The organism is Vibrio sp. R10-SF1-ISO8 (genome assembly GCF_059833805.1).
Genome location: NZ_JCBDHL010000016.1, coordinates 57,672 through 115,342, shown reverse-complemented (window position 1 = coordinate 115,342; position 57,671 = coordinate 57,672). Strand labels below are relative to the sequence as shown.

General features: G+C 42.0%; 57 protein-coding genes, 1 pseudogene and 1 riboswitch (2 of these 59 cut by a window edge). Of the genes and pseudogenes, 21 read left to right on the top strand and 37 right to left on the bottom strand.

Annotated elements, in window-relative coordinates:
* The 20 genes from AC6R00_RS12470 to AC6R00_RS12375 all read right to left on the bottom strand — a co-directional run.
* Window positions 1–538, bottom strand: the 5' end (the start) of a protein-coding gene (locus AC6R00_RS12470) for a polysaccharide biosynthesis protein (protein WP_171381706.1). The gene continues 1,400 nt to the left of window position 1, outside the view; the window shows 538 of its 1,938 coding nt (coding positions 1–538); it begins with the start codon at window positions 536–538; its stop codon lies beyond the left edge, outside the window.
* 119 nt (window positions 539–657) lie between these two features.
* Window positions 658–1,215 (bottom strand): sugar transferase, encoded by a 558-nt coding sequence (locus tag AC6R00_RS12465; RefSeq protein WP_272277804.1) that lies wholly within the window; start codon window positions 1,213–1,215, stop codon window positions 658–660.
* Window positions 1,209–2,219: an NAD-dependent epimerase/dehydratase family protein gene (locus AC6R00_RS12460; RefSeq protein ID WP_500640613.1), complete on the bottom strand. Its 1,011-nt coding sequence runs from the start codon at window positions 2,217–2,219 to the stop codon at window positions 1,209–1,211. The genes AC6R00_RS12465 and AC6R00_RS12460 overlap by 7 nt, the downstream gene beginning before the upstream one ends.
* 37 nt (window positions 2,220–2,256) lie before the next feature.
* Entirely contained in the window at window positions 2,257–3,381 is a 1,125-nt protein-coding gene (locus AC6R00_RS12455) for a glycosyltransferase family 4 protein (protein WP_500640612.1), read from the bottom strand.
* Window positions 3,381–4,406 (bottom strand): NAD-dependent epimerase/dehydratase family protein, encoded by a 1,026-nt coding sequence (locus tag AC6R00_RS12450; RefSeq protein ID WP_272249927.1) that lies wholly within the window; start codon window positions 4,404–4,406, stop codon window positions 3,381–3,383. The genes AC6R00_RS12455 and AC6R00_RS12450 overlap by 1 nt, the downstream gene beginning before the upstream one ends.
* A gap of 50 nt (window positions 4,407–4,456) precedes the next feature.
* Entirely contained in the window at window positions 4,457–5,740 is a 1,284-nt protein-coding gene (gene tviB, locus AC6R00_RS12445) for a Vi polysaccharide biosynthesis UDP-N-acetylglucosamine C-6 dehydrogenase TviB (protein WP_171381701.1), read from the bottom strand.
* 4 nt (window positions 5,741–5,744) lie between these two features.
* Window positions 5,745–6,884 (bottom strand): glycosyltransferase, encoded by a 1,140-nt coding sequence (locus AC6R00_RS12440; RefSeq protein WP_216602599.1) that lies wholly within the window; start codon window positions 6,882–6,884, stop codon window positions 5,745–5,747.
* Complete coding sequence (asnB, locus tag AC6R00_RS12435) at window positions 6,863–8,707, bottom strand: asparagine synthase (glutamine-hydrolyzing) (RefSeq protein ID WP_500640611.1); 1,845 nt, start codon at window positions 8,705–8,707, stop codon at window positions 6,863–6,865. Before asnB ends, AC6R00_RS12440 begins: the two co-directional genes overlap by 22 nt.
* Before the next feature lie 2 nt (window positions 8,708–8,709).
* On the bottom strand, window positions 8,710–9,939 hold the full coding sequence (locus AC6R00_RS12430) for a hypothetical protein (RefSeq protein ID WP_500640610.1): 1,230 nt from the start codon (window positions 9,937–9,939) through the stop codon (window positions 8,710–8,712).
* Between the two features lie 6 nt (window positions 9,940–9,945).
* Window positions 9,946–11,199, bottom strand: coding sequence for an oligosaccharide flippase family protein (locus AC6R00_RS12425; protein ID WP_500640609.1), 1,254 nt, complete (start codon window positions 11,197–11,199; stop codon window positions 9,946–9,948).
* Window positions 11,189–11,995, bottom strand: coding sequence for a class I SAM-dependent methyltransferase (locus AC6R00_RS12420; RefSeq protein WP_500640608.1), 807 nt, complete (start codon window positions 11,993–11,995; stop codon window positions 11,189–11,191). Before AC6R00_RS12420 ends, AC6R00_RS12425 begins: the two co-directional genes overlap by 11 nt.
* Window positions 11,985–13,172, bottom strand: coding sequence for a hypothetical protein (locus AC6R00_RS12415; RefSeq protein WP_500640607.1), 1,188 nt, complete (start codon window positions 13,170–13,172; stop codon window positions 11,985–11,987). Before AC6R00_RS12415 ends, AC6R00_RS12420 begins: the two co-directional genes overlap by 11 nt.
* Window positions 13,169–14,260 carry a glycosyltransferase family 4 protein gene (locus tag AC6R00_RS12410; RefSeq protein ID WP_500640606.1) on the bottom strand — a complete coding sequence of 364 codons (1,092 nt, stop codon included), beginning with the start codon at window positions 14,258–14,260 and terminating at the stop codon, window positions 13,169–13,171. Before AC6R00_RS12410 ends, AC6R00_RS12415 begins: the two co-directional genes overlap by 4 nt.
* 26 nt (window positions 14,261–14,286) lie before the next feature.
* Entirely contained in the window at window positions 14,287–15,039 is a 753-nt protein-coding gene (locus tag AC6R00_RS12405) for a CDP-alcohol phosphatidyltransferase family protein (RefSeq protein WP_500640605.1), read from the bottom strand.
* Between the two features lies 1 nt (window position 15,040).
* The gene (locus tag AC6R00_RS12400) at window positions 15,041–15,751 is read right to left on the bottom strand and encodes a class I SAM-dependent methyltransferase (RefSeq protein ID WP_500640604.1); all 711 of its coding nucleotides are present in this window, start codon (window positions 15,749–15,751) and stop codon (window positions 15,041–15,043) included.
* Complete coding sequence (locus AC6R00_RS12395; RefSeq protein WP_500640603.1) at window positions 15,751–16,902, bottom strand: DUF711 family protein; 1,152 nt, start codon at window positions 16,900–16,902, stop codon at window positions 15,751–15,753. The genes AC6R00_RS12400 and AC6R00_RS12395 overlap by 1 nt, the downstream gene beginning before the upstream one ends.
* 10 nt (window positions 16,903–16,912) lie before the next feature.
* Entirely contained in the window at window positions 16,913–17,575 is a 663-nt protein-coding gene (locus AC6R00_RS12390) for an NTP transferase domain-containing protein (protein WP_500640602.1), read from the bottom strand.
* Between the two features lie 18 nt (window positions 17,576–17,593).
* On the bottom strand, window positions 17,594–17,977 hold the full coding sequence (locus tag AC6R00_RS12385) for a ParB N-terminal domain-containing protein (protein WP_500640601.1): 384 nt from the start codon (window positions 17,975–17,977) through the stop codon (window positions 17,594–17,596).
* Window positions 17,970–18,704 (bottom strand): NTP transferase domain-containing protein, encoded by a 735-nt coding sequence (locus tag AC6R00_RS12380; RefSeq protein WP_500640600.1) that lies wholly within the window; start codon window positions 18,702–18,704, stop codon window positions 17,970–17,972. Before AC6R00_RS12380 ends, AC6R00_RS12385 begins: the two co-directional genes overlap by 8 nt.
* Window positions 18,694–19,923 carry a hypothetical protein gene (locus AC6R00_RS12375; protein ID WP_500640599.1) on the bottom strand — a complete coding sequence of 410 codons (1,230 nt, stop codon included), beginning with the start codon at window positions 19,921–19,923 and terminating at the stop codon, window positions 18,694–18,696. Before AC6R00_RS12375 ends, AC6R00_RS12380 begins: the two co-directional genes overlap by 11 nt.
* A gap of 674 nt (window positions 19,924–20,597) precedes the next feature.
* Here AC6R00_RS12375 and rfaD point away from each other — a divergent pair.
* From rfaD to AC6R00_RS12325, 10 genes and pseudogenes are all read left to right on the top strand, one after another.
* On the top strand, window positions 20,598–21,539 hold the full coding sequence (gene rfaD / locus AC6R00_RS12370) for an ADP-glyceromanno-heptose 6-epimerase (protein ID WP_500640598.1): 942 nt from the start codon (window positions 20,598–20,600) through the stop codon (window positions 21,537–21,539).
* A gap of 94 nt (window positions 21,540–21,633) precedes the next feature.
* Window positions 21,634–23,412 (top strand): bifunctional glycosyltransferase family 4 protein/polysaccharide deacetylase, encoded by a 1,779-nt coding sequence (locus AC6R00_RS12365; RefSeq protein WP_500640597.1) that lies wholly within the window; start codon window positions 21,634–21,636, stop codon window positions 23,410–23,412.
* Between the two features lie 44 nt (window positions 23,413–23,456).
* Entirely contained in the window at window positions 23,457–24,653 is a 1,197-nt protein-coding gene (locus tag AC6R00_RS12360) for an O-antigen ligase family protein (protein WP_500640596.1), read from the top strand.
* The gene (waaF, locus tag AC6R00_RS12355) at window positions 24,650–25,678 is read left to right on the top strand and encodes a lipopolysaccharide heptosyltransferase II (RefSeq protein WP_500640595.1); all 1,029 of its coding nucleotides are present in this window, start codon (window positions 24,650–24,652) and stop codon (window positions 25,676–25,678) included. Before AC6R00_RS12360 ends, waaF begins: the two co-directional genes overlap by 4 nt.
* Before the next feature lie 185 nt (window positions 25,679–25,863).
* Window positions 25,864–26,655 (top strand): glycosyltransferase family 32 protein, encoded by a 792-nt coding sequence (locus tag AC6R00_RS12350; RefSeq protein ID WP_500640594.1) that lies wholly within the window; start codon window positions 25,864–25,866, stop codon window positions 26,653–26,655.
* A 21-nt stretch (window positions 26,656–26,676) separates the two neighbouring features.
* Window positions 26,677–27,951: a lipid IV(A) 3-deoxy-D-manno-octulosonic acid transferase gene (gene waaA, locus AC6R00_RS12345; protein WP_500640593.1), complete on the top strand. Its 1,275-nt coding sequence runs from the start codon at window positions 26,677–26,679 to the stop codon at window positions 27,949–27,951.
* Between the two features lie 14 nt (window positions 27,952–27,965).
* Window positions 27,966–28,838, top strand: a complete 873-nt coding sequence (locus AC6R00_RS12340; protein WP_500640592.1) for a phosphotransferase family protein — start codon at window positions 27,966–27,968, stop codon at window positions 28,836–28,838.
* Window positions 28,839–28,841: 3 nt separating this feature from the next.
* Window positions 28,842–29,888, top strand: coding sequence for a glycosyltransferase family protein (locus AC6R00_RS12335; RefSeq protein WP_500640591.1), 1,047 nt, complete (start codon window positions 28,842–28,844; stop codon window positions 29,886–29,888).
* A gap of 54 nt (window positions 29,889–29,942) precedes the next feature.
* Entirely contained in the window at window positions 29,943–30,881 is a 939-nt protein-coding gene (locus AC6R00_RS12330) for a WavE lipopolysaccharide synthesis family protein (RefSeq protein ID WP_500640590.1), read from the top strand.
* Window positions 30,882–31,242: 361 nt separating this feature from the next.
* Window positions 31,243–31,446, top strand: a pseudogene (locus tag AC6R00_RS12325) (CatB-related O-acetyltransferase); the annotation flags it as partial.
* Between the two features lie 178 nt (window positions 31,447–31,624).
* Here the strand turns inward: AC6R00_RS12325 and AC6R00_RS12320 are convergent.
* Both AC6R00_RS12320 and AC6R00_RS12315 read right to left on the bottom strand, forming a co-directional pair.
* Complete coding sequence (locus tag AC6R00_RS12320; protein ID WP_500640589.1) at window positions 31,625–32,353, bottom strand: glycosyltransferase family 25 protein; 729 nt, start codon at window positions 32,351–32,353, stop codon at window positions 31,625–31,627.
* An 8-nt stretch (window positions 32,354–32,361) separates the two neighbouring features.
* Window positions 32,362–33,051 carry a 3-deoxy-D-manno-octulosonic acid kinase gene (locus AC6R00_RS12315; RefSeq protein WP_500640588.1) on the bottom strand — a complete coding sequence of 230 codons (690 nt, stop codon included), beginning with the start codon at window positions 33,049–33,051 and terminating at the stop codon, window positions 32,362–32,364.
* 93 nt (window positions 33,052–33,144) lie between these two features.
* On the opposite strand from AC6R00_RS12315, the gene AC6R00_RS12310 reads away from it, so the two are divergent.
* Complete coding sequence (locus AC6R00_RS12310; RefSeq protein WP_500640587.1) at window positions 33,145–34,221, top strand: glycosyltransferase family 9 protein; 1,077 nt, start codon at window positions 33,145–33,147, stop codon at window positions 34,219–34,221.
* Complete coding sequence (locus AC6R00_RS12305) at window positions 34,221–35,006, top strand: glycosyltransferase family 2 protein (RefSeq protein WP_500640586.1); 786 nt, start codon at window positions 34,221–34,223, stop codon at window positions 35,004–35,006. Before AC6R00_RS12310 ends, AC6R00_RS12305 begins: the two co-directional genes overlap by 1 nt.
* 38 nt (window positions 35,007–35,044) lie before the next feature.
* Here the strand turns inward: AC6R00_RS12305 and AC6R00_RS12300 are convergent, their stop codons facing one another.
* Entirely contained in the window at window positions 35,045–36,079 is a 1,035-nt protein-coding gene (locus AC6R00_RS12300) for a glycosyltransferase family 9 protein (protein ID WP_500640585.1), read from the bottom strand.
* Between the two features lie 106 nt (window positions 36,080–36,185).
* On the opposite strand from AC6R00_RS12300, the gene coaD reads away from it, so the two are divergent.
* Window positions 36,186–36,680 (top strand): pantetheine-phosphate adenylyltransferase, encoded by a 495-nt coding sequence (gene coaD, locus AC6R00_RS12295; protein ID WP_500640675.1) that lies wholly within the window; start codon window positions 36,186–36,188, stop codon window positions 36,678–36,680.
* A gap of 30 nt (window positions 36,681–36,710) precedes the next feature.
* On the opposite strand, the gene AC6R00_RS12290 is transcribed toward coaD, so the two are convergent.
* The 6 genes from AC6R00_RS12290 to radC all read right to left on the bottom strand — a co-directional run bounded on the left by AC6R00_RS12290 (window position 36,711) and on the right by radC (window position 40,837).
* On the bottom strand, window positions 36,711–37,715 hold the full coding sequence (locus AC6R00_RS12290; RefSeq protein ID WP_500640584.1) for an NAD-dependent epimerase: 1,005 nt from the start codon (window positions 37,713–37,715) through the stop codon (window positions 36,711–36,713).
* A 90-nt stretch (window positions 37,716–37,805) separates the two neighbouring features.
* Entirely contained in the window at window positions 37,806–38,612 is an 807-nt protein-coding gene (gene mutM / locus AC6R00_RS12285; RefSeq protein WP_500640583.1) for a bifunctional DNA-formamidopyrimidine glycosylase/DNA-(apurinic or apyrimidinic site) lyase, read from the bottom strand.
* A gap of 36 nt (window positions 38,613–38,648) precedes the next feature.
* A complete protein-coding gene (locus AC6R00_RS12280; RefSeq protein WP_500640674.1) occupies window positions 38,649–39,131 on the bottom strand; it encodes a hypothetical protein in 483 nt (160 codons plus the stop codon).
* A gap of 340 nt (window positions 39,132–39,471) precedes the next feature.
* Window positions 39,472–39,642: a 50S ribosomal protein L33 gene (gene rpmG / locus AC6R00_RS12275; RefSeq protein WP_004410866.1), complete on the bottom strand. Its 171-nt coding sequence runs from the start codon at window positions 39,640–39,642 to the stop codon at window positions 39,472–39,474.
* Window positions 39,643–39,655: 13 nt separating this feature from the next.
* The gene (gene rpmB, locus AC6R00_RS12270) at window positions 39,656–39,892 is read right to left on the bottom strand and encodes a 50S ribosomal protein L28 (protein WP_004743834.1); all 237 of its coding nucleotides are present in this window, start codon (window positions 39,890–39,892) and stop codon (window positions 39,656–39,658) included.
* A 276-nt stretch (window positions 39,893–40,168) separates the two neighbouring features.
* Window positions 40,169–40,837, bottom strand: coding sequence for a RadC family protein (gene radC / locus AC6R00_RS12265; protein WP_367937285.1), 669 nt, complete (start codon window positions 40,835–40,837; stop codon window positions 40,169–40,171).
* Window positions 40,838–41,076: 239 nt separating this feature from the next.
* Here radC and coaBC point away from each other — a divergent pair, with 239 nt between their 5' ends.
* From coaBC to lpxM, 4 genes are all read left to right on the top strand, one after another.
* The gene (coaBC, locus tag AC6R00_RS12260; protein WP_367937284.1) at window positions 41,077–42,282 is read left to right on the top strand and encodes a bifunctional phosphopantothenoylcysteine decarboxylase/phosphopantothenate--cysteine ligase CoaBC; all 1,206 of its coding nucleotides are present in this window, start codon (window positions 41,077–41,079) and stop codon (window positions 42,280–42,282) included.
* A 122-nt stretch (window positions 42,283–42,404) separates the two neighbouring features.
* Complete coding sequence (slmA, locus tag AC6R00_RS12255) at window positions 42,405–42,995, top strand: nucleoid occlusion factor SlmA (protein WP_004743839.1); 591 nt, start codon at window positions 42,405–42,407, stop codon at window positions 42,993–42,995.
* Between the two features lie 5 nt (window positions 42,996–43,000).
* Window positions 43,001–43,951 carry a Kdo(2)-lipid IV(A) acyltransferase gene (locus AC6R00_RS12250; protein WP_367937283.1) on the top strand — a complete coding sequence of 317 codons (951 nt, stop codon included), beginning with the start codon at window positions 43,001–43,003 and terminating at the stop codon, window positions 43,949–43,951.
* A 15-nt stretch (window positions 43,952–43,966) separates the two neighbouring features.
* A complete protein-coding gene (lpxM, locus tag AC6R00_RS12245; protein WP_367937282.1) occupies window positions 43,967–44,959 on the top strand; it encodes a lauroyl-Kdo(2)-lipid IV(A) myristoyltransferase in 993 nt (330 codons plus the stop codon).
* Between the two features lie 270 nt (window positions 44,960–45,229).
* Here lpxM and pyrE read toward each other — a convergent pair whose 3' ends face one another.
* A complete protein-coding gene (pyrE, locus tag AC6R00_RS12240) occupies window positions 45,230–45,871 on the bottom strand; it encodes an orotate phosphoribosyltransferase (RefSeq protein WP_367937281.1) in 642 nt (213 codons plus the stop codon).
* Window positions 45,872–45,986: 115 nt separating this feature from the next.
* Window positions 45,987–46,703 (bottom strand): ribonuclease PH, encoded by a 717-nt coding sequence (gene rph, locus AC6R00_RS12235; RefSeq protein ID WP_004410877.1) that lies wholly within the window; start codon window positions 46,701–46,703, stop codon window positions 45,987–45,989.
* Between the two features lie 169 nt (window positions 46,704–46,872).
* Here rph and AC6R00_RS12230 point away from each other — a divergent pair, with 169 nt between their 5' ends.
* The 4 genes from AC6R00_RS12230 (at window position 46,873) to AC6R00_RS12215 (ending at window position 52,011) form a co-directional block, all read left to right on the top strand.
* Complete coding sequence (locus AC6R00_RS12230) at window positions 46,873–47,739, top strand: YicC/YloC family endoribonuclease (protein WP_494505621.1); 867 nt, start codon at window positions 46,873–46,875, stop codon at window positions 47,737–47,739.
* Between the two features lie 111 nt (window positions 47,740–47,850).
* Complete coding sequence (locus AC6R00_RS12225; protein ID WP_500640582.1) at window positions 47,851–49,785, top strand: LTA synthase family protein; 1,935 nt, start codon at window positions 47,851–47,853, stop codon at window positions 49,783–49,785.
* Between the two features lie 131 nt (window positions 49,786–49,916).
* Window positions 49,917–51,332, top strand: a complete 1,416-nt coding sequence (locus AC6R00_RS12220) for a winged helix-turn-helix domain-containing protein (RefSeq protein WP_500640581.1) — start codon at window positions 49,917–49,919, stop codon at window positions 51,330–51,332.
* Between the two features lie 202 nt (window positions 51,333–51,534).
* On the top strand, window positions 51,535–52,011 hold the full coding sequence (locus AC6R00_RS12215) for a hypothetical protein (protein ID WP_367937278.1): 477 nt from the start codon (window positions 51,535–51,537) through the stop codon (window positions 52,009–52,011).
* Between the two features lie 45 nt (window positions 52,012–52,056).
* On the opposite strand, the gene AC6R00_RS12210 is transcribed toward AC6R00_RS12215, so the two are convergent.
* The 6 genes from AC6R00_RS12210 to AC6R00_RS12185 all read right to left on the bottom strand — a co-directional run.
* Window positions 52,057–52,482 carry a phosphate-starvation-inducible protein PsiE gene (locus AC6R00_RS12210; protein ID WP_171323874.1) on the bottom strand — a complete coding sequence of 142 codons (426 nt, stop codon included), beginning with the start codon at window positions 52,480–52,482 and terminating at the stop codon, window positions 52,057–52,059.
* 111 nt (window positions 52,483–52,593) lie between these two features.
* Complete coding sequence (locus AC6R00_RS12205) at window positions 52,594–53,964, bottom strand: NCS2 family permease (protein ID WP_500640580.1); 1,371 nt, start codon at window positions 53,962–53,964, stop codon at window positions 52,594–52,596.
* A 54-nt stretch (window positions 53,965–54,018) separates the two neighbouring features.
* Window positions 54,019–54,118, bottom strand: a riboswitch (purine riboswitch).
* 98 nt (window positions 54,119–54,216) lie between these two features.
* A complete protein-coding gene (locus AC6R00_RS12200; protein WP_500640579.1) occupies window positions 54,217–55,089 on the bottom strand; it encodes a TonB family protein in 873 nt (290 codons plus the stop codon).
* On the bottom strand, window positions 55,086–55,517 hold the full coding sequence (exbD, locus tag AC6R00_RS12195) for a TonB system transport protein ExbD (protein WP_500640578.1): 432 nt from the start codon (window positions 55,515–55,517) through the stop codon (window positions 55,086–55,088). The genes AC6R00_RS12200 and exbD overlap by 4 nt, the downstream gene beginning before the upstream one ends.
* Window positions 55,518–55,530: 13 nt before the next feature.
* Complete coding sequence (gene exbB / locus AC6R00_RS12190) at window positions 55,531–56,361, bottom strand: tonB-system energizer ExbB (RefSeq protein WP_500640577.1); 831 nt, start codon at window positions 56,359–56,361, stop codon at window positions 55,531–55,533.
* A 143-nt stretch (window positions 56,362–56,504) separates the two neighbouring features.
* Window positions 56,505–57,671 carry the 3' portion of a surface lipoprotein assembly modifier gene (locus tag AC6R00_RS12185; protein WP_500640576.1) on the bottom strand. 312 nt of this gene lie beyond the right edge of the window, so 1,167 of the gene's 1,479 nt are visible here — the last part of the coding sequence; its start codon lies beyond the right edge, outside the window — the gene reads right to left on this strand; it ends in the stop codon at window positions 56,505–56,507.

Genomic DNA, 57,671 nt, shown 5'->3' with positions numbered 1-57,671 from the left:
GAGTTTCATCTTCATCTAGAAAGCCCACCACTTTATGAGTATCTGAAGATCTGAGAGCAAGCGCTAGCTGTCTCCCTGCGGCACCTGCTCCATAAATGAGAACATTTTTCTTTCCTCTACCATTAACCTGCGCAACTAGTACTCTAACAATCAATCTTGCACCACCGCACAATAAACACAAAAAGGCGCCGTAAATGATCGGTACAGAGCGAGGGACAGAAGCATCTAAATAAAAAGCTAATATAGCCACAGTAGCAGCAGATAACGCAGTACCTATGCTAACAACCGCCAAAGCATGAAAGGTTAGATAGCGGAGTACGGCTCGATATAAGCCCAGTTTAGTAAAAAAAAAGATAGTTACGATTAATGTTCCCAGGACAACATACTTATTTAACACATCATCTAAAGGTTTAATATGACCGATACGCGTCCAATAAGCAGCATAAAATGAAGCAATAATAAAGATCGAGTCTATCCATATACTAATAATACGTTTCTTAAAACGAGAGAGATTTAAAACAATATTTAAAGGCTTCATCTGATATGTATCTTCTTATCTAAACCCGTCAATGCTAAAAAGACACATTGCCAAGTTTCACGTGAACTAAAGAGCATCTAACTCAACAGACAGTAATTCTATGCTTCGGCTAAACATTATTATTTACTTTTAATTCTATCACCCGAACCACGGCCCAAAACTGTCAGAAAAATGAACAAAAAATAGCTGCGAAAAGTCAGTGTTCTTATCATCTCCGCATCCGATTTAGCCAGTAGCTCGGGAGTAGACATATCTATCTCATTAACTTGAGATAAACCAGTAATACCAGGTCTAACAGAGAAAACGTTATATTTTTCTCTAAAAAAAGTTAGTTCTTTTTGATTATATAGACCAGGTCTTGGCCCTACCAAACTCATATCACCTTTTAATACGTTCCAAAGCTGAGGTAACTCATCAAGCTTTGTGCGACGCAAAAAATGTCCAAAAGGAGTTATCGATGAAGCACTAGCCAAATGCGAAGCTACTGATGCTGTATCTTTTTTCATTGTCCGAAACTTAACCAATACAAAAGGGGTCTTGTCTCTGCCTACTCTTTCTTGTCTAAATATTGGAGATCCGCTATCTATAAAGCCGATTACCGTTAACAAAAGTAAAACTGGAAGTCCAAAAATCAATCCAATAAGTGATAGAAGAATATCGAATGTACGAGTCACAATTGTTCTCTCTTTTTGGTGTTATCGCTTTTAATTTCATTTTCTTTGCTTGCTATAAAGCACTTACCTAAACCAGACTTAATTGAAAATCTCGGAACCCACCCAAGTTCATCTCGAGCTTTGGATATATCAACTTGCAGCGAGCTAATAAGTTTATCAACCTGGTTTTTTTTACCTATTAATAGGGCTGCGCATCTGATAAGTGTACTAGGCACTGGAACCAAATAACACTTTTTTCCCATAGCCGATGCTATACTAGTAAGCAACTCTGTAGTTGACAAATCCTCTCCATCTGCCGCATTTATAATCTGGTTAGCAGCTTTTTGATGTACAATACATATCATGACTAGATCCACCAAATTATCAATGCCTATCAGAGAGCGCTTATTCTTAACCAACCCTAAAGGAAGGGGGACTTGTCTTTCTAAAAGGCTAACTAAATGACCGAAGTTGCCTGGTGCATTTCTACCATAAACTAAAGAAGAGCGGATAATCACAATTTCCATTCCACTCTTCTCACCAATCTCTAGAAGCCCTTTTTCTATCTCTAATTTTACTTTACCAGCAGGAGTATCGGGAGTAGGAATATCGCACTCTTTAAATGGTGTTATAGACATACTACCTTGAGCTAATACAGAGCTTATGAATATAAATCGCTCTACTCCAGCCCTAACGGCAGAGTTAGCCAGCTGCATACTAGAGTGGTAGTCTTCTAAAAGAGACTCACTGTAGTCCTCATTTCTATTCTGTTTTTTAAAGTGCGCTCTCCCAGCACTATGAATAACCACGTTACAGTCATTAAGCGCTTTAGACCAGTCAGTCTCTGAGTTAAAAGTCCCTAAAGAGAAGGTGTTTAGATCTCGCCTATGTTTATGCACGTGTCTTACAGCCAAGGTTAGGCTTTCGCCCCCCCATTGTTTCTCTACCCTTTCAACTAAAGCGCTTCCAATAAAGCCATAAGCACCCGTGACTAAAATCTTATACTTATTATTTAGCATACTCGCCATAGCTCTATCTCATAAGTTCAGGTTTGAGAAATCTAGTTTAGATATCACTCATCATCTTAAGCATCATTTTGTTTACTTTTCTAACATCAAACCTTTCAACAGCGAGGTTTAGTGATGCCTTTCCCATACTGTTAAGGATAGATGGGTTCTGAAGTATTTTTTCCATAGCAATTGCCAATGACTCTGCGGAACGAGGGGTAACAAGATACCCATTGATGCCATCAACAACAGTCTCTTTGCACCCAGGAGCGTCAGTTGTTACAACAGCCCGTCCCATTGCCATCGCTTCAAGCACACTTCTTGGAACTCCTTCTCGATATGAAGGGAGCACTATTACTGAAGAGTCCGCTAAGACTTCTCTTATATCCTTAACTTCCCCTAAATACTCGACAAAACCTTCAGACACCCAGGACTGGATCTGCATATCTGATATAGATTCAGGGTTTACATCTAACCCCCCTGCTATCTTAAATATCGCATTGGGGTATTTTGTTTTTAAAGCTTTACAAGCTATCGCAAACTCACGAATTCCTTTGTCAAAGAGCAAGCGACCCACAAAAACAAAGGTAGTTTTCTGTGGGAGTGGAGAAGGAGTAAATAACTCCAAGTTAACTCCAGAACCATTAACTACCCTAGCAGAAGTCCGACTACTAATAATACCAAGATCACGAAACAACTTTAGATCATCAGGGTTCTGGAAAAAGACCTTGTGACTATATCGCAGAGCGAATTTGTATAGCTTCCTAGCCAAACTTTGCACTAGGCGGTACTTAATCCCGCCTTGAGTATTCGCAAGCGCATAACCTACCCCCGTAATTAGAGAATAGCGGCCTTTAACTCTGAGCAACGCCGAAGCTAGCCCCCCCCATATCACTGGTTTAATAGTGTAACTTAGTATCTCATCTGGTCGCAGTTGATAGACGAGTCTTAATAGAGAAACAAAGGTCAGTGTATCAAAAAAAGGGTTAAGCCCTGTACGACTCACAGGGACAGGGTGCACAACCACTCCTATACTGGTCAGTAACCGACCACTTGGAGAAGATTCATTCAACTGTGGAGCACAGGCATGGACGACTTTTCCTTGTGCTTGAATGTCCTTTATCAGATCTAAACGAAAGTTAACCAAGGTATCAGCTTTATTAGATACAATTAAAAAAACCATTATTTTACCAAAAAATCAACATACCAAGGCATTGCTTTCGATATACCATCTAATATTCGGTACTCTGGTACATAACCTAATAGCTGCTGGGCTTTGCTTATATCCGCTAAGGAATGGCGAACATCACCAGCTCTAAAGTCACGATATTTAGGCTCTTTACCATAGATACTTTCGTTTTCAGCTAAGGCTGTTTGCAAAGAAGAAAATAGTTTATTCAATGTAGTTCTATCGCCAACTGCGACATTATAAACTTCATTTTTAGCAGTATCTTGAGCTACGGCAGCAAGTAAATTCGCCTGAATAGCATTTTCAACAAAGCAAAAGTCTCGACTTGTTTCTCCATCCCCATTGATAAACAAGTCTTCTCCGTTTAGCATTGCTGCCGTCCATTTGGGAATAACCGCAGCGTACGCACCATTCGGGTCTTGACGCTTTCCGAAAATATTGAAATAGCGTAGTCCTATAGCTTTGAAACCATAAGTCTTAGCGAAAACGTCAGCATAAAGTTCATTCACATATTTTGTAACTGCATATGGTGACAACGGTTTGCCAATATTCTCTTCAACTTTAGGTAAAGCTGTATGATCGCCATAGGTAGAACTGCTAGCCGCATAAGTAAAACTACTTACTTTCGCATCCCTTGCTGCCACTAATATGTTAATGAAACCACTGATATTATTATCATTTGTAGTTATCGGATCTTCGATTGAACGAGGGACCGAGCCAAGAGCGGCCTGATGTAAGACATAATCGACTCCGTGACAGGCTCTGCGACAGTCTTCCAGGTTTCGAATATCACCTTTAATGAATTTAAACTTTGCCCATTGTTCATGGTTAACCAAACTCTTAACTTCATCTAAGTTTCTTTGATAACCTGTAGAAAAGTTGTCCAAACCTATTACGTACTGATCGAGTTTAAGTAAGTGCTCTAATAAGTTGGAGCCAATGAAGCCTGCTACTCCAGTAATCAACCAAGTTTTAGGCTTCTGAAGTAGTGTATCTTGCAATTGTAAATAAGCTGTCATATCAAATACGCCCGAAATTCGGGCGTCCTAATTAATACTTAAGAAATGTCCTACAAGCGCAGGTCACTTTCGTTTGCTGGTAGGATATACTTTAGATCGTAAAGAACATGTGAAGCTTTACATGAAGATCGAATTCGCTCAGCTCCCATCTCAACAAATTCGTTATGCGACACCGCCATAATAACCGCATCGTATTCCGCATTGGGTATCTCCTGTATAGGCGCTAATCTGTACTCTCTTTCTGCTTCCTTGACGTCCACCCAAGGATCATAACAGTCAACTTCAACACCGTAATCCTTTAACTCCGTGATAATATCAATAACTTTTGTATTTCGCAGGTCAGGGCAGTTTTCTTTGAAAGTAATCCCCATAACAAGGACCTTAGCTCCGTCAACATGAATGCGTTTTTTTAGCATTTCTTTCACGAGGCAACTAGCAACATAGGCCCCCATCCCGTCATTTAAACGACGACCTGCTAATATTATCTCTGGATGATATCCTACAGACTGCGCTTTATAAGTCAGATAATATGGGTCAACACCTATACAGTGCCCCCCAACCAACCCAGGGCGAAATGGTAGAAAGTTCCATTTAGTCCCAGCAGCATTTAATACCTCTTCTGTATCAATACCGAGTTTGTTGAAAATTAGCGCCAACTCGTTGATAAGGCCTATGTTTACGTCACGTTGGGTATTTTCAATAACCTTTGCTGCCTCAGCGACTTTAATAGAGCTAGCTTTGTGCGTGCCTGCCGTTATTATTGATAAGTAAAGCTGATCCACAAAATCGGCGACCTCCGGCGTTGAACCTGAAGTCACCTTCAGTATGGTGGTAACACGGTGTTCCTTATCACCTGGATTGATTCGTTCTGGACTATAACCGCAATAAAAATCAAGGTTATACTTTAATCCCGAGGCTCGTTCTAACACAGGTACGCAGTCATCTTCTGTTGCTCCGGGGTAAACAGTTGATTCATAAATAACAACATCCCCTTTTTTTAGTACGTTTCCTATAGTTTCACTTGCACTAATTAAAGGGCTCAAATCAGGCTGATTATTTTTGTTTATAGGAGTCGGCACTGTAACAATAAACACATTGCACTTTGCAAGCTCTTCAGTTGAACTACTGTAAGTCAGTAGTCTAGCTCTAGATAACTCCTCTGAGCTTACCTCTAAAGTGCTATCATTGCCTTGACGAAGTTCGGCTAAGCGGTTTGAATTTATATCATATCCCAACGTAGGAAATTTTTGGCCAAACTCCACCGCCAATGGGAGGCCAACATATCCTAACCCAATCACGCCTATTTTAATATCGCCACTAAGCTCTAAACTCATAAACTCAAACTCCGCGAGTAATACTAGAAAAATACTTGTCAAACTTTCGAGACATAGCTTGCAAACTAAATTCTTTTGTACTTACTTTTTTAGGCTTTCGCTCTGATAAATACACCCTTACAAAGTCTGCAAGCTTATCTTTCAAGTCATCGCTATCATCGTTTTGAAACGAGCGATCACTTGTACCCAATATTTCAAAAATCCCTCCTCGGCAATTACTTGCCAGAACGGGGATACCAAGCGTTCTCGCTTCTACTAGGGCATTAGGGAAACCCTCAAATCGAGACGCCAGAACAAAAAGATCACATGCTTTAATCAAAGGAAACGGGTTCGACATAAATCCGTGAAAAACAACTTGGTGACGGACGCCTAACTCTTCGCTCAAATTTTCAAGCTCTTGTTTTAGGGGACCTCTACCCGCAATATGCACTATGACATCATCGCGCTTCATCGCAGCGAGAGCTTTTATTAGTAGATCATGGCCTTTTTGGTTAGTTAGGTGCCCGACTGAAACTACATTGATACAACTCTTATTCAATTCATAATCTAAAGGTTCTAAAGCAAGAGTATTGAGTCGTTCAACATCCACACCATTGTTGATAACAATCATTTTTTCTTTGTCTACGCCAAAGTTTTGCGACAAGTCTTCATACATATCCTGGCTTTGACAAACCACATGATCGACTAACTTATAGCTCAAAGAGTAAACAATTCTTAGCAAACCGCTTCCAAATGTATGCGAATGCTTAACACTTAATACATTCGACTCTCTAACTATGTATGCGATTCGTTTAGGCAACATCAAAAAAATAAAGCTGAGGTATAAATTCAGGTAGCTAAGTGAAGACATCACTATATCAGGCTTTGCTGCTAATACCGCTCTCAAAACAGAAAACCCAGAATAGATAACATTTTGTCGATTGAGATACACTATCTCAACGCCAGCCTCTACTAGGGGGCCTATATCAAGTCTAGGGGTGTCTAAGTTTCCATACGTTTTATCAGAACGATGAATTACTATTAATGATACTTCACGACCACGATTCGCAAGCCCTAAAGCTAGGTTACACATAGCTCGTTGTGTGCCACCCACTAAAAGGTTTGGAATAATTAAAATACACTTCATCGACGTTTGTTCATCCAAGCTACATAAACTATTAATTTCCAAATATCGGTCTGAGCATTCACCGCTCCCAACATATGTCCACGGATCATATTCAAAACAGCATCAGAATCAACTCCATTAATCTGCTTCAATACTGTGGGATTAAGTGTGTCTTCGACATATTCTTTCAACTCACCACGGAACCAGCTCGCTAGAGGTACAGAAAAACCACGCTTTCTCATCTTAACAACGTGTTCGGGTAAATAACGAGAGGCTAACTCCTTGAGAATAATTTTTTTATTTTTGCCATTCAATTTGTAGTCAATAGGCAATCTAAGGCCATACTCTACGACTCTATGGTCAAGAAAGGGAGCTCTAGTTTCTAGGGAGTAGTGCATTGATGCCCTATCTACTTTAACGTTGATATCGTTTAACAAATAGTTTTCTAGATCATACACTCCAGCCAAAGATACTGGATCAATATCTAGTCCAGAGTTTTGAAACACATCATCAAGATATGTAGGAGCATCTTTATACCACGAAGAAATGTCTGACCTCAAAAACGCTGAGTATAAATGGCCTGGAGAAGACATTTCAAAGGCTCTCTGAGCTCTTCGTGACCACTGTGTAGGAATGCCTTTCAGCGCTTTAACGGCAAGGCCTCTAACACTACCTGGAATCATTGAACGAGCAGATAACATAGGTAGCATCGAAGAAAGTTTTGAATATCTATTGTACCCAAGAAAAACTTCATCAGCACCATCTCCGGTCATAACTGCCTTAACATGCTGCGCTGAAAACTTAGATACTAAAAGTGTTGGCAAAGCAGAAGAGTCGGCAAATGGTTCATCATATGCTATTGATATGTCGTCGATAAGATCAATCAGATCACTTGATCGGCAATGTAAGACGTTATGTTCTAAACCGATTTCATTCGCCACGTCACTTGCTATATCACTTTCATCATACGCTTCTTCATCAAATGCGATTGTGAATGCTTTAATTGGCGTAGCCGAGCGTTTTTGAGCTAATGCAGCAATCAGCGTAGAGTCAATACCTCCGGACATAAGAACCCCTACAGGTACATCCGCTATCAATCTGGCGTCAACTGAATCCAAAAGCAGACTTTCAAGCTCATCACACGCCTCTGCAAAAGAGCCGGAAAAGCGTTCACTACTAGTAATAATTGACTTAGGGTCCCAGTACTTAGTAATAGTTGCTGCGTCTATATTATCAGCAGAAAAGTGTAGGTATTCTCCAGCCCCCAAAGAGTACACATTCTCATATATAGTCTGAAAACCACCTGTACTCTTGGTCAAAAAAAAGTTACGAACTTCCAAAGGGTTCAGAGCTATATCCCCCCCGGTTTCCCTTATAACAGTTGAGACCTGATCTACGCTAGACGCAGCTGTAAAAGCCCCCCCCACAAATGAATAAAAAAGTGGCTTCTTACCTAATCTGTCACGAGCACAAAATATACTTTGGTCATCTGTGTCATAAATGACAAATGCGAACATTCCAACAAGCATATCTAATACTTTTGGACCGTATTCTAAGTAACCCGCAAGCAACACTTCGACATCACCTTCGGTAGTGAATATGTGACCTTTAGACGATAGACTTTCTCTAAGTAGGCGGAAGTTATAAATCTCACCATTAAATACAGCTTTCAAGTGTTTATAAGAAAAAGGTTGATTAGATCTTGGGTCGAGGTCTAATAAAGCTAACCTTGTATGAGCTAATACCCCTCCATGAACGCGCAACGAATCCTGTGAATCTGGACCGCGCCTTTTGACCAAGTCAACAATTGCTTGCAATTGCGAATCTGAAATATCCAACCCTGAATAAAAAATTCCACACATAACTAAAAAAACCTATTTCTTTTGAATCTAACAATTAAAACAATTCCAAAGAAAATCAATGAGTAAAATAATAACCGTCTAATCTGTAGAAGTGAAAAAAACAAATCACTACGATAAAAATAAAAACCTACAATAGGGACCAAAGGTATAATAATAAACTTAGCTAAGTCACCAAATTTATTACAAAGATGTGATAGCATAGCTAAAAACGCAGGATACAATAAGCAAAACAGCAAGATTCCCGCAACACCAAATAAAGCGTATATTTCACCGATTGAAGATGAACCAAGCGCCCCTTCCCGAACACCTGGATAGAACTCAGCGATAATAGATGTGAATTTTATGACGCTTTGACTATCCCCAAAACCTAGTAGGGTTATAACTCCATCCCACCATTCTGAAGTACTAGAGTTTACAGAGTTTCTCACAACAGTATTAAATATTGAAACCTGAGGGAAAGGCTCCATTCTACCTAGATAACCAGATAACAGCTGGCTCCCAGAAAAATAGTCTTTCAACGCAATAGCAGGGTAGTCAGACGAGCTAACAATACGAAGTACAGGCTTAATAAAAACAACCAAAAAAACGAAAGCAACCCCAGAAAAAATACTTATAGACACTTGGCGAACTGATAGTCTAGCATTATAAAAACAAGCTAATAGAGAGCCGATAACAGCTAATATAAAATGAACTCTCATTCCAACCAATACAATATCGAATACTAAAAGAGCCACAATTAAAAAAGAAAGCCTGTAGTATCCAGCACAAGATAGAAATATGGAAAGTGATACAACATAATAAATCAACCAATTATATATTGGAGGTAGCATCTCTAATAACTGTGATTTTTCCAAGCCATGCTTTATATATAAACCGGAAAAAACCAATTCACTAGAGAAATAAAACATGGCGAGACTAGCAAATATCACCAGAGTCCAAACCATGCGTTCAGATACATGTAACACCACAGTAGAGCTTTCGTCTAGCTTATAGCTATCAAAGGCATAAACAACGAAAAAATATGACACTAAAAAAAACGAGTAATATACGTATAAAAAACTTTCAATATTAACCCTTTCGTTACCGGGATAATCTGGGACACTCCCTATTAAAATAGGAAAATTATACAAAACAAAACTAAAAAGGCCTAATACAAGTATATCAATCTTTCTTCTAAAAAATAGAAAGTACATACAGACTAAGAATGTAAGCACTAGACAAAAAATAGACATCAACAATTATCCCCCAAAGCCTTTTCGTAAGTGTACGAATGAAAGAATAACTTGCGACAATGCCACCATTAGCATTACAAAAAATACTGCCCAAAACATATATATAAATGGCAAAGTACTTAAAACTAACGGAACAGTTACAACATTTACAACACCAAAAATGGCTGTAATATTTTTTATTTTCTTATCTAAGTTAAGAATAATAAGGATATAAGTAGTAAATGCTGAAGCGACAAATAAAACTATTAAATAAACAAAATGAGAAAAAAAACCAATAGCATCATTATTTATCTTCTCTCCACTCAAGAAATAACTTAAAATCTCCACATTGAAATAATCCAAAGAAATAGACATTGTCACGGCGAGCATTATTTGAACAATCAATATACCGACAGATAGTCTTGAAAAATTATTGAAATTAGTCTTTCGCATCTTCAACAAAACTGGATAAAAGGCTTTGTTAATAGGCGCAAATAACGACGATGCACCTCTATAAACTTTCTCTGCAACACTATACACAGCGACTAGTTCTGCAGAGAGAAAAGAAGATACAAACACCGTATTAATATTCGTGTAAAAATAGACACCTAGACTAGACAAAAATAAGTCAGTTCCCTTACTAAACCTGTTTTTCATATGACATGCATTAGGCTTTACCAAGGTGTTTTCGGTAAAAGCTAATATATAGGTCAAAGCCCCTAACCCAACCAACAAAGACATCAAAGAATTCATCAGCAATACATATGCTAAAGAGTCTTCTATCGGAAAAAACAAAGACACTAGGAAAAACACTCGAGAAAATAGTGTAATCAGTAAATAAATTGACGTATTTTGGGTAGCTTGAAAGTACCATTCACTAGATAATATAAATCCGAGTAGTCTAATTAAAAGTGCTAAACATAGTGCAGAGTCTGATATCCCCATGTCTCTAGAAGAGTAAATGACAACATAAGATGAATAAAACGCTAAAAGTGCAAATATAGAAAGCAGCAATCGTATACTTAAAACCGAAGAGATTAACTCTGACATGAGTGTTGCTTGATTGATGCCAGATGCCTCTCGTGTGGCAGTTGTACGAAAGCTATATGCAACTACAGTTTCAAACATTCCAAATAAAGCTGCAATCAGCACGTAATTTGCGTATCCACTCAAGCCTAAAATACTGACTAGCAATGGAATTATCAATATGGGAAAAAGCGTGAGAACAGCTTGAATTCCATATAATGACGTAAGATTGATAGAAAATATTTTATACTTCACTTGTAGGGTTTCTTCGTTTTAATATATAGATATACTCTGTCGAGATACCAAACTTTCTCAGTAATGGTTTTAAGAAATCAAATCCTAGCCCATAACCTGTAGATATAGGCCCAGGTATAACCTTGATCACTTCATAACCTGTTTCCTCAAAAATACACTCCCAAGCAGACCGCCTAAAAGCGTGAAATTCTCTATACACATTTTCAGATATTCCGTGTACAGGGGGTAATAGTCGGGAAAAAGCACTAGTCGCTTTTCGCTCCAACTTGATGTTGTTTCCCCAAGAGGTCTTTGCACTGCGCTTATCGTTTCTCGAAAAACTTGATAGAAGGTTCTTAACCTTTACAGGATAATAGAACACAAAGGAAAATACTCGCCATGTAGGATTAGGTAAAATATGAACATGGTATGCGTCTTTACAAGCGACTAAATGAGATGATTTTAAGCAGTTTCTTACATTAGGAAGGTGCTCAAGCATGTTCGAAGAAAAAACAAGATCAAATTTTACAGGAAAGTCTATCAATTCCAAATTTTCTGCGTCAGCTACCACCAACGTTTGTGACTCGACTTTATCACCGGAGTGAAGTCGCTCTGAATTCAAGTCCACAGAAAAAAGCGTATCGGAAGTTAAATGGCTTAAAAAAGGCGACTGTGAGCAATTTCCTGCACCGAGCTCCAAAACATTAGAGAATCGATATTCAGAACCGAAATAGTCAACAATTTTCTTCACTTCTAGCTTTTTTAATTTTATGTTGCTCTCGCGCCACTTGCTAATTGTCTTGTTTTCAGACTTCACCCTTATCACCTCGAAATCTATTGAGTGTAGTTGTTAAATTTTGAAGTAAAAACCTATCGATAACATATAGACAAATTAGGAGCAATGAAGGCAAAATTATCCAGACGACAACTAATGCAGATAAATCTCCTCTGGCCGCTTTGATAATGAAGGTTAATACTGGAACAATTAAAATTGGTCCTAATCTAGCCAGTAAAGCCAAACCAGCAGTTGAGATAAAGCAGAATATTGGTAAATAAGGCCCAAAATTCAACCAAAGCTCTAACGCGTGATTAAAACCAGTTCCTGTCATATTCTCAGTGTAATACTCTGATGCCATGCGTGAATTGGATTCAAAGTTTGTTCCAAATAGATTTTGAACCCAATGAGGAAAATAAATAGAGGTATCTATATAAGAGGGGGATTCTCCAAGTAAGTAAGACTGCATAAGATTCAATGCATGCCTAGCATCCGCAGCTGAGAACCTCATGAAGTGATAAACATCGTCAAATAAAAATGTTGGCGAAGCATTTCCAGTAATGTAATTAAAAATAGACTTATAGAATAAAATTGCCATTACTCCTAGCAACGCTAGTAGAAACTTAGACCTCTTCTTCTCTATAGAAAACCAAAAGAGAGCAACAATGAATAAAATATACTCTCTCTCTCTTATAGATAGTATTATTATCAAAAAGACAAATGCTGATATTAACTTTTCTTTATAACCACCTCGAACAGCAAATAGAAAAAACATCATTGCTGTAGATATAAGAATTTCTCCAGGCCAAAATCCAACAGACGATTTATATTCAGCTCTATCTACACCAAGCCACGGGAGATAAATCATGATTGATATAGCAAGGGATATTAAAGCCATTCGCTTAGTGAAACAAAAATTAGTATTTATTTCTTTCTCTAGACGAGTGAGCCACCATTTGCTTATAAGCAGAAAGCTCATTAAGTATGAAAATAGAACAAAGACTGAAATGAGAAAACCTCGGAAAAATTCAAGATTAACTTCCAGATCTGTATAAAGATATAAATTCCCCCCCCACCCTTTAGTTAACACAAAAACGATGTAGGGATATACCAAGAAATAAAAATGCGATGTAAATAAGGCCAACATGTAAAATGTAAAAATTGACTTTGTATCTGTACTACCTTTCTTTATTGTAAGTAATTCTAGATGACCATTCATTTATAGACCTTTTCATATAGGCTTGAAACATTTTTAACGAGAGAATCGATGGAATACTGTTCTGCCACTGCCCTACATTTTAGCGCCAGAGTACGGTCAAACGTTAAGGAAGAAAATCGCGCAATCTCCATACCTAGTCTTTCACAATCCCCCGCATCTACTATAAGACTGACGTCTTTGTTTAGAATCTCACTTAATGCACCAGCATTGGTCGAAATCACAAATTTCCCACATGCCAAAGCTTCCAAAACAACTTTCGGAAACCCCTCTTTCACAGACGAAAGAATGAAGAAATGGCAGTTTGTCATCAACTCTAATACTTCAGCGCGTGATTTAGCGCCTTCAAACACAACTCGCTTTTCCAATCCTAGTTGCCCCACTAAGTTTTTGAGCTCTTTCTCTTGAGGTCCGCTACCCACTATTTTTAGAACTTGGATACTTGGATTCTCAGAGACTGCATAGGCGTAACTTTTTATGAGGGTATGGATATCCTTTTGCCATCTTAAACTAGCAACACATAACAAGTAGTCCCCTTTTTCACTATGGCTATCAGGCAATGTGAAAAAATCCGTATCGACAAAGTTTCCTACATACTTAATTGGCTTGTCACAAAACATCTCTTGCAATGGCTGAATCATTAGAGGAGAGACACAAATAAAGCCATCGTATCGACTAAACACTTTGCGAGCTAGTGTGCTCTTCTCAACTCTAAGAAAGTCCGTTCCATGAAAACCAAATACAACAGGACTACGACATACTAACTTCAGGAGAAGTCCTGTGAACATAAAACCAATGCTATGAACATGTATTAAACTAACATCCCGACGAATACTCCATAGCTCTTTTATTGAAACATAGCCGCATACTAAGTCCCCAAACAGCTTCACAGAGAGAATACGAAGACGGCTTAAAAAACCGGAGGTATCGCCTAAAACCGCATCCGGCGTTGCCATTCTGATCACTTCAACATCATTACCGAAATCATATTTATCCTCCGAGCCATTGCGGGAAACAAATATCTTTGTTTTTTCTTTAATACGATCAGAATAAAAAAAAGCATGTTGACCAGCACCCGGCTGGTTTTTCATTGGAAGAGTTCTAGTTAGTCTTACGATCATGTCCAATCGTCCAACTTGTATATGATTACAGATCTAATTAACAGCTTTAGTGTATTTACAACTGTAAATATACAAAAGTACCCTACGAGTAAATAAGGTAAATTCATATTAAATAACAATTGTATAACAGCAAAAACTGGTACTAAATGGAAGAATGCTACGTTAGTAAATAATACTTCGCCAATTAATCTTTTAGCGCCCGTTATCGGCATTTTGGTGTTTTTTTTCTTATCTTTTACTGTAGCCTTTTCACCATGATTCTTTTGAGAACTATCTACACCGACCAAAACTCTTAGATCTCTTAAGGCAATATCGCTGACATGCACCAAAACAAGCAAAAATGTAACATATAGCAAGAGAGAATCTCCAAGCCAAAGATAAAGCCCTACCCCTCCTCCTAAGTATGCGCTGATATCAGTTACATAATGCGCTACCCTATCGTAATAATCACCAGTTAAGCTTGTTTTATTAGAATATCTAGCAACCTCTCCGTCAGCAGCATCTAGTATGTTCAAGAAGATAAACGCAAGACCACCTAGAATCCAACTTAGCTCACCTCCATTAATAAAAAGACCTCCCCCAACAATACCAACAGGTATCATTGCTAAAGTAAGTACATTAGGGTGGATGTTCTTTTTATAACAATATGCGGCCATTACTGGCGACAGTTTTCCTGAGAAATATCTAGAGTAAAATTCTTTGAATGCTTGTCTACTATAAATATCAGAAACAATATCAAAAAAATTCATTCTACTTAACCTCGTAAACCATGACTCTTAGCCTCGTTTCCTGCCATTTATTCAAAGCTGACTCTTTACTAAACATGTCCATACTTTCTATTAACTGATAACTACATTCAGAAAATAGTCTCTTATATTTCTCGGGGGTTCTATATATTGCACTATAGTTATCTTCTAATGCAGATGAATACTTATCAATAATTATATGATCATGATCTAATAGTGACATTCCATCCCTCAAAATCACTCTAGATCCTTTCGACAAGTGCTTTGATAATCGTGTTAGAATATCGGTAACATCTTCATCATGTAGGTAAAGAAATAATCCCGAAATTAAAACAACATCGTAAGAGCCCTCAAATTGAAAGCTACAAACATCAGAGTGCTTGAATGCAATATTTCTTATATTTTTTTCTGTTGCTAGTTTCTGGCCGTATTTAGTTAAGCTTTCACTATATTCGACACCAATAACACTTTTGAAAAGGCTAGAAAAATGAATACTCCAATGCCCATAACCGCAGCCTAGATCTAAAAGAGTATCTTTTTCGTTAGTCTCTTCTATAATTCGATTTAGAACTTTTGATTCCAGTTCTAACTTAAGTGCAGATAACTCTTCATCTGTTTCTAGGTTGGTAAGTGAAGCCTTATTATCTGTCTCTTCCAGTTTAGCGGCTCTTGTATCCCAAAACTGTTTCACTGATTGCTTATTAAAATCTGACATTAGCGAAGCCCTTGTATACAAGTATCATTTAAAAAGTCGTGATTAAAGCGTGTGATCGCTCCAGAGCGCTTACCTTGGATAGGAAGTAGTCGTAAACCCAAAGGTTTCTGCAAACGACTGGCCATCATCGCAAGATCTCTAGCTACACCAACAATTGTTGCCTCAGATGTTTCCCCGGGAATGGGCACCATGTCTACACCAACGCCACAAACTGCTGAATACATAATCAGGTCATTTACTGTTACTGAGCCTTCTGAAAACCGTCTAGCTAAAAGGTCATCTTCCAGTACGCTTAACATTACTCCGTTGAAGCCACTAGCTTTGATATTAGCGTCAACTGCCATACGCTTAAGTTCAGCTGTTAAGCTCCCGACAACTGACAAGGCTCCTGAAGAACCGACTGTATAACCTTGATCTTCGATCAACTGAGCTACTGAATCCGTAGTATGCGGAACTGGTGCCAACGACCAATCCCCACCAAGCAATGGTATATTGCAAGAGTCTAAGGTTTTTTGTGCTCCATCGTAACAATTAGAAAGGGCTTCTAAAGCCTTATCGGATAATCTGATTTCCTTATTCGCCGCGAGCTCTTTTGCGACTACAGGCAATGACTCAATACCTAAAGATGCTCCAAAATTAGAAGAGTAAGAAAACGGGTAGTAAGGTGTACCAGAAGCTATCTCAAAGCCAATTCCAAAACGGAAATTGATTCCTCCCGTTATATCCACCCGCGACAACGATTTACACACCGAGGCATATAAATGAGCGGGAACCAAGCTATTTGAGAACTCAGACGAGCGTATAGAAATAAATAGATTGGGTAATTCTACTAATAGAGTAACTAACCTTGAAACGACAGAGTTATAAGAGTAATCCCCCATATTCCCTTTATATACTAACGGTTGATTAACCCAACGGACTCCACTAGCTCTAAACTTATCGTAGTTAACCCGAAGCCCAATTAAGGCATTTTCTAGCTCATAGAGGTCTGAGAATACGATGGTTTGAAGTGTAACTCTGGAGGTTCGGACATCTTGCATCGAAGAGACTATTGGAAGCGAAGCACAAATACGTTTAACTCTTTCATTCTCTTCGCTTGAATGGGGAATACAATCATCCCCCAAAAAAAAAGTATAAGTTCTAACTTTCACTTTAGTATTCCTACAATGCTGCTTTAGCCGATAAGTAATCATTTACAGAGTTTATTTCAAAAACATCAGGTTCAGATAACTCACCAAAATTAAAATCTACTTCGCACGCTATAATAGCTTCAACCAATGAGAGTTCAGAGTTGTTGCGACACACTTCTTTGATCTGAGTTAACAGCTCACCATTGAAAATGATCGGCCCTCTAAACATTGGATCGTTCACATCTTTAATATGCCCTGAATATACCGCGCTAATGACGTCTCCATTTAACTCTAGATTTGCTGATTCAGGACTTCGAAACTCAGTACGTAGACCAAAGACCGCAGGAGTATTGTTTTGTTTAACCTGTTCAACCGCTTGCTCTGAAAATATAAGGTCACTTGGAATGATACAGATTTTGTCGCTTGCATTTACTGGACCTACCGCTTCAAGGCCTAAAAACGCAGAGTATGCACTACCCGTTTCATGCCAAAAAGGATTAAGTACATGCTTTGCGCTATAAGTACTCGATATTACATCAGCAGCTCGGTAACCTACGACAATTGTCAAGTCATCACTAAACTGGTTACGCAATCGCTCAAATACAGTCTCTCCATCAGAAGAGATAGTCAAGGATAAACGGTTCGCACCGTCAAGAGATACGCCCATACCAGCAGCTAGTATTATAGTCTTCATAAACTCTACTCTTTATATCTACTTCAGTTTATCAAGAGGAACTGGTTCAAAGTTCTCTCTTGCTGAGGGAAAGTCATGTTTTGCTGTCTTATATGGAAAGATAACCCCAGACGCAATGTTCGATTTAATAATCTCATATGAAACGTCAACGTCATCCCTCAAACTATACAACCCTACCTCGCAATAGCTGAAACGTTCCACTGGTACATTAGATAGACCGAGGGCAAGTGCAGTCTGATGGCGATGATGACCATCCATAACAAAGCCCTCAGAACTCACGCAAATAGGCACGCTCCACTCATTTTCTTCTGTAACCTTCGATTTCAACCATTCAACTCTTTCTCGACTAAAGTCTTCAATTGGTATCAGCTCATCTGGGGACATTAATTCAAATCTACTCATTGGAATTTAACTCATCTTTTGTATTAAACGAAAATGCTTTAGCTCCAAAGTCAAAAACCGTGTGACTATAGCAATCAGTTGAATCAAAAAACACCTGATGAAAGTATTTTGGCGTTTTGTACTCTGCACTCGCGACCTGTTCAAAAAACAGACCACTCTGGTTCAACGGAATACCAACTAAGCCGAACATTTTTAGTGCTTTAGGATCCTGAGATAATCTTTGGAACTCGTCGCCTTGAGTAATTTTCGGTTCCCAACAACCATTAAGGCGTACAAGGATACCTCCATGATCATATTTGTTTGCAGAACCAATACAACCCCAAACGATATCAGTACTGTCGATTACATGGTCTGAGAAAGTTTTCAAATCATCAGATTCAAAAACGCAATCAGCTTCAATTACTAGCGATGGTCCCAACTTACAATGTTGCAAAGCACATTTTACAGAATAAAAGTTGTTATCGGAGCGACTTTGTAGGTTTTTCACATACCTAACACCGCTAATATCAGCAAGGCATTCTTTAATCTGCCCTTCTTGGGTATCATCTTCTCCGACTACTACTATTATGTTTGTGTCTATGTTGAGTTCCTTGATTTGCAGAAGGATTCTTCTAAGCAATGGGACCCCATCAAATGGAACTAGTTGTTTTAAGATCTGACCACCAGAAGAAAAAAATCGCTTTCCTTCTCCAGCAGCGAGTACAATTATATTGGTTTTATAATTCAACCTTTTTCTCCCTCAATAGTATCCTACTCAAAAAATAAATTGTCACATAGTAAACGGCAACAACACAAAACACTCCTAAATACGCGAACCCAAAATAGAAAAATGTGGAAGCGGTTACGAGAGCAAAAAAGTGCAATAGTACCAACTCGCTATATCTTCTGTTTGACATCAAGTATATATCTACCGAAGACTTGCGATAAAAATTGGAAATTTGATAAATGACGATAACGAAAAACAAGTACATCAAATCAAGTTCGGCTAACTTTGGCCCCAAATCATGGAATATTTTCCAATTGCTTAATAAATCAGAATAAGTAACAACTAGAACAAAACTAGTTATGACTGTCATCGCAATGATTAAAGAAATATGATTAAGCGCACCGCCGACCTTAGGGTTGAACTTACGGCCGTGGTACTCTTTCACCTGACTTGGCATTACAAAAAACTTTACTGCGTTAAAAAGCGTAGCGACAAATCGCTGCACCAAATCCATTGCTAATGTGGCAAAGTCTTTTGAATCTGGGTAATGAGGAAGCACCACATAGCGAAGAAAGGCAGGAACAAATCCCTCTGACACTTTCAAAAGAAAAGCGCCGCTGAAAACAGAAAACATATCGAATACGACTTTCTTCTCTCCTATCAAGCGAGCGCGAAACAATGCGGATACAGTAGAAAAATCGACAGCAAGTACTGAAAAAGAGTAAGCGAGTATAAAGAGAAATTCGAAGTTCACCTTCACGCTAAAATACCAAGAAAACAGTATCAAAATAAATAAAATGGAAGATTGAGTATACAGTAACCTTAAGGCAACTTTAAAATTTCCTTTTGCTCGATTAAGTTCCACTGAATATTGAAATAGTGATAAGACCAAAATGCCTAATATTACTCTTGGCTCCAACAACCCCATAAGCCAAATAAAAATAAAAAGTACAGATAAAAACAAAAAAGCCTTTTTAAAGATGTAAGCAAGAGTTTCTAGGCTTTTGTCATCCTCATCAGAACTAGGTAAAATAACAACCAAACTGAAATAAACAATTCCAAGGGTCATACCTGAGATATAAGATACTAGATATACATAATTAGAGTTTTCAGCATACTCGCCACTATCTAGGTAGTGAGAGAAAAACCATAAAGATGCAAGATTTAAGACTCCCGGTAAACTTCTAGAAGAAACGCTAGAAAGAACTTTAACTAACCCCTTGAATAATCCATTCAACATCGACAACCGAGACAACCCTCTAACTTTATATTAACTTTTATATACTGTACCTAGCCAGCTTTTTAGAAAAAACAACCACTTAAGATGCCTAAATGTTAGCTTAGTTGGAACACTGTTAACACTACTGGGGCTTCAAAACACCACACAAAACATACCATCGATTCTAATATCAGCACTTGTTTTAAAATCACAACAACCCAACGTTACTGCTAGGTCAAAAGGTCAGTTTCAGTGAGTCGGAATGGTATTGTAATCTATAGATGGGGTCAAACTTTATCTCCCCCCTCTTAGTGATAGAAGTAGTATGTGTGACGCAGCTTCATTTGGAACTAAGTAAACTAAGGTAGCATGACTAACTTCATATTTGACTGTATACATGGTAGCTCATGAAGTTTGGTAAAACACCAAGGCTTAGTATAATCAAGCATATCTTGATTATACTACACAGCGTTTGTATCTCGTTGCTTTCTAACTAGCATAACCTCGATCAATATTAAAATTGACAAAAACAAGGCTTATAAACCGTACTGCATCAGCATTAGTACACAATTATACTTGCTAAACATAGACACAGTTAGATGAATACTTCAACGCTGCGGGTAAACAAGAACATTTCCACCTGTCTTCATCCTTGATATAATCGACCGTCAAATCGACTATTGCAGGATTAAGCTATGATCATCGTAACTGGTGGTGCTGGGATGATTGGCAGCAACATCGTTAAAGCACTCAACAATAAGGGTATTAATGATATTCTTGTCGTGGATAACCTAAAGAATGGTAAAAAGTTCCAGAACCTTGTAGACCTAGATATTGCGGACTACATGGATCGTGATGACTTCCTTACCCAAATCATGGCGGGCGATGATTTCGGACCAATCGATGCCGTTTTCCATGAAGGTGCATGCTCAGCAACAACAGAATGGGATGGCAAATATGTGATGCTCAATAACTATGAGTATTCAAAAGAGCTGCTTCATTACTGCCTAGAGCGTGAGATTCCTTTCCTTTATGCGTCTTCTGCGGCTACATATGGCGAAACAGATACGTTTATCGAAGAAAAAGAATACGAAGGTGCACTAAATGTATACGGTTACTCAAAACAGCAGTTTGATAATTATGTACGTCGAATTTGGCAAGATGCTGAAGAGCATGGAGAAAAACTATCTCAAATAACAGGATTCCGATACTTCAACGTTTATGGTCCCCGTGAACAGCATAAGGGTTCTATGGCTTCAGTCGCCTTCCATCTCAACAACCAGATGAACGCGGGCGAGAATCCAAAGCTGTTTCAAGGTAGTGAAACATTCCAGCGTGACTTCGTGTATGTAGGTGACGTTGCCGCTGTTAACTTGTGGTTTATGAAAAGCGGCGCTTCAGGTATCTTCAACCTAGGTACAGGTAACGCAGAGTCATTCGAAGAAGTAGCCAAAGCGGTAATTAAATTTCATGGCAAAGGTGAAATTGAAACTATACCATTCCCTGAGCACTTAAAAGGCGCTTACCAAGAATTTACGCAAGCCGATCTAACTAAGCTGCGCGCAGCAGGTTGCGATCATGAGTTTAAATCTGTCGCGGAAGGCATTGCTGAATACATGCAAACTATCAACTCTTAGAGCATTTAGGGGTGACATAGACGTCAATAAAACGCTATGCTCACCTGCTCATCTATAATCTGCTAAGCGTTTTCCAAATTATTAGAGTTAAATAATGAATATCTTAATGGCACTCTCGCAGTTAGAGGTAACGGGTGCAGAAGTTTATGCCACTACCGTTGGTAATGAACTAACTGCCAGAGGGCATAACGTTCATTATGTGTCTGACACGTTAACAAAACCTTTCAAAGGCGAATATTTCAAGCTACGTTTTAACAAGCGCAGTATCCCTCGCCGCTTTTGGCATGTCGCTTATCTAGTCTATTTGATTAAAAAGCATAAGATTCAGCTTGTCCATGCTCACTCGCGTGCTTCCAGTTGGAGCTGCCATGTAGCATGTAAGATCACTGGGACGCCGATGGTGACCACAGTTCATGGTAGGCAACCAGTTCACGCATCACGAAAAAAGTTCCATGCAATGGGAGATAAAGCCCTTCCCGTATGTGAGGCCATTAAAGATCAGCTAGTGCGCGAACTAGGTGTGGCAGAAACGCAACTAAAAGTAAGCAGAAACGGTATAGAGACAGACAAATTCATTTGGTTAAAAGCGCCAGAAAATGACAAGCCGATTGTGACTATTATTGGTCGCTTAACAGGCCCTAAAGGTGATCTTTGCTATCAGCTGCTCAATGAATGTCTAGATACTGATTCTTACAATGTAAAAGTAGTTTCAGGCTCAAAAATTGAACCTCGTTTTGATAAATTTAGACAGTGCGTAGATTTTTGTGGCTACTCCAATGATGTAGCCTCGGTTTTAGCCACGTCAGATCTTGTGATCGGAGCAGGTCGGGTAGCAATGGAATCTCTGCTGTGTGGAAGACCTACTCTTGCGATAGGTGAAGCAAAAGCGATTGGTTTAGTGGATGGAAGTAATATCAAAGAAGCAATGGCGAGCAACTTTGGCGATATTGGCCCTAAAGATCTCGACATAGACTTTTCATCAATCAAGCAGCAAGTTGAAATTGGTCTACAAAGTAAACATTGTTACAAAGAAATCGTTGAAACGATTAGAGAAAACTATAGCCTAACAAACATCGTCGACCAAGTAGAAAACATCTACCAAACGGTTTACGTTGAAAAAATACGTAAAGAGATGCCAATCATTATGTACCACCGCTTCATTAAAGATGAAAGTGAAAAAGGGGTACATGGCACATATTTACATATTGATATGCTAGAAAAGCATTTCAAACTAATCAAAAAGATGGGATTTGAAACTATCACCTTTGAAGATTTGGCGGAAAAGGGCTTAATCAGTCGGCTAGAATATGGCAAGCGCTACATTATCATTACTGTTGATGATGGTTATAGAGATAACTATGAACTGCTGCTTCCGCTACTAGAAAAGTACAACTTCAAAGCTGTTGTTTACACGGTTACAGGTGAAACTTTTAATCGTTGGGATGTTGAAGTTAAAGATAATCCAGAGAAGCCCGTTTCGTTAATGAATGCACAAGAACTTAAAGCCTTGTCAGAGTCTGGACATGTAGAGATTGGGGGGCATACGGTCAGCCACCCTCACCTGGATACTTTATCTCCAGAGAGGCAAGAAGCGGAGATAAAAAATAATAAGGAAGAGTTAGAAGACCTGTTAGGAAAGCCACTAACTTCTTTTGCATATCCTTACGGCTCGTTAGATGCTGAATCTAAACATTGCGCGGAAAAGCTTGGCTATAATTTTGCTGTAGCGACCAATAGTGGTCCTCTAACCACTCATCAGGATCCATTTCAAATTCGTAGAATTGCGATTTTTCCAAGAACTGATGTATTCGGTTTATGGAGAAAAATCCGTGGTAATTACCTTTTTAAAAAGAAAGATAACTTCACAGGTTAGCTATGTTGTTTCACAAGCCTTATGAATCCTATATGAGTTGGATAATGTTGTTAGTACCAGCACTACTGCTCACGACCAGTAATTTCAGTGTGGCTGTAATAGCTATTGCTATATTGTTATCGCTAATATATTTATATTTAAATCGTAGCCATATAACTATAACCAAATTTGATATAGTTGTAACTCTTTGCCTTTCCATTTACTTTATTGGGGCGATACCAATAGTCATTTACGATGGAACAACTGCACGCTATTTCCAAGGAGGTGGAAGATTACTCCTTTGCATCCCTATTTATTATGCTCTTAAAACACACCTTTCCAAGCACCAATCGAATTATAGAGTTTATTTTGAGATAGGTCTTATTATAGGAACCATTGGTGCATTTGCGTTGGCATATTACCAGCACTTTATCATAAAAATGCCTAGAGTAGATGGTTTTTTATTCAGTATCAATTTTGGTTATCTTGCATGTTCTTTGTCTTTTCTCGCTTTGACATTTGCTCTTGAATCTAAACTAAAGGTCCTCCTTGTAATCGGATTCATGCTTTCCATTATAGCTACAATATTCACTTATACTCGTGGTGCAATATTTGCCATACCAATACTCTTAGCACTCTTAGTTATAATTAATATTAATAGATTTAAAAAGAAACATATAACCTTAGGTTGCTTAACACTATTCTTGGCTATTTTCACGCTTTATAATAATTCGACTAATTTTAAAAGTCGTATTGATTATACATATCAAGAATTCAGCTTAATAGCATCAGGCAACATTGGAAGTGCGACCTCTTCTGGTTACAGACTTCAATATTGGTATGGTGCCTTTGAAGCGTTTAAAGTAAACCCCCTCTTCGGTCTGCCATACTCTAAAAGAGAAGAGCTGAATCATCAATTATATTTAGACAAAAAAATAAGTAAAGGTGCTTCAAAAATAACAAGAGGACATGCTCATAACCAATATTTTGAGATGCTCGCAACCAATGGTTTTTTTGGACTTATAAGCATATTTGGAGTATTCGTCGCACCACTCCTTATATTTTTCCGACATTATGTAAAGTACAAAACAAACTGGTCACTTTCAGCAACACTTTTTGTTTCTGGATTTGCGATATATGGCATAACTGAAGTACCACTCACAGCCAACCTTATCGGCTCTTTCTACGGATTTATGCTCGCAGTTTTTTTCGCTAATGTTTCTGCAGAAAAATATCACTGGGAGAAACAAGAAAAGCAATGAAGATTCTAATAATTGGCCCATCATGGGTTGGCGATATGGTAATGTCGCAAAGCCTTTATACGGCGTTAAGCCATCAACATCCAAATGCTGAGATAGATGTTCTCGCTCCTGCTTGGTGTAAGCCTATCTTGGAGCGTATGCCAGAAATCAATCAAGCCATTGAGATGCCAATAGGGCATGGTGAGTTTAACCTGAGAGGTCGCTGGAAATTGGCCCGTACACTGGCTAAAGAGGGATATACCCACGCTTATATTTTACCTAACTCAGCCAAATCTGCTTTGATTCCATTCTTCGCAGGTATCAGCTCAAGAACAGGTTGGAAAGGGGAAATGCGCTATGGTCTACTCAATGACTTACGGCCAGATAAACGTGTTTTCCAGTACATGGTCGAAAGATACGTTGCATTAGCGCACCCTAAAGGTGAGATGCTTACCAACGTTGAGCTAACAAATTGCCCTAGACCAAGTCTATCCATCAACATTATCAGCCAACAAAACGTAAGATCTCGCTTAAGCTTGGAGGACACTCGACCAATTATAGGACTTTGTCCTGGAGCCGAATTTGGCCCAGCAAAGCGTTGGCCCGATCCTTACTATACGCAAGTCGCTCAGTTTGCAATTGAAAATGGCTATCAAATTTGGCTATTTGGCTCAGACAAAGACAGAGATGTCTGTGAACTTATTCGCTCGAAATTGTCGAATGAGCAAGCTCGGTTATGTTTCAACTTAGCAGGTGAAACGTCTCTGATTGAGGCAGTCGATCTATTAGCTGCGTGCCACACTGTAGTCAGTAATGACTCAGGATTGATGCACGTATCTGCAGCCGTTGGTTGTAATATCGTAGCAATTTACGGCTCGAGTTCACCAAAATACACGCCTCCACTCACCGATAAGCTAAGAATGGTGCACACTGATGTAGACTGTCGGCCATGCTTTAAGAGAGAATGTCCTCTTGGTCATTTGGATTGTCTTAACAAACTAACACCGAACACCGTAATAGATGCTCTAAAAGAGTTTATCAAATAGTGTTTCACGTACAAACAGACCAAATATTTTCATTTTCAGGTATTCGAAAGTTTTGTTCCACTGAGCCAGTTAGATATACTCTCTTCAGTAGCTCACACATTGTTCTGACCACCGTCAGTTCGATCATATAACAGAACGAATTTGGCTTGACTCGTGCTGCTCAAGCCATCGTAGGTAACAACTTTATGAACACAGCTCTAATCTTGATTTCCAACCGAGTGATTAAATTGGTTGGCAACATTTTCAAAGTATTGTCATATCCGTTTCACTTTGTTTTTCCAAAACTGCGCTTTACGATCCCTGAATACTCTGCGGCTAAGGTTCATACAAATCGTAAAAGCGATGTAACCAAAATTATCTGGCAGACAAACTTTTCTAACAAGTCGACCTTACCTGTCTATCTTAATTATCTCTTCAATCGCTTGATGTCGCTCGATTATGATTATCGATACGTCAGCACAGAAGCTCGCGGAGAGTACCTAAAAAACAACGCATCTCCCGACGTGTACGAAAGCTATATGAAGCTTAACGATGGCGCGGCTCAGGCTGATGTGTGGCGCCTCGCTGTCTTGCACAAAGAGGGGGGGATCTATATGGATATCGACGCAACTTTAGTGTGGCCACTAAAACGAATTTTGGCTGGTATCGAGTCTGCGTTGTTTATCAAGATAAAGAACAATACTGAATACACGAACTACTTTTTAGCAACTGAACCAAACAATCCTATATTCAAAGAAGCACTAGACATTATCGTTGATAATGTTATGAATTACGCTCAAGGTGAACGTGTCAAAGGTGTTTTTGATACGACAGGTCCTATGGTATTGAACAGGGTTCTTGAAAACAAAGAGGCTCAGTCTCGTGATCGAAATTATGTGTGTATCCAAGGCTCATTCACTAACGAGTACTTTCAATACATGGATAAACCACGTGGTAAATGGACTCATTTAGATCCAGATGACTTAATCAAGAAATAACGACTAAGCAGGTTATTCGCATTGATCTTCAGACTCGTCTATACAGTGCTACTCGGTCTTGTATCACCACTGTTTATCTATAGCCTCTATAAGACTAAGTCGGGTAAACCCAGAATAGGATCTCGATGGAAAGAGCATTGGGGTGTCACCCCTGCTCTTCCTTTCAGGGAGAGCCCAATTTGGATTCATGCAGTGTCTATGGGGGAAACAATAGCTGCTACGCCTCTAATTTATAAGCTAAAAGAACAGTACCCTGAGATAAACATCGTTCTAACAACTACGACAGCAACAGGTGCAGAACAAGCTAAAAAACTGGGGAAACTCGTAACACATAGGTACATGCCTTTTGATTTTCCTTTTGCCATTAACCAATTCCTTAAAATAATCAAGCCTTGTCAGCTGATCATCATGGAAACTGAAATCTGGCCAAATACGTTGTACCTCTCGAATCACGCAGGAATTCCTATAACAATAGTTAATGCACGCCTCTCCGATAAGTCCTGCAACGGTTATAAGAAGGTTCCGACTCTAGCTAAGCAACTTAACCGAAGTATTACTAGGATAGTTTGTCAGTATCCCAACGATGCAAACAACTTTAAAACGTTAGGTGTGCATCCTGAGAAATTATCCGTCTCCGGTTCAATTAAGTTCGACATAATGGTTAGTCAAGAAACAAAAGCCAAAGGTCAAACACTTAGACAAACACTTGGTTCGTCTCGCCCAGTTTGGATTGCAGCAAGTACGCATGAAGGTGAAGATGAAATAGTTATCTCTGCACACACCTCTCTTCTTAAGCATAAACCTGACGCGATTCTTATTTTGGTGCCTAGACATCCAGAACGGTTCTCTAAAGTAAAATCTCTTTCAGAAGCGAGCTTTCCTACGGTATCAAGAAGTAGTGGAGAGAAAGTCACTAATTCAACTCAAGTCTACATTGGCGATACTATGGGAGAAATGCTTGAACAAATTGAAGCATCAGATATTTGTTTTATGGGGGGAAGCCTTGTCGGTGATAAAGTGGGTGGACACAACCTATTAGAGCCTGCAGCATTGGCAAAAGCGACTTTAACTGGTCCTAGCTTTTATAACTTTCAAGATATTACACAAGCCTTGATCGCACATGATGCATGTTCAGTTGTAAAAAGTAGTGAAGAGCTCTTTGAAAGCTTACTGTCTCTGTTTAACAATGACTCACTTAGAACCAATAAAGGTCAGGCAGCATTGGAGTTTGTGCAAAGAAACTCAGGCGCAATAGAAACCACCATTCGCCTTATCGGGAATCTGGATAATAAATAAGGTTGTAGCTAGATATGCGAGAAATAAACAGTAAAATTCAAGCTGCCTCTCACTCTGGTGCAGTACTTGAAGTCATTCAAGAATCAAATTCCTATCTTGTGCGAAAAAAAATTTACTCCTCGCTAGATAGAAACTACGAAGCTATTATAAAGCAACGCAACTTTAAATCCTTAGTTACGCCATCTTATAAGATCTCTGCAATACCTGTGCTTGAAATAAACAAGACGGACAAAGAGCTATCTGTTTCTATGCCATTCATTGAAGGCCTCGGTGGTGAGCAAGTTGCCTATAAAGGCTCTAAAATTGTCGCGAAAAATTTAAAAACAGCGCTAGATTTTTACTTAATCAATTCCGTATCCCAAAGTGAAGATGGCGTTTACCCGGTTGAAGCGATTCGACAAAAGATATTATCAATTAAAGAACATCTTTCGGGAAAAGAAACTACATTACCTAATGTACAGGTTCACATAGAAACATTGCTCAACTATTGCAAGAAAGACTTGGAACTACCCTTAGGTATGTGCCATGGAGACTTAACCCTATCTAACCTCAAAGTTACTGAAGATAATCAACTAACTTTATTCGATTTTCTTAGCTGTGACATTAATAGTCCTTTACAGGACGCTGCTAAGCTTATCCAAGACTTCGACTTTGGTTGGAGCTTCAGAAAAGAAAAAGCAAGTGTCAGAATTAAAGGTGAAATTTTTTGCGAGCATGCTAAACCATCTTTCTTAGCTACATTAGAAAGGCTATTTGAGTATGAAATGAGAATCATTGAAGCTCTCACCATACTAAGAATAGCACCTTATATCCAAGACCACGATGATGTTACTATTACTTGGTTTAATTGGGCAATGACCAAGACTATGCAAAAAATAACAGGATAACTTATGTTTACATTAATTTTACCCGTCGCGGGGCGCTCTTCTCGATTTCCAAACATGAGACCTAAGTGGCTTCTGACTATGCCAGATGGAAAACTAATGCTTGAGAAATCGATTGAAGCTATTGACCTAGAGAAGTTTGATCGCGTAGTTATCGTCTGTTTGCAAGAACATTTGGAAAAATACACGTCTCAAGAAGTTGTCTCGGAAAGCTTTATTCGCGCAACAGGTGTAACTCCAGATTTTGTTGTTTTACAAGAGCCAACCTCATCGCAATCAGAGACTATCTATCAGGCGATCAAACAAGGCCAAATAGAAGAATCTTTCTTTATCAAAGACTGCGACAATAAGTTTTCATGTTCTCCAGAACCAATCAATGCCGTCACGACCATTGACCTCAACGATATTGAGCTTGTAGATGCCAAAAACAAGAGTTATGTAGAAGTTGACTCTTTAGGGGTTATCTCGAACATTGTAGAAAAAGAAGTTATCAGTAACTTTTTTTGTTGTGGTGGCTATAGTTTCCGCTCCGCCCAAGAGTTCTGCTCCACTTTTGAAAACATTTCATCTGACAAAGAAGTGTACATTTCACACGTAATATACAAGATGCTAATGTCAAATGAAGAGTTCGTCCGTCGTTCAGCATCTGAGTACGTTGATTGGGGCACGCTGCGCGAATACCGCCACTTCTGCAAAAAACATATGACTGTCTTCTGCGACGTAGACGGTGTCCTGCTTAAGAATGGTAGTAAGTTTGCGAAGAATGGCTGGAAAACTCCTGGACTAGAAGCAAACCTAACTAAGATTGCTGAGCTACAGAAAGATGGTGGTCTATTCTTGGTATTAACGTCATCAAGACCTGAAAGTGAAATTGAGTACACAACTCAAGAGCTAGCAAAATTTGGAGTACGTGTTGATCGATGCCTATTTGGTTTACCACATACTCGTCGTTACCTAATCAACGACCACTCAGCAACGAATCCATATCCATCTGCAGTTGCTATTAATCTAGAACGAGATAGCGACACATTAAGCCACCTCTTTGATGATTAATTAGCTTATGCCCAGTCGACTACTATGCCTGGGCTCATTCGATAACAGACACCCATGACTATTGCAAACCAAGATATTACATTCGTTGTTCAAGGCCCTATCCAAGCGACCTCGGGGCGCGATCAAATTAAGGGGATAACCGAACAATGTTTGGATTCCATTAGGTATCACTTTCCAGAGTCTAAAATCGTTTTATCGACATGGAAAGGGCAGCCTCATCAAGGCTTAGATTATGACCTAGTGCTTGAGCTTGACGACCCAGGGCCTAACTTCATTTATCATTGTGACGAACGAATTCAACTCAACAATAATCGTCAACTACATAGCTCACACATGGGGTTAGCTAAAGTTGAAACTAAGTTCGCCGTAAAAATGAGGACAGATAATCTACTAACTGGTAGAGGCTTTGTTGAGCTGTACGAGAAATATTCAGGAACATCGAGAGACAGCAAACATGCCTTGCTAAACTCACGTGTAGTTACTAGTAGTACGTTCTTTATTTCATCTCATGCGGGAAGAGAGGTCCATTTCCATAAAAGCGATCTGTTTGATTTTGGTGAAACTGCGGATTTGCTAAAAATTTGGAACGGGAACTTTGTACCTGAATTACGCTTTAATAAAGTGTCTGGATACAAATCTCGCTACCCTGCAACAGAGCAGTTTTTATGCTTGAGTTGGATTTCTCGCTTGTTAGGCAATGACTACATGCTCATTACTAAAGCAGATGATCACGCTGGTCTTGGGAAAGAATATTGGAAGACATTTATTGCCAATAACCTGATTGTCGATTTACCCGAGAACATTGGCCTAGATGTTACTGAGCGCTTTTATAATCGGGGTAACTTAGCACTGGAAATTGATCTTGCGGACTGGAAAGAGTTTTCTGGAATCGAAAACAGATCTTGGGATAATAAGCGCCTCAAACGAACTTTAAAAAAGTATGAGTCTCAGGTGCTGCGCTTTTTTTTAGATAAGAGTAATAGGCATGCATAATCGGAAGTTTTTCCTGTCACTACAGCAACGAAAACAACTCAAGATCCTCAACATTACTTTATCTTCCCGTCATTACTTGGGGAAAGTTTCTGCTTGCGAACGCCCTACAGTCATTGAAGAATCATGTACTTACCCAAAATCTAAATACATTTGGAGTATGGGAAGCTTCTCCTATTCCCACTCAGTCCTTCCAAACTATGCAACAGTAGGGAGATACACCTCAATCGCAAAAGGTTTGGAAATAATGGGCTTTCAACACCCTATCGAGAGGATTACGACAAGTCCAATCACATATTGTAATCTTTTTGGGGTAAATAAAGGGAAAATCCAAACCTATTCTTCGCCAGAGGAAGACAAACTCATCATAGGCAATGATGTTTGGATTGGACAAAACGTAACACTTAAGCCAGGTATAACAATCTCTGACGGCGCCGTGATTGCAGCCAACGCTGTTGTTACTAAAGATGTCCCACCCTATGCTATTGTAGGGGGAGTCCCTGCCAAGATAATTCGTTACCGCTTTGATAAAGAGCTCGTAGAAAAGCTTCTAGAGACTAAATGGTGGGAATACTCTTACTTGGATTTTGAAGGTATCTCTTTCAAGGAGCATGCTGCCGTCTTTCTAAGTTCACTAATTACTCAAATAGAAGCAGGAGAGCTCACTCAGTTCAAAGCCAGAAAAATTACTCTCTAGACTACTTTTAGTTATGAAGCATCGTGGCGCTTCATAACTAAGTAAGAGATCACTTTCTTAATTGCTTCAACATTCTTCGGTTCCAAAGAGACATTAGCAAAAAACGATAGAATCTATGTAGCTCTCTCGTCACCTTGAAGATAAGAGGGACTTTCTGTAACTTAGACAACCCTTGGATAGTACTTTCCATATCATTTGGCGCATAAATCGCGTAAGGGATAACACCCACACTTGGCACCCCATGCAAATAGGTTTCAGAAATAAAGTTGTCTACTGCACATATCCAACGCTCACTAGCTTGTAAGAACTTTCTAGCCGCAGCTGGTGTCAACATATAACCCGTAGCACCTTTTGAGTTATCCAACCATAGTACTTTCTGTACGATTTCATCAAACCCTAAGTTTAGGCTTTCTGTATACTGTGGCTCTAGGCGCACATAATCGAATCTTTTCGCCATTTCATCTAAATGGGAAATGACATCATCAAAGTATTTAGTTGCCTTGAAATCATCTTCTAAGATAACGATCGGCTCATCAAGTGCAACACACTGTTGCCAAAGTGAATAATGACTTGCGTATACGCCCCTTTCACCTGGAGTTAAGGGTCTACTTCTAAAGAGCTTTCTATGGTTATCATCGATTCTCTGCTCTAAGCTTTCAGGTAGCCCTTCACGGCCATTTATGGCGTCAAAAAACTGAAATGAGACACCATTAAGCTCTTGTTTAACTCGCTCTCTTCTTTCAACGGAGCCAATCAAACTGATAACAAAGATCTTCATATGCTTACCTAAACACCTAAATTTTTCCAATCACTCTGAGACCACTTAATCTGTCTCTTCCCCACTTCTTTCTCAAAAGAGCGCTTTAGTCTTGCTAAATTGCTCTGCTTCCACTTTTCGCCAGATTGTTGGTAGCACTTATCAAAGTCGATAATCCAAACTTTTTCGTCTTCATCAAGCAAGATATTGTGGATATTGAGGTCAGTGTGGTTCACTTGCGCGTTATGCATCTTACGGATTTCTTGGCCAATTTTCTGATATATCTCTGCAGAAAGTGGCTTTTCTACCAGAATCGATACCAAATCTCTGGCATTGGGTATCTTTTCACTCAACAAATCCGCGGTATAACTCAAACTGCTTTTGATCGCACGAGCAGCAATTGGCTTAGGGACACTGACACCCGCTTGGATTAGCGTCTTCAAAAGCTGAAACTCTTGGTAACTGCGCGTTTGCTCCCAGCCTGAAAAGCGGTAACTGTCTTTAACCAGTTTGCCAAATAGACCACCACGACGATAGTGCCGCAGCGCTGCAGGCATTGACTCTGTTTGTACAAACCAAGTAGTACCACGCCCTTGAGCGCTACCAATAACTTTGTCGTTTTGCTGCCAATAACTTGGTTCGAAAACTTGTTTAGGGTCTTCTTTAAGTAGCTCTTCGTCATACCATATGGTCTGATTATCAAACTGCAAAGTCTTCATGCGTGGTGATCTCTCAATTTATTTGCGCCGCCATTTTACATTTATTGAGCCTCTCTGCATAATCTTGGCTAATACACGCTAATTGAATTCACTATGCCACTTTTTTCCTCCGCTCCTAAATCTCTCTGCGTACTGCGCTTGTCTGCGATTGGTGACGTCTGCAATACCGTTGCGGCTGTACAAGCGATACAGCGCCAGTGGCCTGAGACTGAAATAGTCTGGATAACAGGCAAGCTAGAAGCAAAGTTAATTGAAGATATAGATAACATCACCGTAGTGGTGTTTGATAAAAAAGATGGCTGGTCAGGCTACAAATCGCTGTGGCGCGAGCTAAAAGATTTTCAGTTCGACGCTCTCCTGCATATGCAATACGCGTTTAGAGCCAGCATTGCGACCTTAGGTATCAAGGCGAAGTACAAACTTGGCTTTGATTCCACGCGCAGCCAAGACTTTCAAAGCTTATTTACCAATGTCAAAGTCCCCTCTCCGCAAACCATGCATGTTCTCGATGGGCTACTTGCCTTTGGTGAAACGCTCGGTGTACAGGATATGTCACCGAAATGGCGGATTGACTACTCTGCGGATGATTTAACCTGGGCAACCGCTCAGCTTGACGCGACCAAGCCGAACCTTGTGATTGTTCCGGCAGCCAGTAAAGCCTATAAAAACTGGACAGCAGAAGGTTATGCCAAACTGATTCAGCATGCACATCAAGCAGGCTGGAGTATTATTTTAGCTGGGAGCCCTGCTCAGGTAGAGCTAGATCTTGCCGCGAAAATCGAGAATTTAATTGATGTTGTAGTGAGCAATTTAGTTGGCAAAAGTTCTCTCAAAGAGATGTTAGCGCTATTGGATAAAGCCAATCTTGTTGTTGCACCAGACACAGGCCCAGCCCATATGGCGAACGCGGTCAACACACCAGTCATTGGCCTTTACGCTCATCATAATCCCGAGCGAACAGGGCCCTATCAGTATCGCCACTATGTAGTGTCGGCCTATGAAGAAGCGATTCAAGCGGAAACAGGCAAAACATCAAAAGAGCTGAGTTGGCGCGCACGAGTGAAAGACAAAAACGCGATGCAACGCATTAAGGCTCAGCAAGTTATCACCATGTTTGATAAAGTGGTCTCTGATTTAAACCTACCATCATCCACTCCAGAGGTATCCTAGTGAGTAAACCAACCATTGCCGTTGCCTTAATCGTTAAAAACGAAGCGCAGCATCTTAAAGCTTGCTTGGAAACCGTCCATGACTGGGTTGATGAAATTGTCGTCCTCGACTCTGGAAGTACAGACAACACCGAACAAGTGGCACGAACCTTTACCGACAAGTTTTTCGTCAATCAAGAGTGGCCAGGGTTTGGGCCCCAACGTCGTATCGCGCAGTCTTATGTTGAGTCAGATTATATTCTGTGGCTCGATGCTGATGAGCGTGTCACGCCTGAACTGAAAGAGAGCATTTTAGCGACGGTTGCTAATAATGAGCCTTCAACCATCTATCAAACCGCGCGCTTAAGTTGGGTGTTTGGTCGTTATATTCGTCATTGTGGCTGGTACCCAGACCGCGTTCTGCGCTTATATCCAACGAAACTGACTCAGTACAATGACGCCTTGGTGCACGAGAAAGTCGAAGTAACTGGGGAGATGAAGGTTGAAAACCTTACTGGTGACCTGATTCACTTTACTTACAATGATATGAACCATTACTTAGTTAAATCAGCAAGCTATGCGAAAGCGTGGGCAGAGCAGCGAGAGAAAAAGGGTAAAAAGAGCAGTATCTCACAAGGTATCCTTCATGCATTAGGCTGCTTTTTGAAAATGTATGTCGTTAAGGCCGGCTTTTTAGATGGTAAACAGGGCTTCCTGCTGTCACTACTCTCTGCGCATTCTACCTTTGTCAAATATGCGGATTTATGGATTCGAACAGAAACCGACAAGATGCCTGAAAAATTTTGAACGCTTGAATTGTAAGGCGACCGATAAGGTCGCCTTTTCTATGCTAATTTAGCATTAGCCCAAGGCTGTAACTCTTCCAACACCTTTTCGACATCAATACGCGCCATATCTTCCTGGCTTGCTTTATCTTCAGCTTGTGGTGGGCAAAAAGCGATATGATTCCCTTCTGAGTTAATCGGTCGCCAACGTAGTGGCGTGGCAGAACGTTTACTTGGGAAGAAACCAACGGTTGGCACATCGATCGCCGCCGCAATATGTAACGGCCCAGTTGAGCCTGCGATAAACATATCGGCACAAGCAATCGAGCAAGAAAAATCAACCAAACCATCGTTGTTATCATAAAGCGCCGCATTTCTGCCGCGGCTAACCATCAATTGCTGCAACTCAGCGGCTTTTTGTTCTTCACCTGGCCCAGCGGTTAACACCACTTCAAATTCTCCCGCTAAACCGCTGACAAGCTGTGTGTACTGCTCTAAAGAAAGATTATTGGCAGAGCCACCACTACCGGCATGAACATAAACCCAAGGCTTGTTTACATCCAATTCGAGTTGTTGTACCAACTTGCCTTTTTGCTGCTCTAACTGCTGTGAACTAAACGATAAGTAAGGCGCTGAAGGTTCAACGATAGGCTTGCCAATATCACTTAAAAAGGCGCGAATAAGATCTAGGTTGTATTCAAACTCTGGCTTAGCCGATTGAGAACGTTTTTGCTTAATGCGCTTGTTATAGAAAATCTGCGCGAGCTTAGTCGCGGGAGCTAAGCGATAAGGAACCTTGCCCTTCCAAATTAACTTGGCGTTATAAGAGGTAGAAAACAAGTTAATCGAAGCATCAAACTGTTCGTGACGAATCTGCTCAATCAGCTCTTTCTGCGCATGTTTTGAAGATTTCTTTGTCGGGTCGACCAGCACATGGTCAATCCATGGGCATAGCTCTGCAAGCGCAACCGTATAATTAGGCACCAGAGCTGTAACATGACAATCTGGTAGCGAGGCTTTAAGCATGGCAAAGCTCGGCCAAGCCAACATAAAGTCGCCGATTTTGTCGTTTCTCACTACCAGTATTTTTTTCATCACTCAATCCATATCTATCTTTTGTTCCAATGATAACGGCTTCAGTGGGTAATTGTGAGCCTTTTTGTTAACATTGAAGGAGATGGAAAAATTAGAGACGTGCAAAGTGAGCCAAAAACGCCTATCCCGAGTCATCTATCCGGGAACTTTTGATCCTATTACTAACGGACACCTAGACTTGATTGAACGTGCCGCAGATATGTTTGATGAAGTCATCATCGCCGTTGCAGCTAGCCCAAGTAAAAACACTATGTTTACCTTGGATGAGCGTGTTCAGTTCGCTCAACAAGTCACAAAGCACCTAGACAACGTCAGCTCTAAGGGTTTTTCAGGCCTTATGGTCGACTTTGCCAAACAAGAGCAGGCTAATGTCTTGATTCGGGGTCTGCGTACGACAGTCGACTTCGAGTACGAATTTGGCCTAACGAACATGTATCGCCGCCTTATGCCAGGACTAGAGAGCGTATTCTTAACCCCAGCCGAAGAGCATGCTTTTATCTCTTCAACCATAGTACGCGAAGTAGCTATTCACGGTGGTGATGTGACCAACTTCGTACCGAAAGTGGTGGCGGAAGCGCTAAAAACCAAGGCCCATATATAAAAAGGCGAGGGATTTCCTCGCCTGTATGCTTTATATCTTGTAGTAGCTTCGGTACCAATCAACAAAAGCTTGTACACCTTCTTTCACTTTTACTTTAGGTGTGTAACCAGTAGCTTCAAATAGGTCTTCGGTTTCAGCGTATGTTGCGTACACATCTCCTGGTTGCATTGGCATAAAATTCTTCTTAGCTTCAATACCTAAGGAAGCCTCTAGAGACTCAATGAAATCCATCAGCTTAACTGGGCTTCCATGGCCAATGTTAAACACCTTGTATGGGGCAGAACTTGTTGCTAGTGAGCCTGATTCAACTGACCATTCATTTGATTTGGCTGGAATAACATCTTGTATGCGGACAATGCCTTCAACAATATCGTCGATATAAGTGAAATCACGACGCATATCACCGTTGTTATATACGTCAATTGTTTCTCCATTGACAATCGCCTTAGTAAACTTAAATAAAGCCATATCTGGGCGCCCCCATGGTCCATAAACAGTAAAGAACCTGAGCCCCGTTGTTGGAATACCGTAGAGATGGGAGTATGTGTGAGCCATCAACTCATTGGATTTTTTAGTTGCAGCATAGAGTGAAATGGGGTGGTCTACCGAATCCGAGGTACTAAAAGGCATTTTTTGATTAAGACCATATACTGAACTAGATGAGGCATAAACAAGATGCTCAACCTTATTATGTCGACACCCCTCTAAAATAGTAAGGTGACCAACTAAGTTGCTGTCAGCGTATGACATCGGGTTATCTATTGAATAACGAACGCCAGCTTGAGCGGCTAAGTGAATAACACGGTCAAATTTTTCTTCGTTAAACAGATTTGCAATTCCATTACGATCTGCAAGGTCCATTTCTAGAAACTTAAAATTTTCATGCTGAATACGTTTTAGGCGGTCATGCTTGAGCGATACTTGGTAATAGTCATTCAGGTTGTCGATACCTACGACACAATGGTCTGCTTCACATAGCCTTTCCACTACTGCAGAGCCAATAAAACCTGCAGCTCCTGTCACTAAATACTTCATGTTACAATCTCAATTCCACATAATTACTCAAATTGTAACGACTAGAAGGCCCAACTACTAGTCATTAAATATTAACCATTGTTCAATATTTTATAACTGACACTGATTGCAAAAAAACGTATTGCGCTGACCGATCTTCTGCTCTTCGATAAGTTCACCACAGGTTGGGCATTGCTCACCTGCTTTGCCATAAACCTGCAGTTCTTGTGCAAAGTAGCCTGGTTTTCCATCGGCTTGAGCGAAGTCTTTTAGCGTCGTTCCACCTTGTTTGATTGCAGTATCCAGTACTCGCTTAATCTCTTTGACTAATAATTTCCACTCTTTCACAGTAAGCTTTCCGGTAGGTCGCGTGGGATGGATACCGGAACTAAACAGAGACTCATTGGCGTAGATGTTTCCGACGCCAACTACTACCTTGTTATCCATAATAAATTGCTTCACCGCAACGCGCTTATTCGCGGCCTTTTCAGCAATATAATCGGCATTGAATTCAGAGGTTAGCGGCTCAGGCCCCATACTACCTAGTGCGGCATGAGTCCCATCTTCTGTCCATAGCCAAGCGCCAAAACGCCTTGGATCGTTGTAGCGCAGTACCTTACCGTTAGCTAACTTAAGATCAACATGATCATGTTTAGCCGGTGAGATCTCGGCATCTAGCACTCTTAGTGAACCAGACATCCCAAGATGGACAATCGCGCTACCAGCATCTGTTTCGATCAACAAATACTTGGCTCGACGAGAAATCCCTCTAATGACCTGCCCTTCCATTTTTTTCAGCTCTACTGGTATGTCCCAACGCAGCTTGGGGGTACGAAATGTCAGTTTAGCCACCGTTTGACCAATTAGGTGAGGCGAGATCCCCATTCGGCTTACTTCAACTTCAGGTAATTCAGGCATCAATTATTCCTATCGCATACGACACAAAGTGTAGATTTACTGAGGCATAAGATAGCGAGGTTCAACCGAAATGGCTATCCACTTGTCTTGCCAGTTTTTCAGCAACCAAAATTGTGGGGTTTGGTAATAAGTGATCCTTTGTGGCTCTTCCTGATCTAAATACCAGGCTTCAATTGAGCTGGGGCTACTAAGCTGAGGCTTTAAGCTATCGAAGTTATCTTGAGTCACTTCCGTGCCCACCAAATCAATCCAACGCTGGGCAAGTTCTTGTTCCGGAATAGCGGTATTGACGGTACTACGCCAACGTCCTTGGTTTTTCTCCAGTGACCAATCAGAAAAATGTAATGCTTGTAACTCTGCCTGAGGGTTTAACAAATACGGATAAGGACTTTCAACCACCGTCGGCTCAAGTAGATAGGTTTTGATCAAAGTAGGAAGGTTAAGCAAAGCGATAAACGCAATAATGCCTAACATAAGAATATTGTTCCAACGTCTACGACGTGAAGGGGAAACTCGCATAGTGTCTGACTTATCTGCCTTTAACTGACTCAAAAGTAGCAGAAAAGAGGTAGATAGGCGAGGAGTGCGGGATGCGGGATGCGGGATGCGGGATGCGGGATGCGGGATGCGGGATTATTTTATCCAATTAGAAAACAAGTGCCGCTAGCAATTTTCGATAAGCCAACAACACATTTCTCTCGCAGGGCGAAGCCCGATCTCGAAGCGCAGCGTTCTGCAGGACGAAGTCCGTTCCCGGAGGGCGTAGCCCGTTCCTTCTCTCCAAAATAAAAAACCCAACCATATTGCTATGATTGGGTTTCAATTCACGCTTCCCGAAGGAAGTTCAAAGAAGAATCAATTACTTGATTTTAGCTTCTTTGTACATAACGTGCTGGCGAACTACTGGATCAAACTTTTTGATCTCAAATTTGCCTGGCATGTTACGCTTGTTCTTATCAGTCGTGTAGAAGTGACCAGTACCTGCAGAAGATACTAGACGGATTTTCTCACGTACGCCTTTCTTTGCCATTGTCTATTTCCTCTTAAACGTTTACGCCGTTTGCACGGATATCAACAAGAACAGCATCAATGCCTTTCTTATCGATGATACGCATACCTTTAGCAGATAGACGTAGTTTAACAAAACGTTTTTCGCTCTCTACCCAGAAACGATGAGTTTGTAGGTTCGGCAGAAAACGACGCTTAGTAGCATTGCGTGCGTGTGAACGGTTGTTACCCGTTACTGGACGCTTACCAGTTACTTGGCATACTCGTGACATGAATGTCTTCTCCAAAATCGTTTCAGCTCGATATCAACCTTGGTGGCCGAACCTCTCAGTTTCTAAATTAGAAGTTTGAGGTCTTATACCGCTATGGAAACCCATACAAGGCTATCAAAGGTCGCGCATTATACTAACTTGAGTAGCATTGCTCAAGACCCGAACAGATCCTTTTTACAGGTTTTCGTGATCTTTTTTAGGCAGAGCTGATTTATGTGCTAAAAAATGTCGGGGGATTGTAGCAGAAATCAGCGAACTCACAACTAAAAATGTGATTTAAATCCAACCGCGCTCCGCAAAGGAAACAATCTCTCCATCGCCAACCACAAAGTGGTCTAGCACGCGGATGTCCACTAGCGCTAACGCATCACTGACTCGTCGGGTTATTCGTCGATCGCTCTGACTAGGCTCTGCAACGCCTGACGGGTGATTATGTGCCAAAATTAGAGCGGCTGAATTGTGCTCTAAAGCGCGCTTAACGACTTCTCTTGGGTACACAGAGGCAGCATCTATCGTGCCTTGAAACAGAGGCTCTCCACATATTACCCGATGTTGATTGTCTAAAAAGAGCACAAAGAATTCTTCTCTCTGCTTATCTCTGAGTAGTCCAGATAGATAGAGTTTAGTTTGTTCTGGGCTCGTCAAGGCATCACCACGCTTTAGCGTCTCAGCTAAGTAGCGTTGGGTCATTTCTAGTACCGCTTGCAGTTGAACATACTTAGCGACACCGAGCCCTTTATGACGACAAAAATGGTCTAAATCCGCAGAAAAAAGCGCTCTGAGTGAGCCAAATTCCTTAATCAAATGGTCTGATAGAGCCAGAACATTCATTCCTTGGGTGCCCGTTCTTAAAAATATCGCCAGAAGCTCGGCATCCGTTAGCGATTGCGGGCCATGTGATAGAAGCTTTTCTCTAGGCATGGATTCTTTTGGTAAAGCGTTCATCTATATCCCATCAGTAATGAACTCAGCAAAAGTTAGAGTAAATAAAGAAGGCATCATAGATAAAACCGAGCAAGAAATAGTGCGATTAACTAAGCGCAGAGCTTGAAACACTGTAGCGATAAAGGTGTGGCAAACTTTGCACCAAATCAACTTTCAAATTTAATAACTCAGATAGCGACCCTAGGCACGTAAATATCAGCCGTGGTATCTTACGGGCAGAAATTTTAAGGAAGATCATCATGCAAACACTCGCAGGTAAAAAGATCCTATTAGGTATTAGTGGTGGTATCGCTGCTTACAAATGTGCTGAACTGACTCGCCGCCTTATTGAACACGGCGCGCAGGTTCAAGTGGTTATGACCAAAGCAGCTAAAGAATTTATTACCCCACTGACCATGCAGGCAGTCTCTGGCAGACCTGTCTCTGATAGCCTACTCGATCCTGCTGCAGAAGCCTCTATGGGACATATCGAGCTTGCCAAGTGGGCTGATCTTGTCCTACTTGCACCGGCAACCGCGGATTTAATTGCCCGCATGAGCGCAGGTATGGGTAACGATTTGCTCACGACATTAGTGCTTGCCACCGACTCACCCATTGCCGTCTCGCCAGCGATGAATCAGCAGATGTATCGCAATATCGCCACCCAAGAGAATATCTCTACCCTAGCGCGTCGTGGTATGCATATTTGGGGCCCTGCGGCAGGCGAACAAGCGTGTGGGGATGTGGGCCCTGGGCGCATGTTAGAACCAATGCAGCTCGTCGAGCGTTGTGAACAGTTTTTTGCTGATAAGCCACTGAAAGGGAAATCCGTGGTGATCACGGCAGGCCCAACCCGTGAAGCGATCGATCCAGTGCGCTACATCTCTAACCACAGTTCTGGAAAAATGGGCTTTGCATTGGCGCAAGCTGCAGTGGCACAGGGAGCAAAAGTAACGCTCGTTTCTGGCCCAGTATCCCTAACGACACCAGCAGGTGTAGAGCGTATTGATGTCGACAGTGCGCAAAGCATGTATAACGCTGCGATAGAGCAAGCAAAAACTCATGACATCTTTATCGGCTGCGCCGCAGTTGCTGACTATCGCCCTGAATCTATCGCCGAGCAAAAAATCAAAAAGACCGATGATAGTGATCAAATGACCATCACTATGGTGAAGAACCCCGACATTATCGCATCTGTCGCTGCTCTCAGTGAATCTCGACCATTTACCGTTGGGTTTGCTGCCGAAACTCAAGACGTAGAACACTACGCACGTACAAAGCTCAGCAAGAAGAATCTTGATATGATTTGTGCTAACGATGTCTCTGTCGAAGGGCAAGGCTTCAATAGCAACGACAACGCAATCACCGTATACTGGAAAGATGGTAAGCAATCACTTACCCTTGCGTCGAAGCAACAAATTGCCTCGCAAATCATCACGACAATCGCGGAAAAACTAGAAGCGTAAAGCTCATATTTATTCTCAAGAAGAACAAACCTTCGCGATAAATGGAATCGTCATAAGTTGTTGGCTTTGAGCTGTTTTGCTCAAAGCTTTATTCAGAATGGTAACAATAAGGAAAAAGGTTCATGGCCGGAACAAGAAAAACCAACCGCCGAGATGAAATTTTGCAAGCATTGGCTGAAATGCTGGAGTCCAACGAAGGCGCTTCACGCATTACAACCGCAAAACTCGCTAAGCAAGTTGGCGTTTCAGAAGCCGCGCTGTACAGACACTTTCCAAGTAAGGCGCGCATGTTCGAAGGCTTAATCGAGTTTATCGAAGAGTCTTTAATGTCGCGTATCAACCGCATTCTGGATGAAGAGAAAGACACTCTGACTCGAATTCGACTCGTACTGCAATTGATTCTGGCCTTTGCTGAGCGCAATCCAGGTCTAAGCCGTATCTTGTCTGGTCACGCGCTAATGTTTGAAAATGAACGCTTGCGCGACCGTATCAATCAACTATTTGAGCGTATTGAAACCTCTATCCGTCAGATCCTACGCGAGCGTATGCTGCGTGAAGGAAAAGCATTTCCTGTTGATGAGAAAGTATTAGCCGCCCAACTGCTTGGTCAGGTAGAAGGAAGCTTAAACCGATTCGTTCGCTCTGATTTTAAATACCAACCGACTGCAAACTTTGAAGAATACTGGGCACTGTTAAGCGCACAAATTAAGTAATCACTATGAGTAAAGATAAATACAATCAACCGCCTCCATTTACCCTTTCCTTACTACACCCGAGAAACTGGGGAGTTTGGCTCGGCTTTGGACTGCTCGCATTGATTGTTAATGTTCTCCCTTACCCGCTATTACTGCGTTTAGGGCAAAGCATCGGTCGTTTAGGGATGCGCTTTGGCAAATCCCGTGTACATGTCGCGAGAAGAAACTTCGAACTCGCTTTTCCAGACATGTCACAGAGTGAGATAGATAAAAGCGTTGCAGAAAACTTCAAAAATACCGGTATGGCCTTAATTGAAACCGGGATTACCTGGTTTTGGCCGACATGGCGCTTTAAACGTATTTTACAGACCAAAGACGTTGAAGAGCTCAAGCGCTTAGGTAAAGAAGGCAAAGGTGTCTTACTTTGTTGTGTTCATGCCCTCAACCTTGAGATCACTGCGCGTGCTTTTGGAGTATTGGGTTTGCAAGGCTATGGCGCTTACCGCCCGCATAGCAACCCTGCCTATGAATTCATTCAGTACCGTGGTCGCACACGCAATGGCAACAAACTTATCTACCGTACCGACCTTAAGCAGATGATTCGCGTATTGCGTCAGGGACATCGCCTATTCTATCTGCCAGATCAAGATTACGGACATAATAAATCAGTGTTTGTGCCATTCTTTGCGGTTGAAGAAGCCTGCACCACGACAGGGACGAGCATTCTCGCTTACACCAGTAAGTGTGCCATTATCCCGGGCTCTGGCTTTAGAAACAGCCAAGGTAAGTACGAAATTATCGCTGATAAGAATATTGAGCCTGACTACCCGAAAAAAGATGAAACCGCCGCTGCGGCATATATGAATAAATTTGTCGAAGAGATTATTATGCGTGCTCCAGAACAGTGGATGTGGCTACACAAACGCTTCAAGTCACTGCCAGATGAAACGCTAACCAACTCTCGTTATCAATAGAATAGGCCCTGCTGAATGAGCACCAATGAAAAAAACAGCATAGATAAACACCTGCACAACCCAACTTTTGAGTGGTCTTTCCTCCACCCTAAACATTGGGGCACTTGGTTAGGTATCTTGTTTGCTGGGTTATTTGCTTTTATTCCATATCGCTGGCGTGATGCGCTTGCACGCAAGTTATCCGTCTTTGCCGTGCGCAAAAATGGCCGTGTAGTCCGACGAGCTCGCGTTAACCTAAGATACTGTTTCCCTGAAAAGTCTGAGCAAGAGCGCCAAGAGATCCTTGAAGAAACTTTCGTCAAGGCTGCGCAGTACCTATTGGGTTACTCTGAATTTTTAGTGCGCTCAACCAAACACAACCAAAGCCGTGGCGTGATGATTGGAGAGGAAAACATCTTACCGCTGCTGGATGCTGGCGAGAACGTAATCATCCTAGCGCCTCATGCGTGGGCGGTTGACTACCCTGCGGTTATGCTTGCCGCTAAAGGTTATAAAGTCACCACCATTATGAAACCTCAGCGCAATCCAATTGGTGACTGGCTGATGCAGGTTCAACGCATGCAATATGGTGGTCGTATCTTTGCCCGTGAAGCGGGGGTAAAACCTTTTGTTCGCTCAATTAAGGACGGTTATCTAGGTTACTGGTTACCAGACGAAGACTTTGGCCCTGCCAACTCAGTGTTTGTTCCTTTCTTTGGTACAGAGAAAGCCACGCTCAAAGGTTTCGGTAAAATGGCTCGCCTATCAAAAGCAAAAGTCGTCCCTGTTCTGCCTGCCTACAACGATAAATCCGGTAAGTATGAAGTACACATCTTACCTGCACTTGAAAACTTCCCAACAGGCGATGAAGAGACCGATGCTCGCGCGATGAACCAAGCGATTGAAGACTTAGTTCGCCCGCATCCAGAGCAATACATGTGGAACCTTTCGCTGCTGAAAACCCAACGCGATGGTCGTGAGATTTACGATAACTCACATCATGGTGATCGGGATGATATAGAGCGCTAGCGAGCTGGAGAGCTGGAGAGCTGGAGAGCTGGAGAGCTTCAAAAATGAAGGGTTGACGTGAAAGCGTCAACCCTTCATTTCAATAGGTAAATCCCGTCATCCTCAAGAACGAGGAACGAGTGAGTTGGGGATCTCTTGAAGCAAATCGAACTCTTAATGAGATTCCCTACTCGCTCCTTCGTCACTCTATGGAATGACAGTTAACTTCTCGAAGGGCGAAGCCCGTTCCCGATTCTCGGAGCAAAGCGCTCTAAAGGACGAAGTCCGGTCTTAGATGCCATACTCAGCACGGTAAGCCTTCACCGCTTCTAGATGCTCTGCGTCAGTACCTTTCTCTTCTAAGAAAGTCACTAGGTCAGTCAGGCTAACAATTGAGATGATTGCACAACCAAAGTCGCGCTCAACTTCTTGAATCGCCGACAACTCGCCTTTACCTTTCTCTTGGCGGTCGATAGCAACCAAAACACCCGCTAGATCCGCGCCGTTGGCTTTAATGATTTCCATTGACTCACGAATAGCCGTGCCCGCGGTAATTACATCATCCACCAGCATGATACGACCTTCTAGCGCGCTACCGACTAGGTTGCCGCCTTCACCGTGGTCTTTCGCTTCTTTACGGTTAAAGCAGTAAGGCGTATCAATGTCATGATGATCCGCTAGCGCTACTGCTGTCGTCGTTGCAATTGGGATACCCTTGTAAGCTGGGCCAAATAGCACGTCAAATTCAATGCCAGAATCCGCTAGCGCTGCTGCGTAGAAGCGACCTAAACGAGCCAAATCACGGCCCGTATTGAAAAGACCAGCGTTAAAGAAGTACGGGCTCTTACGGCCAGACTTTAAAGTAAACTCGCCAAATTTTAGGACTTCTTTCTCTAGTGCAAACTCAATAAATTCACGCTGGTATGCTTTCATTACTTTCTCTCTAAATAAAAGGTCTAGTTGTCTAGACGGTTTATAAACAGTTCAAAACTTAGCCTTGGCCAAATTTTGATAAAAAAATAGCTTCCTAAAGAGGAAGCTATCTAAATCAATTTTCTAACGCCGCTTTCTGCGCCGCTACAATTTCGGTAATACCTTTGGTCGCCGACTCCAGTAGCTTCATCAGCTCAGCGTGAGTGAAGGGTTCGCCCTCTGCCGTTCCTTGAACTTCGATCATGCGACCATCTTCGGTCATCACAACGTTCATATCGGTATCAGCTGCTGAATCTTCTGTGTACTCAAGGTCACACAGAATATCTTCACCTAGAATGCCCACAGAAACAGCTGCTACGTGGCCTTTCATCGGGTTAGCTTTTAGCTTGCCTTTCTCAACTAGGTGTTGGAATGCATCCGCCATTGCTACGCTTGCACCCGAAATAGATGCTGTACGTGTACCGCCGTCTGCCTGAATCACGTCACAGTCAACGGTCACCATGATTTCGCCCATTGCTTCTAGATCAACCACAGCACGCAAACTACGAGCAATCAGACGCTGGATTTCCATCGTACGACCACCTTGTTTGCCGCTCGCTGCTTCACGACGCATACGCGAGTGAGTCGAACGCGGTAGCATGCCGTACTCAGCCGTCACCCAGCCTTTACCCTGACCTTTTAGCCAGCGTGGTACGTTTTCTTCAACGGTCGCATTACACAGCACTTTCGTGTTGCCGAATTCAACAAGCACAGAGCCTTCTGCATACGCAGTGTAGTTACGAGTAATTTTGATTGGGCGAACTTGATCCGCCTTGCGATCGTTTGGACGCATGGGCATCTACCTTATATGAAGGGGGAGACGAATTTGGTTGGAGCAGGATTATAGCGAAGTTTAGCAAACAAAGCTATTTGGATTGCGATGTCAAACTATCCTCCTTTGGCCAACCTTTGTGCTACTATTGCCTCGCGTTATTTTCAAAGATGATATACAGGAAAATTCGATGATCTACAGTATGACAGCCTACGCTCGCAAAGAAGTCAAAGGTGATTGGGGCACGGCCGTATGGGAAATCCGTAGCGTAAACCAACGCTACCTTGAAACCTACTTCCGCTTACCAGAGCAGTTCCGTGGCCTAGAGCCCGTGCTACGCGAGCGTTTTCGTAAACGTCTTGCGCGCGGCAAAGTGGAATGTGCACTGCGTTTTGAAGCTAACCCAGCGGCGAAAGGCGAGCTAAGCATCAATGAAGGTCTTGCCCAGCAAGTGATCAACGCTGCCAATCAAGTGATGCAGATGACTGGCGAAGAAAGCCGTCTAAACCCATTCCAAGTCATGAACTGGCCGGGTGTTATGGAAACCTCTGAGCAAGATATGGATGCAGTAAACAAAGACCTTCTAGGTGCATTTGACGAAGCAGTGAGCGAATTTATTGAAGCGCGTGGCCGTGAAGGCGAAAACATGAAAGCGCTTATCGTCCAGCGCTTAGATGCGATCACTGGCGAAGTGGTTAAAGTACGTGCACGTATGCCTGAAATTTTAGAGTGGCAACGTGAGCGTCTGTTCTCGAAGTTTGAAGAAGCGAAAATAGAGCTTGATTCATCACGCGTTGAGCAAGAGCTGATCCTTCTAGCGCAAAAATCTGACGTCGCAGAAGAGCTAGACCGCCTAGACTCGCACGTAAAAGAAGCAACTAACATCCTGAAGAAAGGTGGCGCTTGTGGCCGCCGTCTAGACTTCATGATGCAAGAGTTCAACCGTGAGTCAAACACGCTTGCCTCTAAGTCTATCAGCACAGATATTACTGCGTCGGGTGTTGAGCTGAAAGTTCTAATTGAACAGATGCGCGAGCAGATCCAAAACATTGAATAAACGTGATTGAATAAAATCGCGTAAATTGCTCCTAGTCGAGCTTTTTCGCTAGGAGCTCTTTAGCTCAACGAGGTTTGCAAAGCCGAAACAACCACCACGATAAATAGAACTATGCTCAGTACCATACTACGAATTCTTCTGCCCTTGATTGGCATTGCTTTCACATCTAAGGTCATTTTCCTTAGTATTGCTTCAAGCTCAAACATCCCACTTCTTTCCTCTGACGGAATTTATAGCCTTTTATATGGTTTGAGATTTGATGCGACAGCTGGGGCTGCACTTGCGGCTCCAATTATCATCGCAGCACTTATCCTGCACTACACCAAAATCAATGGTAGCCGACTTGTCAAAACGCTAGTTATCGCCGGTTCTATTTGGCTGATCGGTACCACGATGTCCGATACCATCTACTCCCTAGATGCAAACAAGCATGTCACCTTTGAACTGTTTACCTCCAAAGGCTTGGAGTTAGAGCTCATTCGAACCGCGTTTTCTTTGCACTGGCATCTGATCTTAATCGGCATCGTTTTAATGCTGCTAACAAGTATTGCGATTTGGAAATCTAACCTTGTTCGCTGCATCCAAACTCGCTCTACAAAGTTGAATTTCTCTCTAAGCATTATCGTATGGCTACTGTTTACGGTAACGGCTATCCGCGGCGGCTGGATGGATCATCCTCAGTCTCCAATGAGTGCTTACAATATCGGCGATAATGAGCGCGCCTTTATTGCTTGGAGCGCCCCTTACAGCGTGACTTACCATCTCGCTAAAGGCGCAAAGAAATCAGCCAGCAATGTCACTCAACCAGCTAGTAGTGAGTTACACCAAGAGTTAGCTCAAACCACCGCGTCTCCAGCCGAGCTCGACAATCTCAAAGATGCCAATATTGTCTTTGTTCTGCTTGAAAGCTGGGTCTCTATTGATATGAAGAGCTACGGTTCTGATATTGACTCTAGCCCTTTCTTCGACGCTCTACGCGAAAAGTCCCTCACCTCACACGCCATGTACGCGGACGGTTACCGCACCGTACAAGGCATGTTTGCTAGCATGTGCTCATTCCCCAACCCAAATGGCGGAATCGTGGCAAGCACTCAACTGCAAAACAATCAATACTACTGCTTGCCTCATATGCTGAAAGATCGTGGCTGGGACACTCGATTCATTCAAGGTAGCGGTAAAGGCATTGTCGGCGCATTTGCCAAAACACTCGGATTTACTGAGTCATACGGCAAAATGGACTATGACTTCGATGATGAGACAAATGAATGGGGATACATGGATGGTGGTATCTACCGTTACTCGCTCGATCGTTTAGATGAAATGCAAGCGGAGAATCCAGACAAGCCATTCTTTATGATGATCAATACAGGTACCACACACAGCGCTTACCTACCTGAGTCATTTGGTTATCCGTTTGGTGATGACAACATGTCGCAGATCCGTGCAAGTGTACAAAACCATGCCGATATCGCTTTGCATGAGTTCCTTGCTCAACTTGAGGGGCGTTTCGATAAACCAACACTGGTTGTCCTTATGTCTGACCATACGGCTAAGGTATCTGAACCGGACCTAGCGAAAAACTCAATTCCGTTTCTTATCTATGCAACGGATGGTTCAATCCCTACTAAACAGATCGATACTGCGGTTTCACAGCGTGATATTGGGGTCACTATCTTAGACTGGATGGGCGGCTATGCTCCTTGGTTTACCGGGCAATCGCTGCTGCAAGAGCAAAAGTATTATCGCAGTAGTTTCTCCGATGGTAGCTTGTTCTATTGGGTTGATAACCGCCATGCTGTCACCATTAACTCACCGGATGGTCAACTTAAGCAGTGCTTTACCATTGAGGACAATACCATCAGCCTGACTCAGACTGATTGTAATGCCGAGTGGGTGCAGCCTCTTTACCAGCAAGGTAGAGATTTTAACAACCTCACCCAACAGCTACTGTTTGATGGAAAAACTCTGGACTACCGCCATCTCGCGTCTATTTTCCCTCAATCATCTACAGAGCTTGAAGACGACAGCCAACTTGTCAGTGACTAATCAGTCATAGCCTCTAAAACAAAATGCCCCGCTTCACACTCGCGGGGCTTTTTAATGCTCATCGCTCCACTTGCTTCAGTACTCTAAACCCAATAATCTAATCAGGTTATTTGTAACCTAGACTCTTCTCTATGGCCTTGTCTCCTTGCTATATCTTGCAACTGAATGTTCCTATCAAGTTCTATCCTGAACGAAATCACTTGGTGATTGATGAGCAAGAGGTTCATATAGAGCCTCTGCAGGCTCGACTACTTAGCTACTTAATTGACTGCAAAGGTCAAGTGGTCAGCACTCAGCAAATCGCCGAATCAGTTTGGCAGCGTAGCCACGTATCGGACAACCTAGTTAGACAGGTCATTAGCCAGTTGAGAAATCACTTACAAGATAACTCTCGGCCATACCAAGTGATTCAAACCATTCCAAAGCAGGGCTATCTGTTTGATATCAAGGTTACTCAAGAGGATGAGCCAACACCAGATGCGTCGGTTGAAGGTCTAGAGGCATCTAATGCCAACATAAAGGTGCCTGCCAAGAATAAACGGGGAATCTACCTCGCTCTCGCAAGTATCTGTTTAGCTGTACTGGCAACTCTACTGCTCGTCACCAACAAGCAAATACAACTCAATACCAACCCTGCAGAGATACAAACACAGACCATTCCCGTTTATATCCACGAACTGACACTGGATTCGAGCCAAGATTACCCCATGGCTGAGAGCGTGTTTAACTACCTGTTTTATGGATTAAATTCAGCACGCAGCATTACCGGCTATCATTTCTCTCAGTTAGCTCAGCAAGATCAAGAAAACTCGGTGCGACAAGGGGTTGAAATTAAAGGTTGGATAAAACATGTAGAGCAAGACTACCTTCTCACCCTAATCGTTCAAAACCACCAGCACCCTGAACTCAATCATAAAATCGAGCAGACATTTGATGAAGGCTCATTCTTTGATGCCATTGGTGATGTGGTACTAGAGGTTAAGGCTGTCGTTGCTCCAAATACAGCTCACTATCAAGCAGCAAACCATCGAGTCACCTCAATCGATAACTTTGAGGACTGGAAAGCGATCTCTGCTGGGATTTCCCTCTTTTATCAAGGTAAAGGTGGGGAAGCTTTCAAGCCTATCACTCAGCAACTTCAACAGATTCAGCAACAAGGCCGTGACAACTACTTAGTCAATGCTCTGTTATCCTATGCGGCTTCTCTCGATTATCTAGAAGGTCAAAACCAGAAGAGTCAATCACAGTCACTCGTCTTGGCCAAACAAGCATTTGAGATGAACCCGCGCTGCGACATCGCTAATCTGACACTGGGTTTGGCGCTACTGATCAACAACCAGCACGATCAGTCGTACCCTTACCTCTTTTACGCTGCTGAAAGCACCCCGAGCCCGATCAGCTACTATCTGCTTAGTGTTACCGAGCAAAGTGCAAACAACCCGAAAAGCTCGCAATACAACTACCAGCGTTTTGAAAGCCTACAGAAAGAGAACAAAGGGCAACTGTTTGATCTTATTGAATCTTCACAAAAAGCAAACCTCTTCTAGACCTCAGATTTTGTCAAACTCTAAGCCTTACTCCACACTTGAACTGGTAAGGCTTTAAGCCCCTTAAGTCCTAAATCTCTGTACTCAGAAAAGTAGGGATTTTGTGTGCTTTAAAATCAAGTTGCCTTGCATCAAGCATGAACAAAACCGCTCTTAGCATACTAGCGAGCAATTCAGTTTCATCCGTTTAGGGTACAAGTTCATGTTGAAAAAACTCGCTTATCAAATCATTCCAGTCCAAATATTTCTGTTTGTATTTTGGTTCAAGAACGGCTTCATCGACAAAGTGATGGGGGTCTTACTGGGCGTAATAACACCAGAAACCGCCTATGCAGGTGATACATGGTCTGGCTGGAAAGGTTATATCATCGGAACATGGGACAAAAGCCAAGTCGGCCACGTGTTTCTTAGCCCAACGTTCGACTTTATGTTTCCTATTTTGATTGTGTTGCAGTGCTTGCCATTTGTTCTAGTTATTCGCTCTGTGCTCAACGGCGAGTTTATGGCTAACAAACAAAGACCTTGGCTGCGTTATTCTGCAATCGCATCACTGTTTGTCGCTGGTTGTATGGCGTTGACTCAAACTCTTTCAGGAGCGAGTGACGGCCAGTACCTATGGCAGTTTATGGGCTTTAGCATGGTGGCACTTATGTATATCCGCCACGAAGAGCAACACTAAAACACAATGCCCCGCTTCACTCGTGGGGCATTTTAGTCTAAATAGCTACTCATCTTTCTCTAAGGTGTTTCTATCCACGTAAGGCCAGTAATGGTGCCCAACTCGAATCACCATAGTAGCAACGGCCAGAATCAATGCCGCGACAGACAACCACACCACCAAGGTCGCATCCATCTCTTTCATTCCTAGAGTGATGTAACGAGCAATAGCCATCATGGCGATATAGATCGGGTATCTCACTGGAATCTTACCATTCATCACAAACTGCTTAACCATGGCAAGCACTTCGAGATAGATAAACATCAGCAGAATATCAGTAAGAAGGACACGCTTTTCAGTAAACACATGCAAAAACTCTTCAACCATGGCGTACAAAGTAGCGAGCGTAATCGCTACCAAGAGCACAGCTTCTAGAGCATAAAAGATCTTAAGAAACGGTTTACTAAACGACTGAGGTAAGTGAGAAGGCATGTGTTGTTTCCAAAACAATCCAATTGATTGAAAAAGAGTTTATCACGAGGAAGGTGAAAAAGAGTTGGCAAACATTCATCCTTTAGTCGATGTTGCCAGCTCTTCTAACGATTACAGCAGTAGCAAGTAGGCTAAGAAAATAACCGACAGAGCGTAAATCACTGGGTGAACCTGCTTACCTTTACCAGCAATAACCATAGTGAAGGCATAGCTGATAAAGCCCATCGCCATACCATTGGCTGGCGAGAAGCTCAGCACGGTGAACATAATAGTAAAGAATGAAGCAATGCGAGACTCTTTCTTCTCCCAATCAATCTGGCCTAAGCGACCTATCATGTAGATGCCCACCACAACCATAGCTGGAGCAACCATAGCCGCCGAGAAAATAGAGAACAGAGGGTACAAAAACAGTGAAACAAGGAACAAGCCTGAAACCACTACCGCCGCTAGACCTGTTTTCGCACCTTGCGAAGAGGCAATACCCGACTCAGAGAACGCAGTAATAGACGTTGTACCTAGCACCGAACCAATCACAGTTCCCCCTGCATCCGCAACTAGGGCTGAACGAGCGTTAGGTACTTTGCCATCTTTGTCGATGATACCTGCATCACGGCCAACACCCACTATCGTGCTCATGCCATCAAAGAAATCGACAATCAGGAAGATAACCACAACAAACAGTAGATCGAACATCTTGTCTGCAGTTAGACCAGAGAAATCAAACACAGCACCAAACGTACTCGCCATACTTGGCGGTGCCGTCACGATTTGCTCAGGGATTGGGGCATTGCTTGTTCCCATCACTATATCAGCGATAACGGTTAGCAGAATCGCACTGACAAACGAGATAAAGGTCGCTAACTTGATGTCACGGACCATACAACCTAGAGCAATAAATATACTGATGTAAGCGATGATCACTTGAGGGTCGGCAATGTTACCCATGCCAACCAGTACGAATTTGTTGTCAACGATAATGCCGGCGTTCTTCAGGCCTAAGAATGCGATAAAGAGACCAAGCGAGACGGTAATAGCATTTTTTAAGTCTTCAGGAATTGACTCAATCAAGGATTTACGAATATTGGTCAGAGAAAGCAGTAGGTAGAGCACACCAGAAAGGAAGATACCAAACAGCGCTTCATTCCACACTAGCGCGACTGAACCACTTAACAGCATGCCTTTGAAGAAACCGTTCATGCTCATACCTGGTGCGAGCATGACTGGGTAGTTACCCCATACACCCATGATGAAGGTTGCGATTGCCGCAGCCAAAGCCGTTGCTGTAAATACCGCACCCTTATCCATACCAGGGATGCCGCCCAAGATAGCAGGGTTAACTGCTAGGATGTAGCTCATCGCCAAAAAGGTAATAAAGCCAGCGTACAGCTCTGTACCTAAGGTTGTTTTACGCTCAGCAATTTTAAATACTGAATTCAGCACACCAGACTGACTCTGGGCTTTTAGAGTTGATTCGAGACTCACAATGAAACCTTTACAAGTGGGGTAAACAGTAAACGGGTTCAATGCTGAAAAAAGAAATGGCGCATAAGCTACTGTAGTCACTAAGGTAGGCTCAGTGGTAGAAACGTCCAATCCATTTTATTAGACATATACAGCATTTAATCGTTTGCGCGAATTGTAAGGATCTCGAATAAAAACTCAATAGCTTTGTGAGACTTTAGCAAACGTTTGCTTAGTGCTATTTTCTAGAAAGTACCGCAAGAGTAACAATCATTATTGAACATAAAACCGAACAGGTACCGTCCAAGTTAACGTCTCACCATCGACTTCCTTTGGTGGAGAAGGCAAAGGCATCGCTCTAAATACCAAATCCAGTGCTTCTCTATCTAGAGATTCTGTACCACTACTACGAATCAACTCTACCCCTAAAACTTTGCCAGCCCGGTCCATGGTAAAAGTAATGAGTGGCACTCCCTGTTTACGTAGTCTCTTGGCACGCCTCGGGTATTGCTTATGCCGTTCAAGATGCAATACGAGCTGTTGTTTCCAATCTAAGCGCACTTGCCTTAAGTGCTGACTGAAAGCCCCAGCTACCCCTTGCAGTTTCTCTTGCCGATTCTCCACTTCAATCTTAGGTGCGCTTTGTTCGACTTTAGCAACGGAAGCGGGTTGAGAGACTGCCGGTTTTACAGGGATCGCTTGCTTAGCTTTTACTTGAGTCTGCTTAACTGTAGGCGTACTTTCACTCAGCTCAACGTTCTGAGGTTTGGCCAATTCAGAGTCAAGCTTGGACTCTTTGGCAATGATAGGCGGTGGCTCGGAGGCAAGCCCCACCTCTTTTTGGTCTGGTTCTGGCTCGATTTCCTTTTCCTCTGCAGGAGCGTCATCGGTAACCGTAGCAACTGAGTCGATAGACTCGACCTGCTTAGCCCCATCATTAATGGCTTGCTCTTCAACCTTAGGTGCTGCAATTGGCGCAACCATGGCGACACTGACAGGTATTGCGGCTGGTAGCGGTACAACTTCTCTTTTCGGTTGGTAAAGATAATAGAGAGCGATGGCAAGGTGGATAACGACACTGACTGCAATACCCGGTACCAGCCACGGCATAAATCCATCACTCGCTACTTTTCGATTTTGCATCATGTGCTTTTATTCTCTGTCGACTCCAAACCAACCAAAGCAATCTGTCCATAACCTGAAGCAACAAGTACGTTCATTACCTTCATCAAACTTTGGTAATCTAGCGTCTTATCCGCTCGGAGATAAATGCGTTGCTCTTTATCTGCTAAAACCTGAGCCAAAGCTTGTGGCAACTGATCTAAGTTCACCTGCGTCTTTTCTCCTAGCGTAAGAGCCAAATCAGCGCTTACCGTAAGATAAAAAGGTTCTTTAGGTCGTGGAGAAGGAGTCGCCGAAGACGTCGGAAGATCCACTGGCACGTTAACCGTCGCTAGCGGAGCAGCAACCATAACGATGATAAGCAGAACCAACATTACGTCCACAAAAGGAGTAATGTTGATTTCATGGTTAACCGCTAGCTCATCTTGCTGCGAAGATACTTTAAACCCCATAGACAAACCTCACCTAAGCTGCGAGCTTTTTGCCATCAATGGCAATCGGTTCCCGGTCTAAATCACGGCTGACCAGTACCATTAAGGCAGCAGAGATATCAGCCATTAGAGCGCGATACTGACTGACTCCTCGAATAAAGTGATTGTATAGAACAACTGCGGGAATAGCGGCGACCAAACCAATCGCCGTAGCCAACAAAGCTTCTGCAATGCCTGGAGCAACTACAGCCAAAGAGGTATTCTGAGATTTAGCGATGCCGATAAAGGCATTCATAATTCCCCAGACGGTGCCAAACAAACCAATGAAAGGGCCGACCGAACCTACCGTGGCCAAAACCCCAGTCCCACTCGTCATTGCACTACTAAGTCCTGCTTGCACACGTTCTAGCCTTAACTGCAGGCGCTCTTTAATCCCGTCTTCATTGTCTGCCCGAGCCGACAATACCAGTTCTTTTTCAGTAGCCTCAAGCAAAGCAAGCCCTGCTCCTTCAGCACTATCGCATCTTAACTTCCCTTCAACCAAGGTTTCTGAATCAAGCAGTTCAGTAAGAAGATGCTTAGCACGACGACAAGCGAGGTGTAGCTGGATTTGTTTTGCGATACCAATGGCCCAAGTCACACCAGAAGCGACCAATAATAGGATCATTACCGATTTTACGACCCAATCTGCGGCCTGATACATACCATACGGAGAAAGATCATGATGAGGGGTCGCTTCCTCTACTTGTTGGGTTACCTCTTGCGTAACAGGTTGTAACTCTAAGCCTGACGTTGCTTCAGCCCAGCTGATTGCAGGGGACAGTAAAATGAAAAGAATCAGTAGTGGTTTGGTTAAGCATTCCATTGTTTTACTCACATTCGGTTTATCTGTGTGTACTGCACCTAGCCAAATGCGTACACCTCCATTAGTTACACCGAACCAAAAACCAATATCCGTAATTTAATTTTAAGTTATTTCACAAATTAGCCTTAAGCGACTGATTATTATTAAAATCTTCTTTCAAGCTTTACACTGTATTGGTGCTGTTTATAACTGTATGCCCAATTAACATTGCTCTCTGTTTTATTCGCTTTAAGCTCTAGCAAAGGCTTAATTCCCGCAAACAGTTCGGGTAGCGTCACTACTAGGGTATAGATCTGCTCTGTGTCATCACGCCGCTCACCTAAAACAGCATTGTAGTCACCGTAAAGACGCTCACGCAGAGAAGCAAATAAGGTGACATCAGTGTCAATTGACGAAAACGTCTTGTTGACGCCCAATCTCCCACCCCAAAGATGGTACTCATGCACGGCCTGCTGGTTTTGCTTTAAAGTCCAGTCTAGACCACCGAAAACCAGCCACTTATCAGCTAACTGATGCCAATATGTGCCAAAGACTGACCATTGCCAATCCGATTGGTAACGTAGTGCTTGGTTACGGTAATCAAGGTACTCTCCTTTCACCTCTATCTTCATGGCAGATCTTGGGGTTAAATTCGAAAACCAGTCAGCTTTGAACCCTCCAGAGGTAAATAGGGTACGATTAGATAACGCTCGATATTCAAATTGAGGAGCAATGCTCAGTTGATTCTTTGCTGTTTGATGGCTGTACCCTAACGCGATACTCAGTGTTTGCTCATTGTGTTCTTTATGGTTTTGATAGCTGGTGCCATAGGCGAATGTACGTAACTGAATACCATGGTGACCTGCTAGTGAAAAACGTCGATTCAAGCTAGCATCAAAGTCTAACCCGTAAGCGGATTTCACCTCAGGAGCACTCCGCTCAAGAAAACAGCGACCATTAGTAAAATGGATCAAACATTCATAGTGTTCTGATGAAAGGTTTAGGTTGTCGTTGAACGTTGGGCCGACCGAAAACGCACCTTGCCACTCGTCTCGATACTCCAGCGCACTCACAAAGCTTTCTACCGTTTTTCTCACGCCATCCGCCCTTGGGTTATCAACGGGTAAACGAGATAAAACATCGTTAAACAAAGACAAAGAGTCGGTGTTTTTTCTGTCCTCAAACCTAACACGCGCCAACTCAAGCTCTGCGGGTAAAAATTGCGGTTGGAGTTCTAACAAATCCAAATAGTGCTGCTCTGCAAGGGTATAGTCTTGCGCATGTCTCGCCAATGCACCCGCCGCATAATGCTCGAGCATAGGATCTCGATC

Coding starts and splice junctions, on each gene's coding strand:
- AC6R00_RS12360 (WP_500640596.1), top strand. CDS start 23,457: ATGTTGTTAGTACCAGCACTACTGCTCACGACCAGTAATTTCAGTGTG.
- lpxM (WP_367937282.1), top strand. CDS start 43,967: ATGAGCACCAATGAAAAAAACAGCATAGATAAACACCTGCACAACCCA.
- AC6R00_RS12450 (WP_272249927.1), bottom strand. CDS start 4,406: ATGACAGCTTATTTACAATTGCAAGATACACTACTTCAGAAGCCTAAA.
- asnB (WP_500640611.1), bottom strand. CDS start 8,707: ATGTGTGGAATTTTTTATTCAGGGTTGGATATTTCAGATTCGCAATTG.
- AC6R00_RS12375 (WP_500640599.1), bottom strand. CDS start 19,923: ATGTTGAATGGATTATTCAAGGGGTTAGTTAAAGTTCTTTCTAGCGTT.
- AC6R00_RS12340 (WP_500640592.1), top strand. CDS start 27,966: ATGCGAGAAATAAACAGTAAAATTCAAGCTGCCTCTCACTCTGGTGCA.
- AC6R00_RS12460 (WP_500640613.1), bottom strand. CDS start 2,219: ATGGCGAGTATGCTAAATAATAAGTATAAGATTTTAGTCACGGGTGCT.
- AC6R00_RS12415 (WP_500640607.1), bottom strand. CDS start 13,172: ATGAATGGTCATCTAGAATTACTTACAATAAAGAAAGGTAGTACAGAT.
- AC6R00_RS12335 (WP_500640591.1), top strand. CDS start 28,842: ATGTTTACATTAATTTTACCCGTCGCGGGGCGCTCTTCTCGATTTCCA.
- coaBC (WP_367937284.1), top strand. CDS start 41,077: ATGCAAACACTCGCAGGTAAAAAGATCCTATTAGGTATTAGTGGTGGT.
- AC6R00_RS12315 (WP_500640588.1), bottom strand. CDS start 33,051: ATGAAGACTTTGCAGTTTGATAATCAGACCATATGGTATGACGAAGAG.
- AC6R00_RS12280 (WP_500640674.1), bottom strand. CDS start 39,131: ATGCGAGTTTCCCCTTCACGTCGTAGACGTTGGAACAATATTCTTATG.
- AC6R00_RS12350 (WP_500640594.1), top strand. CDS start 25,864: ATGAACACAGCTCTAATCTTGATTTCCAACCGAGTGATTAAATTGGTT.
- AC6R00_RS12330 (WP_500640590.1), top strand. CDS start 29,943: ATGACTATTGCAAACCAAGATATTACATTCGTTGTTCAAGGCCCTATC.
- AC6R00_RS12300 (WP_500640585.1), bottom strand. CDS start 36,079: ATGAAAAAAATACTGGTAGTGAGAAACGACAAAATCGGCGACTTTATG.
- AC6R00_RS12310 (WP_500640587.1), top strand. CDS start 33,145: ATGCCACTTTTTTCCTCCGCTCCTAAATCTCTCTGCGTACTGCGCTTG.
- AC6R00_RS12290 (WP_500640584.1), bottom strand. CDS start 37,715: ATGAAGTATTTAGTGACAGGAGCTGCAGGTTTTATTGGCTCTGCAGTA.
- rpmG (WP_004410866.1), bottom strand. CDS start 39,642: ATGGCAAAGAAAGGCGTACGTGAGAAAATCCGTCTAGTATCTTCTGCA.
- AC6R00_RS12210 (WP_171323874.1), bottom strand. CDS start 52,482: ATGCCTTCTCACTTACCTCAGTCGTTTAGTAAACCGTTTCTTAAGATC.
- AC6R00_RS12200 (WP_500640579.1), bottom strand. CDS start 55,089: ATGATGCAAAATCGAAAAGTAGCGAGTGATGGATTTATGCCGTGGCTG.
- AC6R00_RS12405 (WP_500640605.1), bottom strand. CDS start 15,039: ATGAATTTTTTTGATATTGTTTCTGATATTTATAGTAGACAAGCATTC.
- mutM (WP_500640583.1), bottom strand. CDS start 38,612: ATGCCTGAATTACCTGAAGTTGAAGTAAGCCGAATGGGGATCTCGCCT.
- AC6R00_RS12320 (WP_500640589.1), bottom strand. CDS start 32,353: ATGAAGATCTTTGTTATCAGTTTGATTGGCTCCGTTGAAAGAAGAGAG.
- AC6R00_RS12385 (WP_500640601.1), bottom strand. CDS start 17,977: ATGAGTAGATTTGAATTAATGTCCCCAGATGAGCTGATACCAATTGAA.
- AC6R00_RS12225 (WP_500640582.1), top strand. CDS start 47,851: ATGCTCAGTACCATACTACGAATTCTTCTGCCCTTGATTGGCATTGCT.
- AC6R00_RS12455 (WP_500640612.1), bottom strand. CDS start 3,381: ATGGTTTTTTTAATTGTATCTAATAAAGCTGATACCTTGGTTAACTTT.
- tviB (WP_171381701.1), bottom strand. CDS start 5,740: ATGAGTTTAGAGCTTAGTGGCGATATTAAAATAGGCGTGATTGGGTTA.
- AC6R00_RS12390 (WP_500640602.1), bottom strand. CDS start 17,575: ATGAAGACTATAATACTAGCTGCTGGTATGGGCGTATCTCTTGACGGT.
- AC6R00_RS12400 (WP_500640604.1), bottom strand. CDS start 15,751: ATGTCAGATTTTAATAAGCAATCAGTGAAACAGTTTTGGGATACAAGA.
- rfaD (WP_500640598.1), top strand. CDS start 20,598: ATGATCATCGTAACTGGTGGTGCTGGGATGATTGGCAGCAACATCGTT.
- AC6R00_RS12430 (WP_500640610.1), bottom strand. CDS start 9,939: ATGTCTATTTTTTGTCTAGTGCTTACATTCTTAGTCTGTATGTACTTT.
- AC6R00_RS12250 (WP_367937283.1), top strand. CDS start 43,001: ATGAGTAAAGATAAATACAATCAACCGCCTCCATTTACCCTTTCCTTA.
- pyrE (WP_367937281.1), bottom strand. CDS start 45,871: ATGAAAGCATACCAGCGTGAATTTATTGAGTTTGCACTAGAGAAAGAA.
- radC (WP_367937285.1), bottom strand. CDS start 40,837: ATGAACGCTTTACCAAAAGAATCCATGCCTAGAGAAAAGCTTCTATCA.
- AC6R00_RS12215 (WP_367937278.1), top strand. CDS start 51,535: ATGTTGAAAAAACTCGCTTATCAAATCATTCCAGTCCAAATATTTCTG.
- waaF (WP_500640595.1), top strand. CDS start 24,650: ATGAAGATTCTAATAATTGGCCCATCATGGGTTGGCGATATGGTAATG.
- AC6R00_RS12365 (WP_500640597.1), top strand. CDS start 21,634: ATGAATATCTTAATGGCACTCTCGCAGTTAGAGGTAACGGGTGCAGAA.
- exbB (WP_500640577.1), bottom strand. CDS start 56,361: ATGGAATGCTTAACCAAACCACTACTGATTCTTTTCATTTTACTGTCC.
- AC6R00_RS12410 (WP_500640606.1), bottom strand. CDS start 14,260: ATGAAAAACCAGCCGGGTGCTGGTCAACATGCTTTTTTTTATTCTGAT.
- rph (WP_004410877.1), bottom strand. CDS start 46,703: ATGCGTCCAAACGATCGCAAGGCGGATCAAGTTCGCCCAATCAAAATT.
- AC6R00_RS12220 (WP_500640581.1), top strand. CDS start 49,917: ATGGCCTTGTCTCCTTGCTATATCTTGCAACTGAATGTTCCTATCAAG.
- rpmB (WP_004743834.1), bottom strand. CDS start 39,892: ATGTCACGAGTATGCCAAGTAACTGGTAAGCGTCCAGTAACGGGTAAC.
- slmA (WP_004743839.1), top strand. CDS start 42,405: ATGGCCGGAACAAGAAAAACCAACCGCCGAGATGAAATTTTGCAAGCA.
- AC6R00_RS12230 (WP_494505621.1), top strand. CDS start 46,873: ATGATCTACAGTATGACAGCCTACGCTCGCAAAGAAGTCAAAGGTGAT.
- exbD (WP_500640578.1), bottom strand. CDS start 55,517: ATGGGGTTTAAAGTATCTTCGCAGCAAGATGAGCTAGCGGTTAACCAT.